Source organism: Qaidamihabitans albus, from assembly GCF_016464705.1.
GTDB lineage: Bacteria > Actinomycetota > Actinomycetes > Mycobacteriales > Pseudonocardiaceae > Qaidamihabitans > Qaidamihabitans albus.
The window spans coordinates 1-56,019 of record NZ_JAEHOB010000011.1 but is presented as its reverse complement, the minus strand read 5'-3'; the positions used below and the strand labels follow the sequence as shown (position 1 = coordinate 56,019).

The following is a 56,019-nucleotide window of genomic DNA, read 5'->3' as shown; positions in this document are numbered from 1 at the left end:
GTTGACGTTGACCTTCTCCGGGTCGATGCCCAGCTGCCGGGTCGAGACGAGACCCACGGCCGCGAACGCCTCGTTGATCTCAACCAGGTCCAGGGCGCCAACCTCCAGCTTCGCCTTGGCCAGTGCGGCGTTGATCGCGTTCGCGGGCTGCTCGTGCAGGCTCGCGTCGGGCCCCGCGACCACCCCGTGGGAGCCGATCTCGGCCAGCGGCGCGATGCCCAGCTCCTCCGCCTTGGCCGCGCTGGCCACCACCACGGCGGCCGCGCCGTCGGAGATCTGCGACGCCGAGCCCGCGGTGATCGTGCCGTCGGCGGCGAAGGCTGGCCGCAGCTTCGCCAGGTTCTCCGTACTGGTGTCCGCGCGCACGCCCTCGTCCGTGCTGAACACGATCGAGTCCTTCTTGCGCTGGGGGATCTCCACGTCGGCGATCTCCTCTGCGAACGTGCCGTCGGCGATCGCCTTCCCGGCGCGCTCGTGCGAGCGGGCGGCGAACGCGTCCTGGTCCTCGCGGGTGAGTCCGTAGCGCGAGTTGTACTTCTCGGTCGAGGCGCCCATCGCGCACTGGTCGAACGCGCAGAAGAGCCCGTCGTAGGCCATGTGGTCGAGCAGTGCCGTGTCGCCGTACTTGAAGCCGGAGCGCGACTTGGGCAGCAGGTGCGGCGCCTGGGTCATCGACTCCTGCCCACCGGCGACCACGAGGTCGAACTCGCCCGCGCGGATCAGCTGGTCGGCGAGCGCGATCGCGTCGAGCCCGGAGAGGCAGACCTTGTTGACGGTCAGCGCCGGGACGTCCATCGGGATCCCCGCCGCCACCGCCGCCTGCCGGGCCGGGATCTGGCCCGCACCAGCGGTGAGGACCTGGCCCATGATCGTGTACTGCACCGCGCCGGGCGACACGCCGGCTCGTTCGAGCGCGGCCTTGATGGCGACGCCGCCGAGCTGGGCGCCGGAGAAGTCCTTCAGCGAGCCGAGCAGCCTGCCGATCGGAGTACGGGCGGCGCCGAGAATCACGGAACCGGTCACAACAGCCTCCAAAGGGTTCCTCGCACGAGCAGCTCAGTCGACGATACCGGCAAGTAGTGGATCTGAATCGAAACGTGCCGACAACCGGTCGCTGTGAGCCGGAGCACGGCGCCCGGACGCGCGTACGCCTTATCCTCGCCGCTATGAATGAGGCGCTGAAGCCGTTCGTCACCACCATCGACCACGTCGGGGTCGCGGTCCCCGACCTCGACGCCGCCATCGAGTTCTACGCCGGGACCTTCGGTCTCGAGGCGACACACACCGAGGTCAACGAGGAGCAGGGCGTGCGGGAGGCGATGCTGCACGCCCCGGGCGACGGCGACGGTCCCGCGGTGCAGCTGCTGGCCCCGCTCCGGCCCGACTCGACCATCGGCAAGTTCCTCGACAGCAGGGGGCCGGGACTGCAGCAGCTCGCCTACCGCGTCACCGACGTGGACGCCGCGGCCGAGGCGCTGCGCGGCAAGGGGGTGCGGCTGCTCTACCCCGAGGCCAAGCGCGGCACCGCGGGCAGCAGGGTCAACTTCGTGCACCCCAAGGACGCCGGTGGCGTGCTCGTCGAGCTGGTCGAGCCGGCTGAGCGCGCGGGCCAATGAACCGGCTGGGCGGCCGGCTCAGTCGGATTTCGCGGCGGCCACCGAGGAGCTGGTGCGGGCGGTCAGCGCGCCCGCGATGAACGTGAGCTCGCGTTCCATCTCGTCGGGCGCGGAGTCCTCGGTATGCCGTGCCATCGAGTGCCGGTAGCTCACGGCCAGCGCGAGCAGCGCCGCGGCGCTCTCGACGTCGGCCGCGGCGAGCGCGCCCGCTCCCGCGGCCGCGAGGATCACCGAGCGCACCTGGCGGACGAGCTCCTCGTAGCGGGTCTGCAGCGCGTCGCGCACCGCGCGGTGCGTGTCCGCCTCCCGCCACAACAGGTGGGAGAGCATCCGGGAGGCCGACAGCCGCCGGTCGAGCTCGGCGACGAGCCTGCGCAGGCTTTCCGCGATATCACCGGGCACCACCACGCGGTCGGTGTCGATCCGCTCGTCCGGCAGCCGCGCGACCAGCGCGGTGAGCAGGTCGCGCTTGCGGCGGAAGTAGTAGTGCACGAGCCCCTTGGGCACGCCCGCGACCTCGGCGATGCGCGAGGTGGGGGTGGCTTCGAAGCCGAGTTCGGCGAACAGCCGCTCGGCGGCGAGGAGGATACGTTCCCTTGCCGACGGATCATCGGCCTTCTTTCGGGCCATCGCTCCCCCTTTCCGTGCCGATCCCCGGGACGTACCAGGCCCTGCCCTGGTCACGATAGCCGGAAGCAGGGCCCCCAGCGCCAGCCGTGCCGGCGCGCGGTGGGCCCTGCTCTCGGTTCGGCGGTGTTCGTTTCTCGAGTTCCGCCTTGTCGAACTCTCCGGTCAGTGCTGGCTGGCCGTGCGGTGTGCCGCGTTGGCCACCGGCAGGGCCGCGGCGCCTGCCACGACCGTCAGTACGCCGATGATCCACGAGCTCCACGCAGCCCCGGTGAGCTCCGCGTAGCCCATGACCCACGGCGACACGAACGCCAGCGCGCCGAGAACGATCTGAATCCCCTCGCCGTAGACCATGCCGGGCATCGCCAGCGAGGCCAGACCGTCGATCGCGATGAGCGCGCCGAGGACGACCATCGTCCACATCGCGGCGTTGTTGGTGGCCATCCAGATGGGCGTCAGTGCCAGCACCACGCCCAGTGCGACCTCCGCCCAGTCGTGCGGGCGCGTCCAGGGGCGTGCCGTGGTCTCAGGCATCGTGATCACCTCCGTTGAACACGAGTGCGCGGCGAACACGTCGGTGCGCCCACCGCGTGGGAGCCACGTATGCGGTTCCCGCTTCTCATGATGCGCCTTGATTGGCCGGCCGGTCAATCTCGGACGCGAATCCGTACGGGGGAACGCGCCTGGCCGCTTACGTGCCTCTCCTCTCGTACAGTTGTGGATTCGGTTACCGGTCAGTAATTTCTGTCCGCGAGCCCGTTCCCAACGCACGGAGGTCCCCGTGGCGAATGCCCTCAGCGAGATCCAGCAGGCCATCCTGACCGGCAACCTCGACGACGTCGCGGGGCTGCCGGTGCCGGAGTCCTACCGCGGCGTCACGGTGCACGCCGAGGATGTCGAGATGTTCGAGGGCCTGCCCAGTAAGGACAAGGACCCGCGCAAGTCGCTGCACCTCGACGACGTGCCGGTGCCGGAGCTCGGGCCGGGCGAGGCCCTGGTGGCGGTGATGGCCAGCGCGATCAACTACAACACCGTCTGGACCTCCATCTTCGAGCCGCTGCCCACGTTCAAGTTCCTCCAGCGCTACGGCCGGCTGTCTCCGCTGGCCAAGCGGCACGACCTGCCGTATCATGTCGTGGGCTCCGACCTCTCCGGCGTTGTGCTGCGCACCGGCCCCGGCGTGCACCGCTGGCAGCCGGGCCAGGAGGTCGTGGCGCACTGCCTCAACGTCGAACTCGAGGCGCCCGACGGGCACAACGACACGATGCTGGACTCCGAGCAGCGCATCTGGGGCTTCGAGACGAACTTCGGCGGGCTCGCCGAGGTCGCACTCGTCAAGGCCAACCAGCTGATGCCCAAGCCGGCCCACCTCACCTGGGAGGAGGCCGCCTGCCCCGGCCTGGTGAACTCCACCGCCTACCGCCAGCTCGTCTCTCGCAACGGCGCGGACATGAAGCAGGGCGACGTCGTGCTGATCTGGGGAGCCTCGGGCGGCCTCGGCTCCTACGCCACGCAGTTCGCGCTCAACGGCGGCGCGATCCCGGTGTGTGTGGTGTCGAGCCCGGAGAAGGCCGAGATCTGCCGGAGGATGGGCGCCGAGCTGGTGATCGACCGCACCGCCGAGGGCTACCGGTTCTGGAAGGACGAGAACACCCAGGATCCCAAGGAGTGGCAGCGGTTCGGCGCGAAGATCCGGGAGCTGACCGGCGGCGACGATCCGGACATCGTGTTCGAGCATCCCGGCCGGGAGACCTTCGGCGCCTCCGTCTTCGCGGCGCGCAAGGGCGGCACGATCGTCACCTGTGCCTCGACCTCCGGCTACCTCCACCAGTTCGACAACCGGTACCTCTGGATGAACCTCAAGCGGATCATCGGCTCGCACTTCGCGAACTACCGCGAGTCCTGGGAGGCCAACCGGCTCATCGCCAGGGGCCACATCCACCCCACCCTCTCCCGCACCTACGGGCTGGCCGACACCGGGCAGGCCGCCTACGACGTGCACCGCAACACCCATCAGGGCAAGGTCGGCGTCCGCTGCCTCGCTCCCGAGGACGGCCTCGGCGTGCGCGACGGCGAGCTGCGCGAGCGACACCTCGACCGGATCAACACGTTCAGGGGCGTGTGAATCCGTGGCCCGTTAGGGTGGAGGCATGAGCCTTGGCGAAGAACGGGAGCTCGTGCCGCTGGGAGCCGGCTTCGACTTCGAGAAGCGCGGATACCACCGGGCGCAGGTCGACGAGCATCTGGAACGGCTGGACGCCGATCTCAAGATGCTCATGTCCGATCGCGACGCGGCCATCTCCCAGGCCGGTGACCTGGCCAGGCAGCTCGAGGCCGCACGGATCGAGATCGACGACCTGCGCGGTCAGGTGGAACGACTGGCCCAGCCGCCGACATCGATCGAGGGCCTGTCCGAACGGCTGCAGCGGATGCTGCGGCTGGCCCAGGACGAGGCGAGCGACACCAAGGCGCGAGCGGAGGCCGAGGCCGGCCACATCCGCGCCAAGGCCGAGTCCGACGCGAGCGCCATGCGGGCGCGCTACGAGCAGCTGCTGACCGAGCTCGGCGAGCGGCGCAAGGAGATGGAGGCCGAGCACCGCAAGATCCTCGACGACGCGCGGGCCGAGGCCGAGGAGATCACCAGCAAGGCCGAGCGGGAGCGCAAGCGGCTGGACGAGGAGTCCGAGCAGCGCCGCACGCAGGTCGAAGAGGACTTCGAGATCGCGATGGCCACGCGCCGCACGGAGTCCATGCGGACGCTCGCGGAGCAGGAGGCGGCTAGCAAGGCCGAAGCCGAACGCCGGGTGCGCGAGGCGTCCGAGGAGGCCGCGGCGATCCGTGCCGAGGTCGCCGACGAGCAGGCCAAGTCGCGGGCCGAGGCCGAGCGGCGGCACCGTGAGTCCGTGGAGGACGCCAACCGGCGCAAGCAGAACTCGATCAGCGAGGCCAACGCCCGCGTCGCCGAGGCCTCCGACGAGGCGAACCGGCGGGTACGGGAGGCCACCGAGAAGGCCAACCGTATGGTCGCCGAGGCCACCGAGCGGGTTCAGGCACTGCGGAAACTGCGGGCGCGGGTCGCCGACCAGGTGCACGCGGCGCGGACCGTGCTGGCCGAGGCGAACGCGGCGATCGACCGGGCCGAGACCGATGTCGCACCGCTGGCGGAGGAGGAACGCGGCGGCGAGAAGGCCCGCGACGGCCGGCGCGAGCCGCGTGCCACGGCGAGTGTCGGATCCAAACCAACTCGCGAGTAGGTTAGGGCTGCGCGGGCGCGCTCCGCCCGCTACTGTCGGCGTCTACACCTGCCCGAGCACCTTGCTGGAGGATCCGGATGGCCGCCTATCAGACCGTGGTCGTTGGTACCGATGGTTCGGACTCGTCGTACGCCGCCGTGGACCGCGCGGCCGGGGTCGCCGCCGACGCCGGGGCCACGCTGGTGATCGCCTGCGCCTACTACCCGGCGAGCAGGCAGGACGTCGAGAAGGCCCAGGACATCCTCCGCGAGGAGGCATACCAGGTCGTGGGCTCCGCCCCCGCGGAGGACACGCTGCAGAGCGCGCGGGACCGGGCGGCGGCCGCAGGCGCCACCAAGATCGAGACCGTGCCGGTGCGCGGAGAGCCGGTCGACGCGCTGCGCACGGTCGTCGCGGACCGCTCCGCGGACCTGCTGGTGGTCGGTAATCGCGGGCTGAACACGCTGGCCGGCCGGATCCTCGGCTCGGTGCCCTCCGAGGTCGCTCGCAAGTCCGGCGTCGACGTCCTCATCGTGCACACGACGTAGCGGATGGCCGACGAGGCACTTCAGCGGCGGCTGGAACGCATCCTGCTGGGTGGCGAGCGCAAGTACACGCGGCTGCGGGTGGCGGAGAAGGCCGGTGTGCCCGAGCACCGGTCGCGGCGGCTTTGGCGGGCGCTGGGCTTCGCGACCGCGAGTGACGAGCAGGTCGTCTTCACCGACGCCGACGTCGAGGCGATGCGGATCACCGATGGGCTGGTCAGGGCGCGACTGATCGACGAGAGCATGGAAGGTGCCGTGGCCAGGGCGGTCGGCCTGCACCTCTCCCGGCTCGCCGAGTGGCAGGTCCACCTGCTGTGGGAGCTCATCAACGACAACCCCGAGCTGGCCGCCGACGAGAGCCGGATCGGCGAGCTCGTGGACAAGCTGCTGCCCGAGCTGGAACGGGTGCAGAACTTCGTCTGGCGGAGGCATCTGGCCGCGTACGCGGGTCGCGCGCTGGCGGCGCCGGACGAGAACCTGGAGGCCAGGACCGAGGTCGTCGGCTTCGTCGACATGGTCGGCTACACCCGGATGACGCGCAGGATCGACGAGTCCGAGCTGGGCACGATCCTGGAGCGCTTCGAGACGGTCGCCACCGACGCCATCGCCGAGCATCACGGCCGGGTCGTGAAGATGATCGGTGATGAGGTGCTCTTCGTCGCCGACTCACCGGTCGACGCCGCCGAGATCGCCCTGACGCTGACCGAGCGCACCGGTGCCGACGTGGACCTGCCGTCCGTGCGGGCGGGCATGGCGTCGGGCCGGATCCTGAACCGGTTCGGCGACGTGTACGGGTCGGTGGTGAACCTGGCGAGCCGGCTGACCTCGGTCGCGCGGCCGGACACGATCCTGGTCGACCGGGAGATGGCGGCGGCGCTCGCGGACGAGCCCGCCTACGAGCTGCGGAACCGCCGCCCGGTGTCGGTGCGCGGGTACCACCGCCTCCGGTCGGCCGCGCTGCGCAGGGCCAGGGAGCGGCCGCAGGGCGGAGTGTTCGCGAGCGGCCAGCAGCTCGCCGCCGAGATGCTCGGCATCAACTCCGGCGACGCCTCCGGGACGCGGGCGAGCGAGCCGGGCCCGCGCCGCCGCGGCCGGGGCCGGGGCCGCGACGCGGAAGCCTGAGCGCGGGTTTCGCGGGTCCGGACGCAGCACTCGCGGGCCTGGGTGGGGGACTCGCGGGCCGGGATCACCGGTCGGCGGGCAGCACCGCGTACTGGCGGACGTAGAGGTCGGTGTAGGTCACCGGGCCACGGGGGCCCGGCACCTTGTCGAGGTTGATGCCGGTCTCCGGGACGCCGAGCAGCTTGAAGCCGTCGAGCAGCCGGGTCGGCGCGTTCCAGAACACGCCCGTGCCCTGGTAGGCGTCGAAGAACGCCTCCGCCGCCGCCGCGTCCTCGGTCGCGATGCCCGCGGCGAGGCCGGAGGTCTGCTCGTTGGCGGTCCGCGCGGCCTCGTCGAGGCTGCCGACCTGGGCCACCGTCACCGTCGCCTCCCGGTCGGAGTCGAGCGCCCACTCGTAGCCGATCGGGTGCTCGTGCGGTGGCAGCGACGGGCGCACGCCGCGCTCGGCGAGCGCCTCGGACACCAGCGGCCACAACTCGTCGTGCACCGCCGAGTGAATCAGCAGCAGGTTCAGCCTGTTGCAGACGCCAAGGCGGTCGAGGCTGCCCGCGACGAGCGAGCGCACCGTAGCGGCATCCGCCGCCGCGTCGACGTAGAGCACCCCGCCGCCGTCGGCGTGCGCCAGCGTCCGCACGCCGTGCGTGGCCGCCTCGGTGGCCAGCGCCCGCGTGCTCTCCCCACTACCGCGCAGGATCACCAGTGGCACCAGGCCGGGCAGGCCGACCAGCGCCGCCGCGGCCTCCCGCTCCGCCCTGGGCACGAGCTGCACGACGTCACCGTCGATGCCGGCCCCGGCCAGCGCCGGTGCGATGACGACCTCCAGCAGTCGCTGCGCGGAGCCGAGCGCCGCCGCCCCGGTGCGGAGTACCCCCGCGTTGCGCGACTTGACCAGCTGCGAGGCCACGTCGACGGTGACGTTCGGCCGCGCCTCGTAGTTGGCGCCGATCACGCCAACCGGCCGCCTGCGCTCGACCAGGCGCAGACCGCCGTCGAGAGTGGACACCGGAACCGACCGGCGCTGGTGCAGCGAGCCGGCCAGCAGGCGCAGCTGCTCCGCCATGCCGGTGAGCCGCTCGTCGGTGATCGTGAGGCGGTCGAGCAGACCGGCGCTCATCCCCTCGGCACGGGACCTGGCGACATCGGCCGCGTTCGCCTCGAGCACCGCGTCCCGGTGAGCGAGGAGCCGCTCCGCCATCGCCACGAGCGCGGCGTCGATCGCCTCGTCGGCCGCGGCGGCAAGGGACGGGGCCGCCCGCTTCGCCGCAAGCGCACACTCCTCGACCGCCTTCGCCACCACGTCCGTCACTGCACTGTCCTCTCGGAGACCGACACATCCGCCGACCAGTGTGCCGTACCGCGAGCGCACCGCACCGACGCGGTGCGGGACCTCGTTCCGGCGCCCACCTCGGCTCACTGCAAGGCGGGCTCGACCAGCAACATGCCGCCCAGCACGAGGCAGCTGACGGTGAGCACCGCCAGCACGAGGATCCAGATGGCGGCAGGCAGCCCGGTGAGCCGGGCCAGCTGGTCGGCGTCGGAGTCGCGGGCCACCCCGCGGCGACGCTTGGTCTGCAGCTCGAACACCGGCCGCACGCCACCCAGCAGCAGGAACCACGTCATCAGGTACACGAACGCCGCCTGCGGTCCCGGACCGGCGAGGAAGGCGACCACGAAGAGCACGGCCGCCGACACCAGGACCGCGAACACCCCGTAGGCATTGCGCACCATGACGAGCACGCCCAGCAGCAGCACCCCGGCGACGGTGAGCACGGCCGGCATCCGGTCGGCCGAGACCAGTGCCGCGAACAGCAGCCCCAGCAGGGCCGGCGCCGGGTAGCCCGCGAGCGTGGTCAGCACCATGCCAGGGCCCTCGACCTTGCCACGGGACACCGTCACCCCGGAGGTGTCCGAATGCAGCCGGATGCCCTGCAGACGCCGGCCGGCCAGCAGCCCGATCACCGCATGGCCCGCCTCATGGACGATCGTGATGACATTGCGTGCCACCCGCCACGGTCTCCCGGCGAGCACGAGGACCAGTGCGACGACGCCGGCCACCACGATGATCGTTCCCGCGGCGCCCGGCTGCAGGTCGAACAGGCGCCAGATCCCGGTGTCTTCCTCAGCGAACTCCACGCGGTGAGCACATCACACCGGCCGTCTGATCATCGTGACCCCCTTTCCGTTCCGGTCGCTCCGGTCCGCGACTCATGTGAGATCCGCAGCAGGAGGGTGGCCCAGCTCCGGTAGGGCCGCCATCGCTCTGCCACGTTCCCGAGCGTCGCCAGGTCGGTCCGTCGATGCCGTACAGGTGCACCATCTCGGCGTGCAGCCGCGGTTCGGCGAGCGGGAAGATGTCGGGGTGGCCTGCGCCGCGCATGAGGATCAGCGCGGCGAGAACGGTCCTGTGCCGGGCAACTGCCGCAGTTGCCGCAGCGCGTCCTCCGCCGGCATGGACCGGAGGGCGTCGGCATCGAGGATGCCGACCCGCGCGGCATCGGCGATCTCCCGCAGTCGCTGTCTCCTGAGCGCCGACAACCCGAGCGGCTCGTCGAGCGCACGGAGCGCCGCCGGGGCGGGAACGACGGCAGCGGGTGGCCCGCGACGCCGACGACCTCGCCGTATCGCCGCGCGATCCGCCGCACGATCGTCGCGGCCTGTGCGACTCGGATCCGGTGGCAGATCATCGCCCAGCAGGCCGCCTCGTACGGGGAGTGGAAGAGCACAGGGCGCAGGCCGGGATGTCGCTCCCGCAAACCGCCCATAACATGGTCGGCCCGGCCGATACGGCGAATCGAGTGCCGTCGACGTCCAGCGAGAGGATGCGGCGCACCTGATCGATCATCATCGGCACCGCCTCCGGCGGGGCGTCGACCACCACCCGCACCGCGCCGGGTGATCGTTGCCGTGCGAGCACGCCCGCGTGCTCCCACGTTCGCTGGACCGGGAACGCCAGCCGCAGCGTGCCCGGTCCGGCACCCGACGGGGCCGCTGGGCCGAACCCTCCCCACTCTCCCGGCCTTCCCGGAACCCGGCGGACCCTGCGAGGTCGAAAGGCCCGCGAACGAGGACGTCAGTGGTGATCGTGCGGGCTGCGACTGTCATGACCATTTCGGACTCCTCTGCGGGCAAGTTCTGTTGTGGCGAAACTAGGAGCCCTGGACGACGTTCGGAAGCGGCATGCGCGCGAACGGATCCGTTCGGCGCCGAATCCGCGCGAACAGGCAGTCTCGCTCGGCCTCGGCCCCGCGCGAACGGAAATCCGGTTGCGGGTCCTGCTAGCTTGCGGACATGGGAACTTTGGGCACCCGCTGCGTCACGTTCGCCCGGCTTCGGCCGCGGCGCGCCTGAACGCGGCGACCACGAGCCCGGCGCCGGCGGATCCCGCCGGTCGTCTCTTCCTTTCTGCTGATCGTTCCCCGCAGGGCTTCGGCCGCCGCGTCATGACGTCCGCGCGCGCCCTCCGGCGCGCTCCCCTCGTCCATGACGGAGCGATCCGATGCCCAGACACCGGCGGCACCACCCTGCCCGGAAAGATCCACGGCCGAACCCCTCCGGCGTCCACTTCCTCACCGCCAGGCACATCGTCGACGACCTGGTCCGGTCATGCGCCCCCGGCCCGGACGACCTGGTCGTCGACTTCGGCGCGGGGACCGGCGCGGTCACCGCGGCGCTCGCCGGGACAGGCGCGAGCGTCCTCGCCGTCGAACGCGATCCCGAGTTCGCCGAGCAGCTACGCGACCGGGTCCGCGGACACGGCAACGTCCGGGTCGGCCTCGGCGACGCACGGACTTTTCCTTTGCCCCGCAGGCGTTTTCTCGTCGTGTCGAGCATCCCGTACTCGATCTCGACCACATCGCTGCGCCGCCTGCTCGGCCCACGCGACACCGCCATGCACCGGGCGGCGCTGATCGTCGAGTGGGGCTTCGCCAAGCGGCTGACCGCGCCCGTGCCCCGCTCGCGCGAGCTCGCGTGGTGGGCAGCACGGTTCGACATCCGGCTCGTCCGTCGAGTACCCGCGCACAGTTTCCGGCCCGCACCGCGTGTCGACTCCGCGCACGTGCTCCTGCGCCGCGGGCCGGAGCTGGGGCCCCGTGCCGAGAGGGCACTGTGGACTCTGCTCGGTGCCGCGTACTCCGCGCCGCGCGCCCCGGCCCGGAACGTCGTGGCGCTCACCGGGCGCAGGCCGCGCCGCTTGCTCCGTGACCACGCCATCGACCCCGACGCCGATGGCAGGCAGGTGCCACCGGCCAGGTGGGCGGCGCTGGCCGCCGAGCTCGCGAGGGACCGGAGCCTGCACTTCCCCCCGCTGCCCCGCTCGCTCACGGCGCGGCGATGAGAAGGGGTCTTCGAACCCGCCGGAGCGGACCGTGGGACTGTTTCCGCAGCTCAACGGTCGTGAGTGAGTAGCCGCGTTCTAACTCGGCCAAACACTCACGAGCGGTGACCAGCCACAACACCGAGAACGCGCAGACACCGCAGCAGCACCAACTGGCTCCGCCGCCCGCGCCACCACCTGCTCGTCCCCGCCGCCGGCGGCTCGGCGTCCTCATGACGACCACCGCCGCCGTCGCCGCACTCGTGGGCGGGACAAGCGGAGTCGCGATCGTCACGGCGGCAGGCGGGACGGCGGCCGGCTCGGCCACCTCGCCGGGGTCGGCCACGGGGCAGACTGTCTCCACCACGACGGACGTCAGCACCGTCGCACGGCAGGTCCTGCCGAGTGTGGTGCAGGTCGACGTGCCCACGGCCACCGGCGAGGCGATCGGCTCGGGGGTCATCCTGACCGCCGACGGCCGGATCCTGACCAACGCGCACGTCGTCGACGGCGCCACCGGTGACGTCACCATCACGCTGTCCGACGGCACGCGATACCAGGCCACGGTGCTCGGGCCGACCGCACGGCCGACATCGCCGTGCTCCAGGCCCGCGACGCCGGTGGCCCCAACCCCGGCGAAGCTCGGCGACTCCGGCGACCTGCGGGTCGGTGCCGAGGTCGTCGCCATCGGCTCGCCTGGCGGCCTGCAGAACACGGTGACCTCGGGCATCGTGAGCGCACTGAACCGGAAGCTCTCCGACATCGGGCAGCAGGAGGACACGCCTCCGTTCGGCCGGCAGGTGGCCAACGAGTCCGCCGGCACGCCGAGCTACACGGCGATCCAGACGGACGCCGCGATCAACCAGGGCAATTCGGGCGGGCCGCTGGTGAACATGGCGGGCGAGGTGGTCGGTTCAACTCGGCGATGTACTCGCCATCGGCATCATCCGGCAGCGTCGGCATCGTGTCCGGCACCTGACCCTTCCGGGTGCGGATATCCGAGATCCGGTTCGGGTACCCGCCCGTCGCGCCGCGTCGCCAGTCCCGTCACGTTAGGGTTTCCCGGTGACCGACCGTCTTGTCTGGATCGACTGTGAGATGACGGGGCTCGACCTCGTCAAGGATGCCCTTATCGAGATCGCCGTGCTGGTGACCGACGCGGACCTGCAGGTGCTCGGCGACGGCCTCGACCTCGTCATCCATGCCGATGACGACGCGCTGGCGAACATGCCCGACATCGTGCGTGACATGCACGCCCGCTCCGGCCTGACCGACGAGGTGCGCCGCTCGACGGTCACGCTGGAGCAGGCCGAGCGGCAGGTGCTCGAGTACGTCCGCGAACACGTGCCGGACCCGCAGACCGCGCCGCTCGCCGGCAACAGCATCGGCACCGACCGCGGCTTCATCACCCGGGACATGCCGAAGCTCGACGCCCACCTGCACTACCGCATGGTGGACGTTTCCTCGATCAAGGAGCTCGTGCGCCGCTGGTACCCGCGTATCTACTACGCCAAGCCGGAGAAGGGCCTCGCCCACCGGGCGCTGGCCGACATCAGGGAGTCCATCGGCGAGCTCAGGTACTACCGCAGGACCGCCTTCGTCCCGCAGCCCGGCCCCAGCACCGAGCAGGCCAGGGCCGCCGCCGACGAGGTGCTGCGCGCGCGGAACGAGTAACCCGGTTCGTTGCCGCCACGGCGGCACGCTACGATGATCCGGTCGGGGTGCTCGCTGAGCACCCCGCATGGTGGGTGTAGCTCAGTCGGTAGAGCACCTGGTTGTGGTCCAGGGGGCCGCGGGTTCAAGTCCCGTCACTCACCCCACAAATCCCTGGTCAGCGCACTGGCGTGGCGATGGTCTCCCCAGGATCAACAGCCAGGACGCGGGCAACTGGCACAGGGTTTGTGCTCGGTGCGGTCCGCACAGGGCACAACTCCGCTGCGACGCGCGGTCACGGGCGGCAGGAGGCGAGCCACTTCCATACCGCGCGGCCTGATATGCGCGGGGTGCGAACCGCTCACGAGTGCCCAGCTCCTCAGGGGCGGGAAGTCGATCAGCGGCCTCACCCATTTGGCCGCGTCCACCGTCAGCGCCTTCGCGAGCCGCATCACCGTGCTCAGACGAGGATCGGCCAGCCCACGCACCGCAACCTCGCCGCTCCGACCTCGGACAGCCGGTGGGCACGGTGGGTGGCGCGGCTACTGCCCACAGTGACCTCGAAGAGGCCATGGCATGGCTCGACGTGGGCCAGCCCGGCCCCGAGCTAAGGCAACTCCACGACCCTGGTGTTCTGAAAGGACTCCTGCGCCCACCGGGAGTGGCGCTTCACCATGACGTTGGTGTTCCTGGACAGCGAGTCCTGGCGGCAGGTCGGCTCCGACGGCACCAGCTGGCAGCTGGTCCGGACGATGACCGCCAGGTTCGGCCCAGCGAAGCGGACGTGCTCGTCGACAGTGTGCAGCCGCGTCGGCTCGATGTAGCTATCGAAGTAGTACTGCATCCCGGTCGCGATGCCCTCCCTGGTGCGCAGATGATCGCCGTTGAAGGTGACGACGTCCGCGTCCGCCGTGAAGGTCGCGGCGAACGCGTCCCCGTCCTGGCGGAACCACGCATCAGCCTGCCGCTCGCGGATGCGTTCGAAAGCGGCCAGCGCGCGGTCGCGGTCGCCTGTCCCGCCCGGCCTTCCAGCACCGTGCGTGGTGGGTTCGGCGGCGGCCAGCAGCGACGCCGAGCCCACCATCACGGTCGCCGCGGCGAGAGTGGCCAGGAGACGTCTACGCCAGGTGTTGCCCATGAGTCTCGCCATCCGAGTCGGGTGGCCGCCGTTGTCGTACGGCCGGCACGGAAACTAGGGCGTCGTTCGCGACGGCGTCGTCCTCCGCCGGTTGCGTCCCGCTGCCGGGCGGCTACAACCCGAGCAGGCGCCTGAGGACGTGCGCATGCCTACGGGAGACCTCCCACCTGCTGCGCGCTGGATTGCCCAGCACCCGCACGAGCGCACCGTTGAAGCCGGGGCAGGAGTTCGCGCACGTGGTCGAGGTTGGCCGACGGAGCCGAACGGTCCAGGCCGGGTGGGGAAGGGCTCCCACGGACACGTTCCGGCCCGGCGCGGTCAGGATCCGCAGGTAATCGAGATACTGCTGCGTTTCGTCGACCCCGCGCAGCGGTTCTTGCAAGTACCGCTCTGGCGACGTTTCACCTCTACTGGCCACCTGCGACCGGGGCTAGGCTGGCGTCCTGTCTGCGATCGCAGCCAGTCAGGCGTGTGGGAGGTCACTGTGTCCGTCGAGCACCGAGCGAGGGCTCCGTGGCTCCCGCCGCGCTGGTTCATCCGGCTGATCTGGTCAGTGCACCGGGGCGTGCACCGGGTCACCGGCGGCCGCGTCGGGCTGTGGCGACCACGCACCAACCGCTGGGGCACGCTGCGGCTGACCACCACCGGACGCCGCACCGGCCTGCGACGCAGCGTCATCCTCGGATACTTCGAAGACGGCCCGAACCTCGTCTCGCTGGCCATGAACGGATGGGGCGAAAGTGAGCCCGCCTGGTGGCTCAACCTGCAGGCACACCCGGACGCGACCATCGATCTCGTCGACGGGCAGCGGCTCGTGCGTGCTCACGCCGCAACAGGCGACGAGCGGTCGCGACTCTGGGCCCGCTGGCGCGAGATCGACGCCAACATCGACGGCCACGCCGCGCGGCGGCCAGCCGAAACCGCGGTGGTGGTCCTGGAGCCAGTTGAGGGCCCCTGATCGCGCCTGGAGACCCCCGCCCCTGGCGCGATCAGCGGTAGCAACGGGCGTCAGAAGCCACGGAAGACGCCGTCTCCGTCGAGCGATCTGGTGAAGTCCTCCCAGTCCATGTTCGCCAAGTTAATGTTGTTCTCCACGCTCCACAGCGCGGAGGGCGCTACCCGGAACGGCCTGTGCCCGGTTCGGTCGCCGTCACGGCGCGGAAGCACCCGGACGGCGAGAATCGGGTGCTCGTCACCGGCGAGGGTCGTCTCGTCCGCGAGGAAGGAAACGATCGGCCCGCCCGGCTGCCGCGCCCTCAGCGCTTCGGCGCTGAGACCCTCGAACGCGGGTCATTCACCAGAGCGACGTTCGCCAGGAACCCGTCGTCGCTGGGCGTCCGAGTCTTCAGGACAAGAGACTCCCACGCGCTGTCATCACCGAACCAGGTGCGAATGAGGGCTGAGGCGCTCGGCAACACAGTCATGCGCGAACTTTAGCGGCCGCTGCACACGCTCCCCGGCGTGAACGGACATCGCGCACCCGAACCGCCGGGCGGACAAGCATCCTCAGCCCTTACGCGGCCAGTGGGCACCCAGGTAGGGCTTCGGGTTGACCGGGGCCCAGCCGTCGAGGAGTTTCGCCAGCGCACCCCCCGCGGGCGGGTTGCGCTTGAGCACGAACACCAGCACCACGTCGCGCTCGCCCGCGAAGTCGGCCACGTTCTCGGTGACCACCGCCCGGCCCTCGGCCCGCGCTGCCGCCACCTCCGCATCTTCGACCGCCCCCAGACCAGCCTCGAACACGTGCACCGCATCGTGCGCGTAGTCGTCCCGGAGCAGCCGGGCGGTCATCGCCGGGAACATCTCGTCGATCAGGAACGCACTCACGCTATGAGCGCCGCACGCTGTTCCGCGGCACGGCGACTGCGCTCGGCCAGTTCCCGATTGCGCTCGATCCCGCCGCGAATGTCCTCGACGTGCTCCACCGCATACTCGACCGCGATCCGGTCCTCCTCAGGGCCGTCGAGCTCCCGCAGCCGGGCGACGACCTCCCACACGTCCGGACCGGCCGCCAGCGCCGCACGCCGATCATGCGCCGGACCCCGGAACACGATTCCCGGATGGTCCAGCCGGTCCACACCCTCCAGGATCAGCCGCTCCAGCAACGCCGTCGCGCTGACTCCTTCGAGATCGGCCCGCCCGGCGAGCTTGCGTTTGGCCGTCTCACTGATCCGAAACGACGTACTCGACGCCACGACAACCTCCTGCCACATACCTGCAACCGCAAGTGTTGCGCAGGTGAGCTACATCGGCACCCGCCAGTGGTGCCGCCCGGAGGCCACCGTGAAGGGCGACTGACCGGGCAGGTCGACGGTGGCCGTGCTACCCGCCGGCACGTCGACGTCGACGGCCAGCTCGCCGTGCTCGGCCCGCCAGCTCACCGACGCCCGGCCGTACGGTGTCTCGTGCGTCGCCGCGGCGTGCGTCAGCCCGGCTCCCGGCCGGGGCCGGACGAGCAGGCGGCGGTACCCCGGCTCGGCCGGCGCGAGCCCCGCGACCGTCCGATGTAGCCAGTCGGCGACGGCGCCGAGAGCGTAGTGGTTGAACGAGGTCATCTCGCCGGGGTTCACCGTGCCGTCGGGGAGCAGGCTGTCCCAGCGCTCCCAGATGGTGGTCGCGCCCCGCGTCACCGGATACAGCCACGACGGGCACTCCCGCTGGGTGAGCAGGGCATACGCGGTGTCGAGCTGGCCGGTGTCGGCGAGTGCGTCGCAGATGACCGGCGTCCCCGCGAAGCCGGTGGCGATGCGGTGCCCCTCGTCGCGCACCAGCTCGGCGAGCCTGCGGCCCGCGGCCTCCCGCTGCCTGCCCTCCGGGATCAGGCCGAACCGCAACGCCAGCGCGTAGGAGGTCTGCGCGTCGTTGTGCAGGAGCCCGGACGGCCGGACCCAGCGCCGGACGAAGGCCCCGGCGACGGCACGGGCGAGTTCGGTGTAGTGCTCGTGATCGCGCCGGTGACCGAGGACCGCGGCCGTCTCCGCCAGGACGGCGGTGGACCTGGCGTAGTAGGCGGTCGCGACGAGGTGGCGGTCCGCCTTGGCGTCGGCCGGGTCGTCGGCGGGCGCCGACGGGTCGAGCCAGTCGCCGAGCTGCTTCCCTGTCTCCCACAGGTGGTCGTCGCCGGCCTGCGCGGTGACGCGGTCGACCCACGCCTTCGCGCTATCGTACTGCGCCCGCAGCACTCCGGTGTCCCCGAAGCGCTGGTACAGCTCCCACGGCGTGAGCACGGCCGCGTCTCCCCACACGGCGGCGGGGAAGGGCGGGATCCAGCGTGGCGCCGGGATCACCGGCACGAAGAACGGCACCGTACCGTCCGGCAACTGGTCGGCGGCCAGGTCCCGCAGCCACGAGCCGAGCATCCCGGCGCAGTCGTACAGGTAGGCGGCGGTGGGCGCGAAGACCTGGATGTCGCCGGTCCAGCCAAGGCGCTCGTCCCGTTGCGGGCAGTCGGTGGGGATCTCGAGGAAGTTCCCGCGCATACTCCACACGACGTTCTCGTGCAGACGCTCGATCAGCGGATCGGAACAGCGGAAGGTGCCGGTCCGGCGCATGTCCGTGTGGTAGACGCGTGCCGTGACCTCGCCGGGTTCGGCGTCGCCAGTCACCTCGGCGTAGCGGAAACCGTGGAAGGTGAACCGTGGTTCCCACACCCGTTCGCCTTCGCCGCGCAGAACGTACTCTTCCGTCGCCTCCGCGTTCCTCAGTGGACGGACGTACAACTCGCCGTCCTGCAGCACCTCCGCGTGACGGAGCCGTACGGTGGAACCGGCCGCGCCGTCGACCCTGATTCGCAGGCGGCCGACGAGGTTCTGGCCGAAGTCGAGGATCGTCCTGCCCGACGGCGACGTGAGCACCGCGGCCGGCCGCAGCTCCTCGGTGCAGCGCACCGGCGGCCCGGTCGGCGCGACGAGTGTGGAGAGGTCGCGCCGGAGCACGCGAACCGGCGACCAGTCCGTGTCGTCGAAGCCCGGCTCCGACCAGCCGGGCAGCTCGCGGCGCGCGTCGTAGCGCTCGCCGTCGTAGATGCTCGCCAGCCGGATGGGGCCGGTGGCAGCCCGCCAGCCGGGGCCGGTGCCGACCGTCTCGGACGTTCCGTCCTCGTAGCGGATCTCCAGCTGGGCCAGCAGCGCCACCGTGTCACCGTAGATGTCGCGGGTGCCGCCACCGAAACCCAGCCGTCCCCGGTACCACCCGTCGGCCAGCCACGAACCCAGCGCGTTACGCCCCTGGCGCAGCCCCGCCGTGACGTCGAAGGTCTGGTACCGCAACCGGTGACCGTAGCTCGTCCACCCCGGCGCGAACGCCTGGTCACCGACCCGCTCACCGTTGAGCTCCAGCTCGTACAGCCCGAGTGCCGTGGCGTAGAGCCGGGCCGAGGCCACCGTGCGGGACACGGTGAACTCGTGCCGCAGCAGTGGCGGGGCCTCGTCGGAGCCGTCCCGGGACACCCCGGCGGGCGCGACGAACGACGCGGTCCATTCCCCCGCGGCGAGCAGCCCGGTCTCCAGGTGCAACACCGGGCTCCACGCCGAGGGCGCGTCCCCGCCCTCGCCCCACACGCGCACCCGCACCCGGCGCCGCGCGCGCGAGCCGAGGGCCGCGTGTCCCCACGGCACGAGGACGCTCTCCGCCGACTCCACCCGCCCGGTCGTGGCCGTCTCGTCGGTGCCGGGGTCGACGACCTCGATCTCGTACGCCGACTGTGACCAGCCAGGCACATCGGTGTCGACCTGCCACGAGATGCGGGGGCGGTTCTCGCCGATCCCGAAGGGCTCGTCGTGGTGCTCGGCCCGGGGCGTGCGTACGGCGATCGGCTGCTGACTGTGTTGCGGCAACGGAAACCTTTCTTTCGGTGGCTGCCGGACGCCGGTCAGGCGCCCTGCTGGTAGGCCTCGTCCATCCGGCGGAGTGCGTCCGCGGGCGTGGTCCGCCCGCCGAGCAGCTCCTGTACCGCGGTGAAGTGGGCCTGCTGGACGCGCGCGTTGGGCCACTGCTGGTCCATGTACGGGAAGGTCTTGCCCTCCTCCTGGTACCGCTGCAGCGTCGTCAGCGCCGGGTCGACGGTGAACTGGTCGTTCGGGATGGACGGCAGCGCGGCGTTGGTCTCCGCGTAGAGGTTCATGCCCTCGGCCGACATCAGCCAGTCGACGAACTCCAGTGCGCCGTCCTTGTGCTCCGCGGCGGCGTTCACGCCGTAGGAGGATCCGGCGGCACCGGCCATCCTCGTCTCGGCCGGATCATCGGTGGCGGGCAGCGGCCGCAGGTCGAAGGACACGTCGTCGCCTGCCTGCTCCTTCAACGCGGGCACCGCCGAGTTGACCTGTACGACACCGAGCGCATCGCCCTTCGCCACCTGGGTGAGCGAGGACTCGTAGCTGGTGCCCAGCGGGCTTTCGTTGAAGCAGCCCCTTTCCTGCATCTCCACGTACTTGTTCAGCGCGCTCTGCCAGGCCGAGTCGGCGAACGTCGCCTCGCCGTTCGCCATCTGCTGTGCGAATTCGGGATTCGGGCCGTACACCAGGGTCGGGGTCAGCGCGTAGCTGGTCAGCTGCGTGACCCACGGCGTCTGGGCACCCAGCGAGAAGGCCACCTTGCCCTCCCGCTTCGCGGCCGCGCAGAAGTCGAGCAGCTCCGTCCAGGTCTCCGGCACGGCCAGCCCGGCCGCGTCGAGCGCGGTCGTGTTGTAGACGGCGCCGATGCCGGAGAAGCCGACCGGCGCGATCCACGTCTTGCCGTCCCGCCGGGCCACGGGCTTGATGCCTTCGGAGATCTGCTCCGCCCACGGGCGGCCGGAAAGGTCCTCCAGGTATCCGGCGCCCGCCGCGACCTCCATCGCCACGGGATTGCCGTTGCCCGGCCAGACGAACAGCACGTCGGGCGCGGTCCCAGAGGACAGCTGGGTGCGAATCGTCGTCTGGTACTGGTCGAGCGCCGCGTAGGTCACCTGGATCTCGGCATCGGGGTGGGCCTCCTCGTACGCCGCGACCGCCGCGTCGAGGGCGGGCTTCTCGTTGGAGGTGGCGGCCACGGTGACGGCCCCGTCCCCGCCGTCGCCTCCCGCGCTGCCGGGCCCGCTGGAGCACGCCCCGGCGGCTCCGAGCGAGAGGATCGCGCCAAGGACGAGTACTCGTTTCGCGAACTTCATTGTTCTCTCCTCGTTCTCCGGATTGGAGTCGGTCCTTTCTCAGCCCTTGAGCCCGCTCGCGAAGCCCTTGATGATGCTGCGCTGCATCGCGAAGTACACGAGCAGGATGGGCGCGATGCTGATCACCAGGCCGGCGAAGACGAGATTCCACTGCGACACGTACTGCCCGACGAAGCCGAACAGCGACACGGGCAGGGTCTGCTGGTCGCTGCCCGCCAGGTACAGCAGCGGCGTGAGGAAGTCGTTCCACACGTGGAGGACGTTCAGGATCACGACGGTTCCGGTGATCGGGCGCAGCAACGGGAACACCACCCGGACGAACGTCCCGAACGGTCCCGCGCCGTCGATCGCGGCGGCCTCCTCGTACTCGAGCGGCACGGCGCGCAGGAAGGCCACGTAGAGGAACACCGAGAAGGGCACCTGGAGCCCGGCGTAGTAGACGACCAGCGCCCAGACGCTGCCGAGCAGGCCGAGGTCGCGCATCGTCGTGTACAGCGGGATCATGGCCAGCTGCATGGGCAGCAGCAGCCCGATCATGAAGACGTAGAACGTGACCCTCGACCAGGCCCTGGTCGCCCTGGCCAGCGGGTAGGCGGCCAGCGCGGAGACCAGCACGATCAGCACCACGCTGCAGACGGTCACGGCCGCACTGTTGGCCAGCGCGCCCGCCAGGCCGCCCCGCACCCACGCGCCGCCGTAGTTCTCCAGCGTCGGGTCGGTCACCGGGGCCAGCGGCGACGACTGGTCGCCCGGCTTCTTCAGGGACAGGTTGACCAGTACGTAGACCGGGAAGAAGAACAGCAGCGCCGCGCCGATCATCAGCAGTTCGAGCGCGAAGGTGCGCAGGCGGTAGCGGTTCACGACGCTCCCTTCTGCCGCCCGAGCGCCTTGTACTGGGCGCCGGAGAGCACAGCGACGAAGAGGGTCAGCACCAGCGCCATGGCGACGCCGTAACCGAAGTCGTTGAACTGGAAGGCGTTCTTGTAGATCAGCGTCGACATCGTGTCGGTCGCGTTGCCCGGACCACCCTGGGTCATCACCCACACCTGGTCGAACAGCTTGAGGCCGCCGATGATCGACAGCATCAGGTTGATCGTGATCGCCGGCGCGAGCTCTGGCCGGATGATGTGCCAGAACCGCCGGAAGCGGCCCGCGCCGTCGATCGTCGATGCCTCGAGTACCGCCTCGGGCACACCCTGCAGGCCGGCCAGGAAGATCACCATCGAGTAGCCGGCGAACTGCCAGACGACCACGCCCACGATGCACCAGAGCGCGATTGCCGGGTCGCCGAGCCAGTTCTGTCGCCACGCCCCGAGCCCGACGAGTTCCAGCAGGCCGTTCACGGCGCCGTCCGGGGCGAGCAGGTACTGCCACAGGTATCCGGTGGCGACCGGGGTGATGATCGCGGGAGCGAACAGCAGCACCCGCAGCACGTTGCGGCTCTTGATCCGCGTGTGCACGCCAAGGGCGAGCAGCAGGCCGATGAGGTTCTGGATGATCGTGACGCCCGCGGCGATCAGCAGCGTGTGCCAGATCGCCCCGGTTGCGGCCGGGTCGTCGAACAGCCGCACGAACTGGTCCACACCCACGAACTCGCTGGCCCGGGACAGGCCGTCCCAGTTCGTGAACGCGTACCGGGCACCCTGCAGGCTCGGCCACAGCACGATGAAGGCGTAGAACAACGCCGCCGGAACGACGAAGAACCACGGAGCCCTGCGCGCGTGGGACGGCCTGCGTCTCACCTGCCGCGTCCTGCCGGGCCCGGCCCCCTCGGCGGGGGCGGCGGCCTCGACGGCCGGCGTCACCGCGTTACGCACCATCGCACTCCGCTCTGCCAGCAGTACGTATAACGTTCTACGTGAACGTGCAGAGCAGCATCCAGCGGCGCGGTTCGCCTGTCAAGACGCAGTCCGGTTCCGGACGCGCAAGTACGCGTCTCATCTGGAAACCCGGCTGCACACGGGCGAGCCCGTGCGCGGTCTACACTGCCTACGATGCGGTAGTTCGTTCTACTCAGCCAGGGGAGCACATTCGATGGGATCTGCCACGCGGCGTGTAACCATCACGGACGTGGCCAGGGAGGCCGGCGTCTCCACCGCCGCGGTGTCCAAGGTGCTCCGCAACGCCGACGGCGTGAGTGCTGCGATGCGGTCGAAGGTGCGGGCGGCGATGACGGACCTGGGCTACCGCCCGCACGCGGCGGCCCGCGGAATGCGCGGCAAGACGTTCACGGTCGGCATCGTGCTCGACAGCATCCGCAATCCCTTCTTCGCCGACATCCTCGACGGCGTCACCGACGAGCTCGGCGCCACCGACTACCAGGTTCTTCTCGGGGCGGGCGGATTCGGCGCCGAAGGACAGGCGAAGCTGGCCGACGCCATGGTGGACCGGCGGATGGACGGGCTGATCCTGATCGCCCCGGGCATGGCCAAGGCCGACATCGTCCAGACGGCAGGCCACGTCCCGCTCGTGATCGTCGGCCACCACGACGCCGCCGACGAGTACGACTCGGTGGTGGACGACGATCTCGCCGGAGCGGCGCTGGTCGTCGACCATCTGGTCGCGCTCGGTCATCGGCGGATCGCCCACACGTCGACGACGGGAACCCGCGCGAGCGGCTGGTCACGCACGCCGGACAAGGTGCGCAGCCGCGGCTACCGCGAAGCCATGCGCAGGCACGGGCTCGCCGAGCACCTCACCGTCGCCGCCACCAGCTTCTCCGAGGAGGGTGGCTACCAGGCCGCGAAGGAACTCCTCGGCAGGCCGGACCCGCCGACCGCCATCTTCGCCGGGGCCGACGTTGCCGCCTTCGGTGTGCTGCGCGCCGCTCACGAGCTCGGCCTGCGGGTCCCGGAGGACCTCTCCCTCGTCGGCTACGACAACACCACCACGGCCGCGCTGTCACCGGTGCAGCTGACCAGCGTCGACCAGGCCGGCCGCACGATGGGCTCGACGGCCGCCCGGCTGCTCATCGAGCGCATCGACGGGCGGCGCCACGCCATGCGCGCCGCGAGCTCACCGACGCTCGTCGTCCGCGGGACGACCGCGCCGCCCCGGGCTCACCCCTCGTGAGTGCCTACACGAGTTAGAACTCGCGTACGCACTCACGAGTTGAGGTGGCCCGCCGGGCGGTGACCGGTCATCGTGCGACTGTATTCCCGGTTGCCTCCGGCGGCCCGCCTCCTATGCCCGCTGGGCCGGGGCGAGCTCGGCCATCCGTCCCCAGCCGTCGCCGGCGACCTCGACGTTGACGATCTCCGGCGTCCTCGCGATCACCTCGGGCATCCAGGACATCGCCTTCTTGAAGTGCTCGGAGCCGACGTGCCGGGCACCGGCCTCCCTCGACTCGAAAGCCTCCAGGAGGACGTACTGCTCCGGCGTGTCCACGCTGCGGGACCACTCGAAGAACAGGTTGCCCGGCTCGGCACGGGTGGCCTCGGTGAACTCGCGCACGCGCGCCGGCCAGTCGGCGCTGTGCTCGGCGCGGACGGTGAACTTGACGACGATGAAGATCACGGACTCGCTCCTTTGCGGACGGTTGAGGGCGGGGCCCTGGCCGTGGACCTCGGCGCCGCGACTCGCTCCGGCCCACGACCAGGTCAGCCGGCGCCCGGCGGGGCCGCGCTCCGACTGAGTCTCGGTGCCACCTGCGGGCGCAGGCGCACCGGCGCGGCCACCACCGGTGTGCTCAGCCGACGGAGGGGCCCATCCCGAGCGACTGCGGTGTGCTGGCATCGGGCGAAGGCTGGCGCAGCCCCTCGTCGAGCTCGCCGAACTCGCCCATCAGCGCCGGGCTGCCACCCCACGGGGTCTGTGCCTCGGCGATCAGCGAGTTGGTGGTGAGCAGCAGGCCCGCGACCGAGGCGCCGTTCTGCAACGCCGAGCGGGCCACCCGCAGCGGGTCGATGATGCCGAGGTCGATCATGTTGCCGTAGCGCTCGCGAAGCGCGTCGAACCCCTCGTCGGGGCCCAGCTCACGAGTGCGCGCGACGATCTCCTCGGCGGGACAGCCCGCGTTCTCCGCGATCAGGGCCGCGGGCTCGCTCAGTGCCCGCCGGACGATGTCCGCGCCGATCTCGTAGTCGCCTTCGAGGCCCAGGTTCTCCAGCACACGCTCGGCGTGCAGCAGCGCGGCCCCGCCGCCCGCGACGATGCCCTCGGCCATCGCCGCCCTTGTCGCCGAGAGCGCGTCCTCCACGCGGTGCTGAAGCTCCTTCAGCTCGGCCGGGGTGGCCGCGCCGACCCGGATCACGGCCACCTTTCCGGTGAGCGCGCCGATCCGCTCGCTGAGGACGTCCTCGTCGACGCCGTACTGGGCGCGGTCCATCTCGGCCCGTAGCTGGTTGACGCGGAACTCGACGTCCTCGGCGGAGCCGGCACCGTCGACGATCGTGGTGCTGTTCTGCGTGACCCGCACCTGCCGGGCGCGGCCGAGCTGCTCCAGCGTCATGTTCTCCATGGTGAAACCCGACTGCCGGGACAGCACCGAGCCGCCGACCACCGCCGCGATGTCCTCCAGCTTGTGCAGCCTGCGGTCGCCGAAGCCGGGTGCCCGCACCGCCACCGCCTGGAACGTGCCGTTGGTGTGGTTGTGCACCAGCATGGACAGCGCCGTGCCCTCCACGGTCTCGGCGATGAGCACCAGCGGGCGCGGTGCGCGCATGATCTTGTCCAGCACCGGCATCAGCTGCTGGACCTTGGTCACCTTCTCGGCGCACAGCAGGATGTAGGGGTCGTCGACGACCGCCTCCAGCCGGCCGGGATCGGTGACCAGGTACGGCGACAGGTAGCCGTTGTCGAACTCGAAGCCCTCCACGAAGTCGACGCTCATGCCGATCCGCGGGGACTCCTCGACGGTCACGATGCCGCTGTCGCCGACGGTGTGCAGTGCCTTGGCGATCACCGAGCCGACGGCGTCGTCGTTGTTGGCGGAGATCGAGGCGACCCTGGCGAAGTCGGCCTCGGTGACGACCGGATGCGCGACCGTCCGCAGGTGTTCGACCAGCCGTCCGACGGCCAGGTCGATGCCCCGCTTGACGAGCACGGGGTTGCCGCCCTTGGCGATCGCGGTCATGCCCTCGTGGATGATGGCCTGCGCGATGACCGTGGCGGTCGTGGTGCCGTCGCCGACGATGTCGTTGGTCTTGATCGCGGCTTCCTTCACCAGCTGGGCGCCCATGTTCTCGAACTGGTCACGCAGGTGGATGTCGCGGGCGATCGTCACCCCGTCGTTGGTGACCTCGGGCGAACCGGTGATCTTCTCGATGATGACGTTGCGCCCCTTGGGGCCCAGCGTGGACTTCACGGCGTCAGCGAGCTTGTCCACGCCGATCCGGAGCAGGTCGCGGGCGTCCGAGCCAAAGCGGAGATCCTTGGCCATGGTGTTGCTCCTTCTCTGGTGCGAGGTGGGTCAGGGAACGAGAATCGCGCGGCCACGGACCCGGCCGGCGTCCAGATCGGCCAGTGCGTCGAGCGCCGCGTCCAGCGGATACCGCTTGGTGTGGAGGGTGACCTTGCCCGCCTGCGCAAGCACCATCAGCTCGGCGAGGTCGTTGTAGGTCCCCACCAGGTTGCCCACCACGTTGCGCTCGGTGGAGATGATGTCGATCGTCGGGATGTCGATGTTGCTGCCGTAGCCGATCACGAAGTGCGACCCGGCGCGGCGGGTCATCGCGAATGCGTCCTGCTGGGCGCCCTGCTCGGCGACGAAGTCCAGCACCACCTCGGCCCCTTCGCCGCCGGTCAGGTCGAGCACCGCCTCGACCTGCTTGCCGTCGGCGAGCACGGTCTCGTCGGCACCGAGCCGCGCGGCCAGTTGGAGGGCCTCCTCGTTGCGGTCGACGACGACGATCCTGGTCGCCGTCAGCGCGGCCAGCGACTGGATGCCGATGTGGCCGAGCCCGCCGGCCCCGTTGACCACGCAAGTCGTGCCGGGAGGCAACAGCGGCGCCGCCTTGCGCACGGCGTGGTATGCCGTGATGCCCGCGTCGGCGAGCGCGGCGACGTCCTCGGGGCGCGTCGCGGGGTCGAGCTTGATGCAGGCCCGGGCGGAGGTGAGCAGGTACTCCGCCATGCCTCCGTCGGAGTCGATGCCGGGGAACGCGTTGTCGGCACAGTGCATGTCGTCGCCGGCCCGGCAGGCACGGCACAGCCCGCACGTCGGGGTGGGATGCAGGATCACGGTGTCGCCGACGGCCACGTTGGTCACCGCGGAGCCCACCTCGTGCACCCAGCCGGCGTTCTCGTGGCCGATCGTGTAGGGCAGCCGCACCCCGGACTTCTCCGCCCACTGCTCCTCGATGATGTGCAGGTCGGTGCGGCACACGCCGGCGCCGCCGATCCTCACCACCACGTCGAACGGGCCTTTCGCCGTGGGCTCCGGCACGTCCTCGACGACCGGCTGCCGGTGGTAGGAATGGAGCCGGACCGCCTTCATGACACGCCCTCCTGTTCCGTCACGCCGTACCGCGTGCGCAGCAGTCCCCGGCACAGCCCCGCGTTGCCGTCGATGCTGACCCGGACGGCCCGCGCGAACCGCAGCCGCTCGGGCAGGCGCCCGGCGGGTACCGGCGCGCCGTCGTCGTCGACGAACAGCGGCGCTTCGGCGCCGGTGGGCAGGCCCATCTCGGCCCGTCGCCGCAGCAGGCTGTCCCGCTCGGCGGACTCCGGGAGCTGGCCGAGCGTGGTGTCCGCCAGCGCGTCCACCTGCCAGCCGTCCTCGATCAACCTCCGGCAGGTGCGCTCAAGGCAGGCCAGGTGCGCCTTGCTGCGGAACGTCCGCCTCAGCTCCTCCAGCTCACCGGTCGCCTGATCCGCGAACGCACCGGCGAACCCGGCCTCGGCGGCGACCCCGGCGTTGATCTCCTCGGCGGCGAAGTGGTCGGTCAGCCGCACCTCCACCCGGTCGAACTCCGGCAGCGCGAGCAGGGCGTCGTAGGCGTCGGCCACCATCAGGTACGCGAAGTTCGGGGCGCAGAAGTACGTCGGCAGCCGCAGGCGCACGCTGACCTCGCCGTCGCGCACCGCGGCGGCCACTACGAAGCCGAGATCGGTGATCGGCTGGTCGAGCTCGGGATCCCGGACACCGGAGAGTGCCTGCCAGGCCCGCTCGGCCAGCGTCACTGTCGCGGTCATGCCGGCACCACCGGCGCGGAGCCGACCGCTTCCCCGCTCTCCACCGGCGCGTCCGCGACCGCCACGGACGGCGGAACGTCGATGTCGTAGAGCTTCGCGGCGTTGAGCCCGAGGATCTTGCGCTTGATGTCGGGCGTCAGCACGCCGTACTCGGACTGCATGTCCTCCGGGATCTGGAAGTCGACGAACTGCTCGACCAGCCACTTCGGGTGCCAGATCGCGTAGTCGCTGGCGAAGGTGAGCCGGTTCTCGTCGAGCCAGTAGAGCAGCTCCCCGATGATCTGCGCGAAGTAGCGGGGCCGCGAGTGGATGAACGGCATCGCGACCGCGAGTCCGCCGTAGACGTTCGGCTCCTGCGTGGCGATCCAGCAGAAGTCCTCGAGCCGCGGCAGCCCGACGTGCTCGATGATGAAGTTCAGCCCAGGGAACGCGGTGGCCACGTCGTCGACGTCGGCCACGTCGAACGCGTCCCGGTTCAGCGGGTAGATCGTCGGTCCCTTGTGGACGTGGATGTTCCTGACCCCCAGCTCCTCGCACTTCTCAAGATAGCGGTAGGACCAGTCGTCGGTGAGCTTCCAGCCCTTCGAGGAGCCCTTCCACTCCGCGGTGTATAGCTTCACGCCCCTGAGGTTCCAGCGTTCGGCCAGCGCCTCCAGCTGCCCGAGGCCCTCCTCGCCGTCGCGCGGGTCCCAGGCACCGTTGACGATGAACTTGCCCGGATGCCGCTCCGCCACGGCGCCGTCCTGCTCGGTGGTGTTGAACCCGTTGACGTAGAAGTCGGTGAGGTAGGTCGGCTGGAAGATCGCCTTGTCGACGTAACCGACCTCGAACAGGTCCTCGACCAGCGTCTCCTCCGAGTACTTCCCGAACTTCTCCAGCGACCACACCCATTCCTCGGGGCTGAGGTTGCGGTGGTAGTCGTAGAAGCACTCGGTGAAGCCCTTGCCGTACCGGTTGGCCTGGTTGGCCGGGCTGCCGTCCCAGAAGTGGACGTGGCTGTCGACGATGTAGTAGTTCTCTCCGTCCTTGGTATACATGATGCGCTAGGTCTCCCTTGCTGGTGTCGCGGTGGCGGGTCCCGGCCCGCCGGGCCGCGCCGGAGCTGTGTCCGGCCGCGGCCCGGCGAACCGTTTCCCGGGGTGGTGATGTGCAGCGCTCGTCACCGAACGGGCTTCAGGTCGAAGTCGAGGTAGTCGGCGGCGTCCTCGGGGTTGGCGAACATGATCGTGCGGTCGTCGAGGTGGATCATGCGGCCGTAGTGCGTGGACATGCTCTCCTCGAACTCGGCCTGGTCGAACCAGCCGTCCTCCTCGCCGGCCGCCTCATCGATCTCGGCGTAGACGACGTCCATGCGCCGGTGGGCATCGACACGGATCATCGAGGGCAGCGGGGTGACCGTGACGTCGTCCTTGGTCCGCATCACCTCGGCGATGATCTCACCGACCTGGTTGTTCATCAGCGTGAAGCCGCACATGTTGGAGGCGGTGCTGTTGGAGGCGAACGGGCTCTCCGCCGTCTTGGATGTCGTCACTGGTTCAGCTCCTTCGGTGCCTGCAGGCCGAGATCGGACAGGATTCCGCCGAAGCGGCCCTTCGCCCGGTCGAGCCCGTCCTCGAAACGGGGTGGCTTCGCGTCCGGCTGCGACCACAACGGCTGCAGCATCCGCACCGCGCTCAGGCAGCGCGGCACCCACGTCGCCAGCCACGACTGCATGATCTTCGTGTTGTGGTCGGCGAACTCCTTGTCGCTGACCAGTGGCTCGAACAGCACCCGCGTGTAGCGCAGGTCCCGCTCGGCGTAGTCGTACTCCTCCGCCCCGATCAGCGTCGGGGTGACGAAGTCGCCGTTGCCGGGCGCCGCCTGCTGCACCAGGTTGCTCCGGAACATTTCGCCCACCAGCGGCTCGAACACCACGTTCGCGGCGAACACCGCCTCGGCCCAGTCCCAGATCCCGGTCAGCTGCTCGGCGGTCTCCCGCACGCCCTGCCAGCTCGGGTCGTTGTTCCAGGTCTCGTGGTGGGCCGTACCGTCGAACCCCTCGATCTCCTCGGACAGCGTGAGGTTGTACAGCGCCAGGTCCTGGGCGGAACGGATGCGGTGCATGCTGTTCACCGAGATCGCGGTGTTGTGCATGTTGGTCGGGCCCCTGCGGTTGGCGTTGGCGAACAGGTACAGCCCGAGTCCGTGGTCGACGTGCATCCACGCGCCGACGTGCTGCGCGACGAACTGCACCCAGTTGCGGTTCCACTGCTCGAACGCCTTGGACTGGCGCGCGGCCTCCACGTTCTGGTTGAGCTGGCGGACCACGTTGGAGTTGTTCCGGTAGATGCTCTGTTCCCACTCCTCGTTCGGGTCCCGGAACTCGTGCCAGCCGTGTGCGGGCCACTCGTAGCCCTGCCCTCCCGAGCCGGGGAAGCGCTCGGGTTCGGGCCGGTCGGAGCCCCACGCCTTGAGCGCAGTCCACTCCAGCGGGTAGCCACCCTTGCCGTCGGCGAACCCGTAGAGCCAGCCCTGCGACAGGTAGTGCCGCGGGTCGGGCTGTACCTCGACGGTCACGTCCTCGTAGTGACTCTGCTTGCGTTTCTTGGGGACGAAGTAGTTGAAGTGCCGCAGCTCCGAGTCCGGGAAGTCCCTGGCGCCCGCCTCGGCGTCGGTGAACACCGGCTTCGGCACGCTGCGTTCTGGCGTGACTGTCATCGGCCTTGTCCTTTACCTTCGATGCTTGGGATTACCTTCGGTGCGCTCACGTCTCGTCCCCGTCGCCGGTGGTGGTGAACTTGTCGTAGAACACGCGCTTGTCCTCCACACCCAGCGCGGGCAGCAGCTCGACCGCCGCCTCCACCATCGGCGGAGGTCCGCACACGTAGGCGTCGGCGCCGGACAGGTCGGATTCGTGGCGGCGGACCACATCCGTGACCAGGCCAACCTCCCCGTCCCATTCCTCACCCTCCTGCGGCTCGGAAAGTGCCGGAATGTAACGGAAACCCGGCAGTGTCTCGGTCAGCGCCCGCAGCTCCTTGTCGAAGCACAGGTCGCGCCTGCCCCGCGCGCCGTAGTAGAACGTCGCCTCGCGCTCGATGCCGCGCTCGGCCATCGACCGCAGCAGCGACAGGATCGGCGCCATTCCCGCGCCGCCACCGATGAAGACCAGCCGGGCGTTCGGCGAGTCCCGCAGGGTGAAGACCCCGAACGGACCGGTGATGTCGAGCCGGTCCCCGACGCCGACCTGCGTGTCCAGGAACCGGGAGAACAGGCCGTCCGGGTAGACCTTGATGACGAACTCCAGCCTGCCGTCGTCCCTGGTGGTGGTGTTGGCCATCGAGAAGGAGCGCGTCTGCCCGGTACCCGGCACGGCGAAGTCCACGTACTGCCCTGGGAAGAACTTCAGCGTCGACGGTTCCAGCAGCCGCACGACGAGATGGCGCATGTCGTGCGTGACGTGCTCGTTCGACACCACCTCGACGACCGCCTCCTGGATCGGCAGCCCCGAGCGGATCAGCTCCTCGTCGTAGTTGAGCAGCTCGATGGTCAGGTCCTCGTACGCGTGCGCCCGGCACAGCAGCGTGAAGCCCTCCTCCTTCTCGAAGTCGGGCAGCGCGAATGTCGAGTAGCGGTCGTGCTCGACGTCGTCACCGTCGAGGATGAACGACTTGCAGGCGGCGCACTGTCCCTCCTTGCAGCCGTGCATGAGCATGACGCCCTGCTCGGCGGCGGCTCGGAGAATCGTCTGGTCCTCGTCGACCTCGATCTCCACGCCCACCGGTTCGAAGCGCACCTGGTGCTTGTCTCCCATGACTTCCTCATCCTCTGTGACTGAAGACGGCAACCGGTGCGGGAGGGCGCCGGGCGCCGGCGCCCTCCCGCCTCCGGTTACCCGGACGGCGTCCGGCGGGTCAGGCTGCCGGCGCGGGCCGGCCTCCCGGGCCCTGCCGGACGTAGTCGGCGCGGAAGGCCTCGCGCTCCTCGTCCGTCATCTCGTTGAGGGTGACGTTCGGGCTCGGGAACGGCGGGCAGTCCCGCAGGTGGTCCAGCGTCCACATCTTCTTCGGGTCGAGGTCGAGATGCGGTTGCGCCACCAGGGTCTTGCCGTCGTCGCGGACGTAGCCCATGTCCTTGATGATGTCGGCGAAGCTCCAGTTGTGATACAGCGTCTCCCACTCACGCGACCCGGTGAGCCGGCCCATGTTCGGCGTCTGCCTGCCCTGGTAGGTCGGCCGGAAGGCGACGGCGTCGGTCCAGTGGCAGCCCTCGGAACAGTAGGTGCGCCACTGGTCGTCGACCTTGTCCATCACCATGTCCTCGCGGATGAGGCACGGCACCATGCAGGTCCAGCAGCGGTGCGGGTAGACGTAGTCGACGTCCTCGAACGCGATCGGCTTGTGCCCGTTCGGCTTCGAGAGCCGGTTGTAGTTCTCCCACCAGGCGCCGTACTTGTCGTACCAGCCCGGGTACTTGTACTCGAACCACTCGAAGTCCTCGTCGGTCATCGGGTCGATGCGCCAGTAGTTCGCGATCCAGCCGGTGGCGAAGAACTGCGCCACCTCGTGCACGTAGCCCTTGTTCCAGATGCGGTTCCAGGACTCCTCGACGAGGTCGTGCGGGATCACCAGGCCGTACTTCTCCAGCGGCATCAGGTAGCTGCGGTAGTAGTCGTCGTAGATCCACCGGCGCCACATCTCCGCGTAGCTCTCCCGGTCCTTGCGGCGGTCCTTCGTGCCGTACTCGATGAAGGTGCCGATCGCCGCGTCCACCACGCAGTGGTTGTTCCACCAGGCGTAGCGCAAGTCGCGCTCCAGCAACTGGTGGTTGCTCTCGTCGGACAGCGCCATCAGCAACGTCGCGTAACCGTTGCTGATGTGCCTCGACTCGTCCGACTGAACCGAATGGAAGACCGTCGGCAACAGATAGTCACCATTTGCGGCCGCCTCGCCCGGCATCGCCACGAACAGCGTATTGGTGAACGCTGTTTCGGCGACAATGGTCAGGTAGATGCTCGCGGCGGTGATCGCGTCGCCGGTGATGAATCCCTCGGCGAACTGCCTGCCGATCGTGCCGGCGTAGTCGTTCTGGAAATTGCGCAGGCTCGAGTTGAATCCGGCCGGGTCGATGTAGTTGTTCATGTAGAGGCGCTTGAGGTTCTGCTGAATCGTCGAGTGCCGGACCTCGTCGATCATCTGAATTGCCTGACCGTTGTGCAGTTCTGGATTCGGCACCGTACGGAACAGCAGCGGCATGGCCCTGGCCGCGGAGATCTCCGGCAGCGGGATGATGGAGAGGAACAGCTTCTGCCACTCCATCCAGCGCTCCTGCACCTGCCGGAACATGTTCCCGCGGATCGCCCCGTCGGCGGCTCCGTAGACCCGGTGGTCCTTCTCCTCCTCCATCGGGAAGTAGGAGCGGAGCACCTGCTTCAACGGGTCCCTTTTCTTCGCCTTCTGGAACGTGTAGTCGGTTCCGTATTGCGACACCGGCTCGTGATACGCCGGTTCCCAGGCCAATTCCTGGATCTTCTGGTGGGCTTTCGCCACACTCTGACGACTCATGATCACTCCTTACCCGTCACTCCGGCTACGGTGACGGAATCGTCCGGGCCCAGTCCCGCGCCCCGGCCGCACCGCCGAAATGGCCGGCAGTGATTTTCCCGGGGGCCACCGGGGCTGTGATCCCCATTACAGTGCCCGCCAGGCGGTTTTGGGGTCTCAATATGAGACGGGCGGCTCACGGTTCGTCGAGCAGTTTCGTCCGCAACTCGGCGAGCTCCTCGCGCACGTCGTGCGCGATCCGGGAATCGCCGTGCATCGCCGGCGTGATGCCGAGCGCCCGTAACAGCGCCGCCGCGGGCTCGGCCGGATCACCGGAGTCGCCGAGCGTCGGATGCAGGCCCCGCTCGGCCAGATGCCCGAACACCACGTTGACGAGGGTCCACGGGCTGTAGGTCTCCTCCGCTGGTTCGCCATGGGACATCAGGCACCTCCTGCTGCTTCGACGGACCTCCATGACAAGCCCGCCCCGACCGGTGCGTGGTCTCAATTTGAGACACCACGAACAGCGCGGGGGGCCTACGGTGGTCAGGTCAGGCAATCTGCGGCACCAGCGAGACCAACCCGTTCGACGGCGAACGGTCGAGGAGGCGCCATGGACGGCAACCCACTGACCCGGTCCACGACGATGCGGCGCGGTGGAGCACCGTCCGACACGGAGCTCGCCGACGCCCGGATCCGGTTCCTGACCTCGGAGTCCGTCGAGCTGGGCGAGGTCAGGGACGCCATCCTGACCTCGTGGTGGCGGTCCCGGCGATCCCAGGTGCCCGCCGACCGGATCGAGGTGCCCTACTTCGACGACCACGACCTCGACGCCGCGTGGATCCGCAGCGCGCAGCCGCTGCTCAAGCAGCTCGACGAGCAACTCGACGGGCAGCCGATCAGCCTGATCCTCACCGACCCCGCCGGGGTGGTCGTCAGCCAGCACACCGGCGACTCCGACCTGCACCGCCACCTGGAGAGCGTCGACCTCGTACCCGGGTTCAGCTACGGCGAGCAGTTCGTCGGCACCAACGGCATCGGCACCGCGCTCGAGGACGGCAGGCCGAGGCACGTCTTCGGGCACGAGCACTACGCCGAGCACCTGGAGAACCTCGCCTGCGTCGGGGTACCGATCCAGCATCCGCTGTCCGGCAAGACGGTCGGCGCGGTGGATCTCACCTGCTGGAGCAAGGACGCGGGCGGGCTGCTGATCGCGCTGGCCCGCACCGCCGCCGAGCAGATCCGCCAGGCCCTGCTGACCACCACCAGCGTCCGGGAGCTGGAGCTCTTCCAGGCCTACCTGCAGGCCTGCCGGCGGACCGGCGGCATCGTGATGGCGCTCAACGACGACGTCGTGATGATGAACGACTATGCCCGGCAGCTCCTCGAACCGGCCGACCAGTCGATGCTGCTGGGGCGCGCCAGGCAGGCACTGACCGAGGGCGGGCGCACCAGCACGACCCTCGCCCTGCCCAGCGGCAGCAAGGTACGGATGCACTGCCGGAGCGTGACCGGGCCGACCAGGGGCGCCAGCGTCGGTGGTGTGCTGCACGTCGAGCTCATCGATGCCGATGCCGAGTCCGAGACGTCGGGGCCGACGCTGCCGATGTTCCTGCCCGGCACCGTCGGATCGGCACCACTGTGGCTGCACTGCTGCCACGAGGTGGACGCCAGCTACGACTGGGGCGAGTGGCTGGCGCTGGTCGGTGAGCCGGGCGTCGGGAAGTTCACCCTCGCCGACTGCGTGTACCGGCGTCGGCGGCCCGGCGAGCGGCCCGCCACGTTCGACGCCGCCGAGGCGACCGATGCGGGCTGGCTCGAACGCGTGCGCCGGGAGCTGGAAGGCACCCCACCGAGCGCGCTGGTGTTCCGCCACGTCGACCAGCTCGACGCGGCCACCGCGGCCGCGCTGGCCGCCGTGCTCGGCGAGCTGCGGAGCCGGCACCAGGCCGACGCGCCCTGGGTGGTCGTGACCCTCGCACCGGGCACCGACACGCGGCCCGACCTGACGGAGCTGCTGGCCCTCGTACCGCGCACCGTGCAGGTACCGCCGCTGCGCTACCGCATCGAGGACCTCCGCCAGCTGGTGCCCTTCCTGCTGAACAAGCTCAGCCACGGCGGGCAGCTCACCTGTTCGCCCGGCGCGATGAAGCTGCTCATGCGCTCGACCTGGCCAGGCAACGTCGCCCAGCTCTACCGGGTGCTCAAGCACGTCGCCCGGCATCGCCGCCGGACCGGTGCCATCCAGCCCACCGACCTGCCCGCCGAGTACCACGCGGTCACGCGGCGGGCGCTGAGCCAGCTCGAGTCGATCGAACGCGACGCCATCGTGCGCAGCCTGCACAACGCCGACGGCAACAAGGCGCAGGCCGCGAAGTCCCTCGGCATGTCAAGGGCCACGATCTACCGCAAGCTGCACGACTACGGCATCGTCACGGCGAGCCGGTCCCACTGAACCGCGAAAGGAGCACCCATGACGAGCGCCACCGAGCAGCCCACGACAGTGCGCGAACTGGAGACGCCCGCCGCGCGGGCGCTCACCGACCTCGCGGCGATCTTCGACGACCTGCAGATCGTGCTCCGCTGCTGTGAACGGCTGGTCGCCCAGCTCGACGCGCCGTCCGCGGAGCCCGACGACCTGATGCTGGAGGCGCTCTGGACGACGGCGGTGCTGTCGTACGGAAGGTGCTTCGCAGGCGGCCGGCGCGGGATGGGTCTCACCGAGTCCGACGTCACCGCGACGCCGCTGCGCGGCGAGGTGCTGCGGTGGCACGAGGTGCTGCGCGAGCTGCGCGAGCACTACGCGGCCACGGAGGAGAACCCGCGCGAGCGGTTCAGCGTGGGCGTGGCACAGGACTCCGCCGGGCAGGTGAGCGGGATCGCCATCACGTCCACCAGCCAGCCGAGGCTCGACGACCGCACGGTGCGGCAGACGGGCGCGCTGGCCTACGAGCTCGGCAAAGTGGTCGACGAGCGCATCACCGCGCAGCAGCAGCGCGTGCGGGAAGCCGCGAACGCCCTGTCGCGGGCCGACGTCGACCGGCTGCCGCTGGTACCGCTCGTGAGTGGCTACCCGAGTTAGAACTCGCGTAGCCACTCACGAGTCGAGGTGGGCGCGCAGGAATCCCCGCGCGTCCCTGGCGAGGTCCATGCTGTCCCGCCACGTGTCGCGCCAGATGGCCAACGCCGAGGAAAGCGAAGGATGCACCACCTCGGAGGAGAAGCTCTCGAACGTGATCGTGCCGCCGTAGCCCACCTCCGCCAGCGCCGCGAAGAACTCCCGCCACGCGATCGTGCCCGTGCCGAGCCTGCCCCGATGACTCTCCCCGACATGGATGTAGCCGAGCCTGCCCGCGCGGTGCGCCGCGAGCACGGGCTCGCGCATCGACGACTCCTCGATGTTCATGTGGTAGGTGTCCAGGTGTGCCACCAGATTGGGGCGGTCCGCCTCGTCGATGAACGCCAGCGCCTGCTCCACGGTGTTGAGCACGTTGGTCTCGTAGCGGTTGCAGATCTCGACGCCGACGGTGACGCCCGACGGCCGGGCCTCGTCGGCCAGCGCGGCGATCGTCTCGATGCTGTTCGCCCGTCCTCGTTCGGACACCGGGCGGTCGTAGCGGCCCAGCTTGGAGTAGACGACCCCACCCAGGTAGTCGCCACCGAGGTCGCGGACCAGCGCGAGCGCGTCCGCCAGCCGCCGCCTGCCCGCGCGCACCACCGCGTCGTCCGTGCTGGAGACGTCGGTGTGGTCGTCGAGCCCCAGGCTGGCCGCGGCGGCGAGCCCGTGCTTTTCCAGCAGCCGGGCCGTCATGTCCACATCGAACGACGCCGGGTCGAGAGCGGGCAGCTCGATCAGGTCGTAGCCCGCCTCGGCCGTGCTCGCCACCGCACGCTCGGCCTCGGGGCGCGACCAGCCGCCGACCCACACCATGCCGTGTACCCCGATCGCGTTACCCACACCCGACTCCGTTCACCGTCCGGATCCTCGATCGACTCATCCCAGCCGTGACCGTCGCTCGACGACGTCACCGCGCGCCACGTACCCGGCGACGCTCTCCGCGGCGATCGGCCGCAGGCCGCCCGCCGCGAGCGCGATCTGCCGGACCGTGGCCGACTTGACCGCCATCTCACAGATGCCCTGCGCACCCGCCGCGGAGTCGGCGATCGCGACGATGCCGTGGTTGGCGAGCAGCACGAGCCTCGGCAGCTCGCCGGTCTCCTCGAACCGCCGCCGCAGGCTCCGGTGCACCACCTTGCCGAGCGCCAGCCCTGGCTCGGCGTAGGGCACGAACAACGGGTCGGCGAGCACCACGGCCTCGTCCGAGTAGACCGCCTCCGCGAAGACCCGCTCGGCGCCCACGCTGGCGAGCAGCCCGACGACCGCGGTCGGGTGCGTGTGCGCCACCCACCGCGCCGGGGACACCGCCTGAACGGCGACGTGCACCAGCGTCTCGATCGACGCCCGCACGCGGCGGCCGTCGTGCTCACCGGCGTCCAGGGCCGCGGTGAGATCTGCCTGTGTCGCGCCGGGATCGTGCAGCATCTCGACCAGCGGTGCGGTGTCGGCCACGACGAAGTCGGCCGCCGTGGCCCGCTCCATGTTGGAGCCGCTGGTCTTGACGACGATGCGCTCGCCGTCGAGGCGGCAGGATGTGTTGCCCTCGGCCAGGATGGCCTGGTCGCGCCCCCGCGCACCCAGCGCGCGGGTCAGCTCCACCAGCTCGGCGGGCACGGCGTCGGGATCGAGTACTGCGCTCACGAGGTTCCTCCATATCGCCGGGTTGCGAAGCCGTTGAGGATCGCCGCGAAGATCAGCACCCCGCCGAGCGCGAGGAGCTGGTACTGCGAGCCCTCGGAGCCCTCGAAGGAGAGCAGGATGCCGGCGTTGAGCCAGACCACGAGGACAGTGGCGACGACCACGCCGATCACCCGGCCGACGCCGCCGGTGATGGCGACCCCGCCGAGCACGGCGATGGTGATCGCGGGCAGGGCCATCCCGTTGCCGGTGGTGCCCGCGTCCGGGCGGGCGGAGGCGAACTGGGACACGGTGACGACGGCGACGAGCCCGCAGATGAGACCGGAGGTCAGGTAGGCACGGAAGCGCACCGACCCGACCGGCACGCCAGCGTAGCGGGCCGCGGTGTCGTTGGTACCGATCGCGTAGAGCTGGCGGCCGAACGTGCCGCGCGTGACGTTGAGCCACAGCAGCACCACGATCGGGATCGCGAACAGGAAGAGGCCCATCGGGAAGTCGGGCACGTACTGACCGAACAGCGGCAGCTCGACCGTCTGGGTGAGCCAGGTCAGTTCCTGGATCGCGGGGGTGGAGATCGGCGAACTGCTGTTGATGACCAGCGCGATCGAGCTGTAGGCGTAGTAGGTCGCCAGTGTGGTGATCAGCGGAGGGAAACCCAGCGCCGACACGAAGAAGCCGTTGATGGCACCCAGCGCACCACCGGCCAGCACGGCGAACAGGACGGCGGGCAGCAGCGGCCAGCCCCACTCGCCGATCGCGAAGCCGAACACCATCCCGGAAAGGCTGACCATGGAACCGACGGAGAGGTCGATGCCGCCGCGCCCGGAGACGATCACCACCAGCTCGGCCAGTGCGAGCATGCCGAGCGCCACGGCGTCGATCAGCGAGGCCGCGAGGTAGTCGCTGCTGTACGGCGCGACGAGGTAGCCGCCGTTCTCCAGCAGCTTCATCACGACGAGCAGCCCGACCAGCAGCGTCACCAGGAGCACCAGCCGCTGCGTCACGAGCGCCCGCAGCGCGCGGGCCGGCAGGCTCTCCTTCCGGCTCCCCTCGTCGCCGCCCGTGCGGCCCGGCGCGGCAGGCATGGCACTCATGCGCGCCTCCTCGAACGTTCGCGCAGCACGTCGGTGCCGACCGCGATCAGGATGAACACGCCGACGAACAGGCTCGTCAGCTGGCTCGGCCAGTGCAGGATCGTCACGCCCGAGGCGACCGTGCCGACCAGCAGGGCACCGAGCACCGTTCCGAGCACGGTGCCCCGGCCGCCCATGATGCTGGTGCCACCGATGACCACGGCGGCGATGACCTGCAGTTCCAGCCCGACGCCGACGTTCTGGCCGATGAGGCCCCCGCTGCCGATGATGACGGCGGCGGCGAGGCCGACCAGCACGCCGGTCAGCACGTAGGCCAGCACCTCTCTGCGGCGCACCTTGACGCCGGCGAGGCGCGCGGCGGTCCGGTCGCCGCCCATCGCGTAGAAGTGCCGTCCACCCGCGGTGTTGCGCATGTACCACCAGGTCGCCGCGGCGAGGACGAGCATCAGCAGGAACGCGTGCGGGATGTGCCAGGTCTCGCCTGCCTGGCCGCCGCCGAGGAAGCCGAGCGTGTCCGGCACGCCCGCCACCTGCTCGGAGTCGAAGATGCGCAGGGCGATGAAGCGGAAGACGTTGAGCGTGCCGAAGGTGATGATGATGGCGTGCACGCGGCCGAAGGAAATCAGCAGGCCGTTCATCAGGCCGAGCAGGCCGCCGACGCCGACCGCGACGAGAATCGCGACCGGGAACGACACCCCCTGGTCGCGGACGAGCTTGGCCAGGATCACCGTGACGACGGTGACGGCGCTGCCGACGGAGACGTCGATACCGCCCCCCACGATCACCACGGTCATCCCGATCCCGATCAGCGCGATCGGGGCGACGACGTAGGCCAGGTTGCTCAGCGTGCCCGTGTCGATGAAGGTGTCCGTCGCGAGGCCGAGCGTCGTCCAGAGCAGCGCGATCACGCCGAACAGGACGAACTCCTGCCCGGTGATCCTGCTCCGGAGGGCGTCCAGCGGCCGCCGTCGCGGCGAGGGCGGCTCCGGCGCGGGTGATTGCTCAGTGAGCATGGTCATGCGCGTCCTCCGTTCCGGTGTCGCCCGCGGCCGCGGCCAGCACGTCCGCCTGGCGTGCGCCAGGGCCGAACTCGACGGTCGTGGTCCCCTGCCGGACGACGATCAGCCGGTCGGCGACGCGCAGCGCCTCGGGCAGGTCCGCGGTGATGACGAGGACCGCCGTGCCCTGCTCGGCCAGCTCGGCGACCAGGCGGTGGATCTCCTCCTTGGCGCCGACGTCGACACCCTGCGTCGGTTCCTCGAGCACCAGCACGGCGGGGCGTTCGACGAGCTGGCGGGCGAGCACCACCTTCTGCTGGTTGCCGCCGCTGAGCGCGCTGATCGGCGTGTGCGGACCGGGGGCCTTGACGGCCAGCTTGCCCATCAGGTCGCGGGTCACCCTGTTCTCCCTGGCCCGGTCCATCAGGAAGCCGAAGCGCCGGAACCCGCGAGCGTGCCCGGTGGTGATGTTGAACGCCAGGTCCTGGATCGAGAACACGCCTTGCTGCTTGCGATCGGCGGGCAGCATCGCCAGCCGGTGCCGTTGGGCGTCCCGTGGCGTGCGCATCTCGACCTCGGCCCCGTTGACGGTGATCGAGCCCGCGGTACTCGGCTCGATGCCGTAGAGCGTCTTGGCGATCTCGTCGGCTCCGCTGCCCACCAGGCCGTACATCGCGACGATCTCACCGGCCGCGACGTCGATGTCGACATCGTGGAAGCGCTCGCCCCGGCCTAGCCCGCGCAGCCGCAGGGCCGGCTCACCGCGTGGCGCCTCCCGCTGCTGGGCGTGCCCGGCGTCCAGCTCGTGACCGACCATCATCTCGGCGATTTCCCGGACGGACAGCTCCCGCGTCGGGTGGGTGCCGACGACCTCCCCGTCGCGCATGACCGTGACGGTGTCGGTGATGCGGAAGAGCTCGTCCAGCCGGTGGCTGATGTAGATGACGGCCATGCCGCGCCGCACCAGGCGCCGCACCAGGCCGAACAGGATCTCGATCTCGTTGTCGGTGAGGATGGCCGACGGTTCGTCGAGGATGAGCAGGCGCGCGTCACCGGCCATCGCCTTCGCGATCGACACCTGCTGCTTGGCGGCCACCGAAAGGTCACCCACCTGGCGGCCGGCGTAGCCGGGCGGCAGGCCGAGATCGGCGAGCAGGTCGTGCACGCGCCGGTTCTGCGCTCGCCAGTCGATCCGGCCACGATGCCGGATCTCCCGGCCGAGGAAGATGTTCTCGGCCACGGTCAGGTCGGCGAACAGCTGCGGTTCCTGGTAGACGGTGGCGATCCCGAGGTCCATCGCCTGCGTGGTGCCGGTGATGCTGACGGGACTGCCGTCGAAGGTGATCGTGCCTGCGTCGGCCCGCTCGGCCCCGGACACGATCTTGATCAGGGTGGACTTGCCCGCGCCGTTCTCCCCGACGACCGCGTGCACGCTCCCCCTGCGGACCGCCACGCTCACCTGTTTGAGGGCATGCACGGCTCCGTAGCTCTTGCTCAGCCCCTCGACGCCGAGCAGCACCTCTCCGGGCTCGCCCCCGGTGGCCGCACTGTCCTGCACTCTCGTCCTCTCTCGCCGCCCGGCCCCGCGGCGACCGGACCGGTCGCACCCACCCCGGTCCGGCCCCCGCGACGGGCTCGGTAATCCTCAGTAGTCGTAGTCGCCGACGTTCTGCTCGGTCAGCACCAGCGGGTCACCGAGCAGCAGCACCTTCGACTCCGGGTCGAAGCTGACGCCCTCCAGCTCGGGCGCGTTCTCCAGTTCCGCGTTGAGGTCGTTGCCCTGGTTGACGTGGTAGCCGGCCCACGCGGTGAGGTAGCCGAGCTTCTCGACGTCCCACAGGACGCTCGCGCTCGATGCGCCCGACTTGAGGAAGGGCTCCATGCTGTTCGGCGTGCCGAGCCCGACCGTGAACACCTCGCCGACCTTGCCTGCCTCCTGGACGGCCTGGGCGACCCCGGGTGCGGACGTCGTGCACTCACCGACGATGCCCTTGAGGTCGGGGTTGGCGTTCATCAGGTCGGTGGCCATCGCCGTCGCCCTGGCCTGGTCCTCGCCGGCGTAGACGATGTCCACGATCTCGGCATCCGGGTACTCGCTGGCGGTGTAGGACTTCTGCACCTCGATCCAGGAGTTCAGGTTCTCCGCCGTCTCGCCGCAGGAGACGATCGCGTACTTGCCGGAGCCGCCCATCGCCTTCATCAGCTCGTCGGTCAGCGCCTTGCCGATGCCCTCGGTGCTGGCCTGGCTGACGAACACCTCGCGGACCGAGTCGGGCGCGTCGGTGTCCGAGGTCATCACCGTGGCGCCCTTGTTCTTGGCCTCCTGGAGCACCGGCGCCATCGAGTTCGGGTCGTTCGGGGCGACCACGATCGTGTCCACCTGCTGCTGGATGAGCGTGCGGACGATCTGCGTCTGGGAGGCCGGGTCGGCGCTCGTCGGTCCGTTGTAGACCCATTCGACGCCGTCCATCTCTTCTGCGGCCTGCTTGCCGCCGGTGTTCATCGCCTCGAAGTAGGGAATTCCCTGGATCTTCGGCACGAAGGCCACGGTCACGTTGTCACCGCCCTCGGCGCCGCCCGCGCCGCCCTCGTTCTTCTGCGTGCAGCCGGCCAGTGCCAGCACGGCCACCGACGCACAGGCGAATATCCTTGTGGTATTGCGAGAGAGTGCCACGCTGCTTCCTCCTCGTAGAGCTGTTCGGGCCCAGGCGGACCGTCTGGGTCACGGTTTCGGTTGCGGCTCCGTCGGCGGGACCGGATCCGGGGATCGCTGCCGGACCCGCTGGAACCGCGCACGGACTCGCGGCAGTTCGTCCATGTCGGACGGTTCGTAGGTAAGGACGTCCGTGCTGGCCCGCACCAGGGAACGGATCTCGGCGAGATCGCCGGCCTCACCGAGCGCGGCGAGCTGGACGAGCCCGTTGCCGAGCGCGGTGGCCTCGAACGGTCCACAGTGCACCGGCAGCCGGGTGACATCCGCGGTGAGCCTGCTGAGCAGGGCGTTGCGGGCTCCACCACCGACGATGTGGACGGCCGGGGGACGCCGGCCGAGCAACCGCTCCAGGTCGTCGGCCACCGCGTTGTAGCCGAGTGCGAGCGAGTCGATCACACACCGGCTGATCTGGCCGGGCGTCTCCGGAACCGGCTGACCGGTCTCCGCGCAGTGCCTGCGGATCCGGCCCGGCATGTCGCCCGGGGTGAGGAAGTCGGGGTGATCCGGATCGACGACGCTGCGGCCGAAGGGCTCCTCCGCTGCCGCGTCGACCAGTCCGGCGTAGTCGAAGTCGTGTCCCTGCCGTACCCATTCGCGGCGGCACTCCTGCAGCAGCCAGAGGCCCATCACATTGCGCAGCAACCGGATGGTGCCGCCGTAGCCGCCCTCGTTGGTCAGGTTGGCCCGCTGGCTGTGCGCGTCGACGACCGGGCGCGGCCGCTCGACGCCGACCAGCGACCAGGTGCCGGACGAGATGAACATGGCGTCGGGGCTCGCCGCGGGAACGGCGACGAAGGCACTGGCCGTGTCGTGCGCCGCCGGGGCGATGATCCGGGTCCCGCGCAGGCCGGCCGGATCGGAACCGGACGGGCGCAGGAACCCGACCTCGGTGCCGGGTTCGACCACCTCGGGCAGCATGTGCGTGGGCAGGCCGAGCGTCTCCAGCAGGCCGGTCGCCCATCGCCCGCCCCGCATGTCGTAGGCGCCGGTGGTGCTGACCGCGGTGTACTCCGAGACGATCGCTCCGCCCAGCAGATGGTGGAAGACGTCGGGCATCAGCAGCACGGTCGCGGCCCGGTCGAGCCTGCGGCCGGGCGCCCGCTGGTCGGCCAGCCACTGGTACACGCTGTTGACCTCGAGCAGCTGGATGCCGGTGGACTGGTACAGCAGCGCGGCGCCGTGTTCGCGCAGCGCGCGCTCGTAGACCTCGCGGGTGCGCCCGTCGCGGTGGCTGATCGGTGGATCGACGAGCCCGCCTTCCGCGTCGAGCAGCCCGTAGTCCAGGCCCCAGGTGTCCACGCCCACCGACGCGATCGGGCGGTCCGCGCCCAGCTTCGCGAGCCCGTACCGGATCTCGCCGAGCAGCGCGGGCACGTCCCACCGCAGGGCGCCGTCCCGGTCGACCGGCACGTTGCGGAACCGGTGCACCAGCTCCTCGGTGACCCGGCCGTCGTCGATCGAGACACCGACGACGCGCCCGCTCTCGGCGCCGAGGTCGACGGCGGCCACGGTGGTGGGGTTCACGGTCATTCCTCCTCACCCGCCGTCACGACGTGGACGTCGACGCCGAGCTCGCGCCACGTCCGGACCGTCTCCGGGGCCACCCCGTCGTCGGTGAACAGCGCTGTCACATCGCCCGGTCCGACGAACGGGTACAGGCCGAACCGGTCGACCTTGGTGGAGTCGAAGACGCCGTAGCGGTGGCGGCAGACGCGCGCGATGGACCGTTTCGCCGACGCCTCGTCCTCGGAGAGTTCGAGCATCCCGTGCTCGACGGAGAGCCCGCGGAGCCCGAAGAATCCCTTGCGGATCGTTCCCCGTCCCTGCAGGACGTCGCCGATCTGGCCGACCAGCGACGAGGAGGCGCGCCGGATGACACCGCCCGGCAGCACCACGGTGGCGCTGGACTGCTCCTGCAGCAGCATGGCCGTGCGCAGGCCGTTGGTGACGACCACGAGGTTCTGCCTGCCGGTGAGCTGGGTCGCCAGGTAGTAGCAGGTGGTGCTGCTGTCCAGGGCGATGACGTCGCCGTCGTCGACGAGGTCGGCGGCCGCCCGCGCGATCGCCAGCTTCTCCCGCCGCGAATGCCTGATCCGCAACGCGAAGGCGCCCTCGTCGGAACTGTCGGCGCGGACCGCGCCGCCTCGCACCCGGCGCAGCAGCCCCCGCCGTTCCAGCAGGTCGAGATCCTTGCGGATGGTCACGGCCGAGACGTCGAACGCGGCGACCAGGTCGGCCACGGTGACCCGCGCGGAGGACTCGAGCCGGCGCAGGACCTCCTGCTCGCGCTCGTACTCGCTGACGGCCGCCACAGCTTCTCCCCGCCTTCCACTGACCGGTTCGGTGGAGGGTGACCGTAGTCACGCCGAAACCAAGAGATCAAGTCAACGGAAAGAAATGAAAGCGCATCGGTTTCGAAAAGCGGGGTTACAGCTTTCCACCGGGCCAAGACCGTACGGTCCGCGCACCGCCGGTGACGCGGTGTGCCATCGGCGCTTCGGGGTACCCGAGTCGGCACGACCTCGGCAGATTGACCGTGGCCGCGTCGATGTTCAAGGAGGGCGCGATGACCGTGACCGGTTCGCAATCGTTGTGGCTGGAGCAGCAGCCCGCCGTCGAGTACCCCGCGCTGGCCGGCGAGGAGAGGTTCGACGTGGCGGTACTCGGCGGCGGGATCACCGGACTGACCACGGCGTTGCTGGCCAAGCGGCAGGGCGCCAGGGTGGCGGTGCTGGAAGCAGGCCGGATCGCCCGCGGTGCCACCGGGAACAACACCGCGAAAGTCACCGCTTTGCAGTCGACCGTGTACTCGACCATCGAGCAGCGGCACGGCCCGCGGGTCGCCGCCGCCTACGCGACCGCGAGCGCCGAGGCGGTGGAGACGGTCTCCACGCTGATCGCCGAGGAACGCATCGACTGCGACCTGATGCGCAGGCCCGCGCTCACCATCGCCAGGACCGACGACGAACGGCCGCTGGTGGAGCAGGAGGCGCGCGCGGCGGCCAGGGCGGGGCTGCCGGTGGTCACCACCGACGAGACCGACCTGCCCTTCCCCGTGCGGACCGCCGTGCGCCTGGACGACCAGCTCGCCTTCCATCCGGTGCGCTACGCAGCCGGGCTGGCGACCGCGGTCGACGGTGACGGTTCCCGGGTCTTCGAGCACAGCCGGGCGCTGTCGGTCTCCCCCGGCGCGCCCTGGCAGGTGCGTACCGCGGACGCGACCCTGCTGGCCGATGAGCTGGTCGTCGCCACGCACTATCCGCTGCTGGACCGCGGGCTGTTCTTCGCTCGGCTGGAGCCGGAGCGCTCGTACTGCATCGCCGCGCGGGTGCGGGACGAACCGCCTGGCGACATGTCGATCACCGCCGGGGACCCGAAACGGTCGGTGGCCCGCTACGGTGACCTGCTCATCGTGTGCGGTGAGGGCCATACCGCGGGCGAGCGCGACATCGGCGCGGAGCGCTTCACCAGGCTGGAGGAGTTCGCCCGCGAGCACTGGGACGTCGCCGAGATCACCCACCGCTGGTCGGCGCAGGACCCCGCCGGGTACGACGCGCTGCCGATGATCGGCCGCTACCTCCCGGTCGGCCGGAACCTGTTCGTGGCCACCGGGTTCGCCAAATGGGGTCTCACCGGCGGCACCTTCGCCGCGCGGATCATCGCGGACAAGCTGGCCGGCCGGGACAACGCTCCGGCGCACCATTTCTCGCCGCAGCGGGTCTCGCCACGCTCGCTGCCGACCATGATGCGGATGAACGCCGAGGTGGGCGCCGACCTGTTCGGCGACCGGCTCACGCCGCCCGGCGCGTCGTCGGCGGCCGACATACCGCGCGGGCAGGCGCGGACGATGCGCGACGGGGTGGGCAAGAAGGGCGTCTACCGCGACGACGAGGGCGGGCTGCACGCGGTCTCGCTGCGCTGCACCCACCTCGGGTGCCTGGTGCGGTTCAACGGTGCCGAGCGCAGCTGGGACTGTCCCTGCCACGGCTCCCGGTTCGACGTCGACGGCGCCGTGCTGGAAGGGCCAGCCGTGCGGCCGTTGCAGCGCCGGGAGCCCTGAGCGGAGTGGGTCGTGAGTGAGGAACCGCGTTCTAACTCGGCCAAACACTCACGAGCGGTGACCAGGCACAACGCCGCGCCTGCATGGGATCAAGGACAGGCCCCGGTGGCTCACTCCGGGACCAGGACGCAGCGGGTGCCCCGGTAGATCGTCGGCATGCACTTGTTGCAGTGGATGCACAGCGACCGGGTGCCGGGCGCCGACCGCAGCCTCCGGGGCAGATCCGGCTCGCGCAGCAGTGCCCTGGCCATGGCCACGAAGGCGAACCCCTCCGCGAGCGCGGTGTCCATCGTCTCCCTGCGGGTGATGCCGCCGAGCAGGATCAGCGGCAGGGAGACCTCCCGCCGGAACTGGCGCGCGTGCTCGAGCAGGTAGCCCTCCCGGTACGGATAGTGGCGCAGGAACGCACGCCCGCCGACGCGCAGTCCCCAGCGCAGCGGCGGCGGGAACGCCCCGGCGAACTCGCGCAGCGGCACCTCGCCGGTGAACAGGTACATCGGGTTGAGCAGGGAGCTGCCCGCGGTGAGCTCCAGCGCGTCCACCGTGCCGTCGCGCTCGAACCAGCGCGCCAGCTGGATGCTCTCGTCGAGCCAGAAGCCGCCGGGCACACCGTCGTCCATGTTCAGCTTGACCGTGATCGCCATCCGGTCGCCGACCGCGGCGCGCACCGCGCGGGCGATCGCCCTGGCGAAGCGGGCACGGTTTGCCAGCGAACCGCCGTAGCGGTCGGTCCGGGTGTTCAGCCGTGGGCTAAGGAACGCGCTCGCCAGGTAGTTGTGTCCACAATGAACCTCCACCGCGTCGAAGCCGGACTCGGCGGCAAGGCGGGCCGCCTCGGCGTGGGCTGCGACGATGCGCTCGATGTCGGACTCGGTCGCCGCCCTGGTCATCCGCGGGCCGAGTGGCGACGGCCTTCGGGTCGGGGCGAGCGCGGGCGCCCGGTTGGAAGCGGCGTTGGCGACCGGCCCCGCGTGACCGATCTGTGCCGCGACCGCTGTGCCCTCGGCGTGCACCGCTTCGGTGAGTGCACGCAGCCCGGGTACGGCCTCCGGGCGCATCCAGATCTGCTTCCGGTGGGTGCGGCCCTCCGGACTGACCGCGCAGTAGGCGACGGTGGTCATCCCGGCGCCGCCGCGCGCGGGCGCGCGGTGGAACTCGATCAGCTCGTCGGTGACGAGCGTGTCCGGGGTGCGCCCCTCGAACGTCGCGGCCTTGATGATCCGGTTGGGCACGGTGATCGGCCCGAGCCGGGCGGGAGCGAACACGTCGGTCATCGCCTGAGTCGTCGCCTCGGTCATCGCTGCGCCTCCGCGGGGGCGTCGAGGCCCGCCGCGACGAACGCGGCGAGCGTGGCGGGCGGTACGTCCGGCACCGCACCGGCTCGCGGCAGGTCGGCCAGCGGATCGCCGAAGCAGTGCAGGATCAGCGTGAAGGCGGGCACCCAGCGGCTCCTGGCCTCGCGTTCGGTCAGCTCGGGGCGCGCCTGGCGGAGCAGCTCTGCCCACGGTTCGAGGCTGAACCACCGAGAGCTCCACGCAGGGGCCCGCCTGCCGAGCACCAGCCTCGCCAGTACGTGCAGCCACAGCCTGCCGAGCGGATCGGCGGAGAGTGGGAGCAGCGGGCCGAGCGCCACGTCGACGAGCGCCGGGACGGTGGGCACCCAGCCCTCGGCCCAGCGGGCTTCCAGGATCGTCAGCGGCTCCTGCCACAGCGGGCGGAGCCGGTCTTCGAGCAGCGCCGTCGCGAGCGCCTCCTTCGAGCCGAAGTGGTAGTGCACGGCGGCGGGGTTCATCCCGGCGGCGGCGTTGATCGCGCGGACCGACACCCGCTCGTAGCCGGATTCCAGCATCAGCTCCTCAGCGGCCGCGAACAGCCGCTGCCGTGCCGACACCCGCTCGGTCGTCTCCGTCACGAGCTCAGCAGACCATCCCGGTGGAAACGCTGTCAATCACTGATTGCATCGTCGATTGACGCATACCAGAACGCGTTCTATCGTCCGGACGAATGAGAACGATCGCGGTCACGGGCGCCGCCTCGGGCATCGGCGCCGCCGTCACCAGGAGGCTGTCCGAGCGGGGCCACCGGGTGCTCACCATCGACCTGCACGACTGCGACATTCCCGCGGATCTCGGCACCGAGGAGGGCCGGACCGACGCGGTCGAGCAGGTCGTCCGGCGCTGCGGCGGCACGCTGGACGGCGTGGTGACGAGCGCGGGGCTCGCGGGCACGCTGCACGGTCCCGGCGCGCCGCTGGTCTCGGTGAACTACTTCGGGACCGTCGCGCTGCTGGACGGCCTGCGGCCCGCGCTCGCCGCGGGCGACCGGCCCGCGGCGGTCTGTCTCAGCTCGAACTCCGCGACGTGCCAGCCGAACTGGCCGGTGGAGCTCGCGGAGAGCTGCGTCGCGGGCGACGAGCACGCGGCCCGCGACCTGGCCGAGCGGCACGGGAGCCTGGCCGCCTACCCGGCGACGAAGGCGGCCGTCGCCTGGTACGTCCGCACCAGGGCCGCCACGGCCGACTGGGCCGGTGCGGGTGTCCGGCTCAACGCGGTGGCACCCGGGTTCGTCGAGACGCCGATGACCGCCCGGCTGCGCGAGGACCCGGACATGGCGGCCGCGCTCGACGCCTTTCCCGTCCCGCGCGAGGCCGCCGGCCGGCCGGAGGAGGTCGCGGGCGTCATCGACTTCCTGCTCGGTCCGGACGCGAGCCTGCTGTACGGCTCGGTGGTCTACGCCGACGGCGGTACCGACGCGCTGCTGCGGGCCAGGGACTGGCCGCGCGTCTGGTCGCTCTGAACGAGCACCGAACGGCTACGGCCGTCCCCGGTCGCCCGCCGTCACGCGCCGCCGGACCGCCAGTCGTCCCAGGACATCTGCCACACGCTCCAGCCGTCGGTGGGTTCCAGCGTCTGCTCCCCTGCGTTCTGGACCGTGACGATGTCGCCCCGCTTCGACGTCTCCATCAGCCACGCGGCGTTCTCCGTGGAGAGGTTGATGCAGCCGTGACTGACGTTGCTGTGGCCCTGGTTGCCGACCGACCAGGGTGCGGAGTGGTAGAAGATGCCGCTGTTGGAGAGGCGCACCGCGTACTGCACCCACGTCTCGTAGCCGTCGCCGCTGTCCACCGGGACGCCGTAGGTGCTGGAATCCATGGTGTAGCCGACGTGCTCGCTCATCACGGTGTAGTGACCGTTCGGCGTCGAACTGGACGGCTTGCCCATCGAGAGCGGCATCGTTTTGACCTCTTCGTCGTTGACGAGCACGCGCATCTGGTGGGTGCCGCCGTCCGCGACGGCGATCAGCTTGTCGCCCACGGTGATGTCGACGGCGTTGTCCTCCAGGCCGTAGGTGCCCTCGCCGAGGTGCTTGCCGTAGATCTCCGCGTCGATCGAGATCTTGGTGCCGCTGGGCCAGTACTCCTTCGGCCGCCAGATCACCTGCTCGTCGCCGAACCAGTGGAAGGCACCCTCGACCTCGGGCTCGGTGGTGATCCGCAGCGCCTTCTCGGCCGCGGCCCGGTCCGCGATGCTCCCGGAGAAGGTGAAGATCAACGGCATGCCGACGCCGACCTCCTCGCCGTCCTGCGCGTTGATCCACACGGAGACCTGCCGGGAGGGCGTTGCCGTGGTGAAGGTGGACGTGGCCGTGACGGCCTCGCCGTCCTCGCCGGTCGCCGTCGCCGTCAGCGTGTAGGTCTTGCCGTAGCCGAGCGGCTCCGTGGACTTCCACCCCGAGCCGTCGGGTCGCATCCCCCCGGCGACCACCGTGTCGTCGGCCCCGATCAGCGATGCCTCGGTGATCGTGCCGTTCGCCACATCGGCGGTGAACGGCTGCCCCGGCTCGACGTCCGTGGCGTCCTGGGCGACCGACAACGTGAGCTCGGCGGGCTTCGGTGCCTCCGTGGTCGGCGGCGGCGCACTCTCTCGCGCCGCCTGCCCTCCGCTCGCCGTCGAGGTACAGCCGACGAGCAGCGCACCCCCGACCAGCGACGCGAGCAGGACCAGCAGCAGACGACCCCCCGGATGCGGCACGGCTCCACCCCGACTTCCCATCGAAACCATCCGTTCAGACGCAGAATGCCCCAGATGTGTGACAGTCTGCCCGACTCGCCACGCGCCGTGTGCAGGACGTAGCCAAGTTGTGCCCGCCGCGTTAAGGGGGTGCCGCGAGAGGGGCTCCGGTGCCCGTGCTAATGTTTCCACCGTTGCTGAGGGGAGCCACGCGGTATGAGGTTCCTGCATTCGTGACGCGCCATTAGCTCAAGTGGCAGAGCAGCTGACTCTTAATCAGCGGGTTCGGGGTTCGAGTCCCTGATGGCGCACTTCAGCCTCGGAGCTGTTGACCTGGGGTTTCATTGCATTCTTGATCATCTTCTGTTGAGGGGCTATTCCCTTGCGGGCTCCGTTTTCACTGTCGCGCCAGGCAACAGGAGCGGCGTAGCCCGGACCGCGTTTAGGCGCACTCTGCTCGCGATTGTTGGCGCCGAGGTGGAGCATCTGTGGGTTCTCGTGCGGCCAGTACTGCCAACTCATTCGGCGCGTGCGGGTTGTCCGTCACACGGCGCCCGCCCGTTGCAACGAGGAGTTCGATGTGGCACTGACCCAAGGCCGTCACAGGTTGCTGTCCGCGCAGGCCGGCACACCGTCACCATTTGCAAGCCCCTCGAGTGGGGTGAGCTGCACGGTCATCAGCGAAACCGCTGAGGCCGACGGAGCACCCATGCGGGTTCTATCGACGCGTGGATGCGTGGTCACGCCAGGGCCGGTCCGTGTTACGACGAATGTTCGAACCCACGACGACGTGTAGGACGGCTGGACGTTGGTGACGCTTCGGTGAAGCCGTGAGGCTGCTGGCTGGCCGCCCGCGCCGCTGTGTGGCCGGTGATAGTTGTAGTGGATGTTCCATACCGCGATCGCGGCTGATCGGGCGTCGTTGCTGGTGAACTCGCGAGCGCAGAGAAGTTCTTCGGCGAGGATCCGCTGATAGCGCTCGACCTTGCCGTTGTGTCGGGGTGTGTACGGCTTGGTCTTCTGCTGTCTGGTCTGATTGCCAACGATGCGGGCGAAGTCGCTCGATCGGTAGCAGGCACCGTTGTCGGTGACGACCCGATGGATGTGGCTGATGCCGTGGGCGGCAAACCAGACCTTGGCTCGGGCGAGGAACGCTGCCGCGGTGGCGCCCTTCTCGTCGGCCAGCGGCTCGGTGTAGGCAAGCCGGGAGAAGCCGTCGACGATGGAGTGCAGGTACACGTGGCCGCGTTTCGCGCCTGCTGACTTCGCCCGATCAGCTTCGTTGATCAGCGCAGGATGACCACATCCAGAACGTACCGCCGTGCGGACGGCTCAGATTGACGTTCACCGACTTCGAGGCTGGGCCTGCGACCTTGCATGATCTGAGGTGCGTGCACCGGGTCCCCGCCGCTGTCTGGCGCGCATATCACGTTGTTTGCGTTGACCGTGCCGGGTCAGGCCGCGTGGCTTGTACACGGAGAGGACCAAGACGATGAGCAGCATGACCGAACCGCCGACGGAGTGCAGCAACGTGCCCGGGAGCTCGCGCGGATCAGTGCCGGAGGCCGCCACGTCGGCGAGGTAGCGGACGGTGCCCGCCTCGAGCAGCAGGATGGTGGTGGCGAAGACGGTGAGCAGGAGTTTGACCAGGACCCAGTAATGTCGGAACAACCCCCACGCCGTGCCGAGCGCGTTGACGATGCCGATGAGCACCGACGCCAGGGCCAGCGGCACGATGACGGCAGCGACGACGACGTCCATCGCGACGTAGGCGGCGCGCACGGTTGCCAGGTCCTGGCTGACGGTGGCGGTGAGGTCCAGGGCGAGGTAGGCCGCGACCGCGCCGAGCCAGCTCACCGAGGTCGCGACGTGGCAGACCAGCACGAACTTCCGCATCGGCGGTGACATGACCATCTGCGGCTCACCCACCAGACTCGGCATGGCCGCCGTGGTCGCTGACCTGGGCGTCGAACCAGCCGTGCAGCGCGGTGACCAGGGCGGGGTCGTCGGCGGTATAGGTGATGTGGCCGCCACTGGCTGTGTCGGCGTACTCGGTGGTGACGCGGCGGTAGCCGGCGGCGAGTTCGGCCAACCCTGCCCTCCGGGAGCCGTGGATGGTTTCCGGGGCACTGAAGTCGCCGCGGCTGAACTTGGCGTTCTCCTTGGCCAGGTGTTGGCGGATCAGGCGGATCTGTTCGGTGTCCGACGGGTCGTCGGCGACGACGGTCTGCTCGCCGCCGGTGCGATTCTTGGTGAATCGATGGGTGGTGCGTTCCAAGTCAAACGGCATGACCTGCGCGCCCCGCGCCGCGGCCGCGTACTGGCGCGCCGTGGTCCCGTCACGTAGGCCCAGGTAGGTCACTCCACCGACAGCGATCGCGACGACCATCGCCATGATGATCCACCAGCGACGCCGGATGTCCGATGTTCTGCTCACAAGCGGGTCCTCCTCGGTCTCGGCTCATCGGAAGGTCAGAGGTAAGCGAGTGCCTCCCCGACGGTGATGCGGGATGCGCGAGTTGCTGCCGCTTCCGACGTCGGACGGTCGATGCCAGCGAGCAGGTTCATCAGCGTGGTCTTCCCGCTGCCCGACCGGCCCACGATCGCCACGAACTCGCCCTGCCCGATGCCGAAGCTGACCCGGTCGACCGCGACGACCTCGCCCGCACCGAGCGGGTAGGTCTTGACCACATCGCTGACCTGGATCGTGTTGCCCATGGCGTGCTCGCCTTCGGTATCGAGTTGAGTGGTGCGTTGCGCCGCGCGGCTCATCGGTGGCCACCTTCCGGCATCTGATGACCGGCCGGCATGCTGGTGGGCGGCGCCTGCTCACCGGATCCGCCGTGACGGCCAGGCCCGTGCTCGCCTGGGCCGGCGACAAGCATCACCACGACGACCACCAGCACCAGCAGCGCGACCACAAGGCCGGTCACCTTCACCCAACGGGGCATGCCGGTGTAGTTCGCGTCCTTGGCTTGGTTCATGGCGACGACGCTATGGCGGCCGGCGCAGCAGCGAATCGCCCCGCACGAGGAACCTGCCGTCCTCATTCCGTGGACGTGGATCATCCGCGAGGGCGACTCGGTGACAGGATTGCGGCGCTACGCTCGCATTACCTATGACGTCTTCCGCCCGGCAACCCAACATCCTCACGACCCAACGGGGCTCGCGGGCACTGCTCGACGCCGTCATCGCCGCAGCGGCGCTGGCCAGCACGCTGATACAGCTCGGCGCGCACGGCGATATCACCATGACCCCGCCCGGATCCCGAGCGCTGGACATGGCTGGCTTGCTGCTGGCGGCGCTGGCTACGACGCCGCTGATCCTGTGGCGTCGCTACCCACTCGGAGTGTTCGTGGCGACCACGTCCGCGTGCGCCGCCCTCGCCGGCCTCGACTATCCGATCGATCTAATCATCGGTCCCACCGTCGCGATCTACCTGCTCGCAGCGAATCGCGCACCGGACACGAAGTGGCAGACAAGCACGACCGCCACCATCGTCGGCCTACTCGCCGCATACCTAACGGCGGCCGCCGTGGCGAACGGAACGTTTCCCGGGCTCGCACTCCTGCACACCGCACTGGCAGCAGGCGGGGCATGGTTCGCGGGCGAACGAACACGCCTACGCCGCGAGCAGATGGCCACCGTCACCGAACGCGCCCTGCGGGCAGAGCAGTCCGCAGAGCAGGAACGACAGCTGGCCGTCGCCGAGGAACGCGCCCGGATCGCTCGCGACCTGCACGACTCCGCAGGACACGCGATCAGCCTGATCGCCGTCCGAGCCGGAGCCGCACGACTGCGCCACCCCCAGGAACCTGACCGTTCGCCGGCGGCGTTCGCGGACATCGAGGAACTCGCCCGGCAGACCGTGACCGACATCGACGAGTTCGTCGGCACCCTACGCGAGGGCGAATCGCCGAACGGGGCCGTCAACCCGCCTGCCGGACTCGCCTCGCTCGACACCCTCATCACACACCACGCCACCACCACCGGACTCACCATCACCGTCGACACCACCGGCCAGCCACGACGACTCGGCGGCGTCGTCGACCAAGCGACCTACCGGATCATCTCCGAGGCTCTCACCAACGCCGCCCGGCACGGAACCGGTACCGCGAAGCTCGCGCTCACTTTCGGCGACGACGTTCTCGATCTCACCGTCACCAACCCGATCCGCACCGCCAGCCAGTCGAGGCCGGGCGGCGGCCACGGACTGATCGGCATGCGAGAACGCGCCACCCTGCTCGGCGGCCACTTCGACACCGCAAACGGTCACGGCACGTTCCGGATCCACGCCCGGATCCCCTACCGGGGACACCGCCGATGACGAGAGTGTTGATCGCCGACGATGACGACCTGATGCGCGCCGGACTCGTCGAGCTGCTCACCAACGACACCACCATCGACATCGTCGGCCAGGCGGCGACCGGCCGCGAAGCCGTCGACCAAGCGCGTCACCTCCACCCCGATGTGGTCCTCATGGACGTGCGCATGCCCGACCTCGACGGCATCGCCGCGACCCGCGAACTGTCCAGCACGGCCCCGGCCACCCGGATCCTGATCCTCACCACCTTCGAGCACGACGACTACATCTTCGGCGCCCTGCGCGCCGGCGCGTCCGGCTTCCTGCTCAAACGCACCCGGCCCGAGGACCTGATCGCCGCGGTGCACACCATCGCCGCAGGCGACTCGCTGCTCTCTCCGTCAGTCACCCGCCGGGTGATCGACCGGATGGCCCAGCAACCCACACCTGAACTGACCGGCCGGGCCAAGCTCGCCGAACTGACCACGCGAGAACGGGAAGTACTCCTCTACATCGCCCGCGGCTTGTCGAACCGCGAGATCGCCACCGCGCTCGTCGTCGAAGAATCCACCATCAGGACACACGTGAAACGGATCCTCATGAAACTCGGACTGCGCGACCGCGTCCAAGCCGCCATCTTCGCCTACGAGACGGGCATCAACCGACCCCACGGCCACAACGCCGAACAGCTACCCGACACGCGCTAACGCCGGGCCGGTCAGCGCCACACCTTCTTCGCGAGCCCTGGCCACCAGCTCAGCCGCGAGTTCCTGCTGCTCCGTGGTCAACGAGTCCATCGACTCGATCATCTCGGCCACAAACGGTCCTTCCCGCCAAGTCAACCCGGCGTGTCAGGACCGCTTACACCGATTCACCGACAGACCCTGGCCCTCCACCCATAATTCATTGCGAGTTTCATCGGATGATGCATTCGCACCTTTGGTATCTGACGCGGCCGCTGCACCAGGGACGATACAACTCGACTCGTTGGAGTGGGGACTGTCCGGGTAACGGTGGATCTGGTCTTGGTCTGAT

Annotated in this window: 54 protein-coding genes, 2 tRNA genes and 3 pseudogenes (1 of these 59 only partly in view); 18 read left to right on the top strand and 41 right to left on the bottom strand. The window is 70.0% G+C overall.

The window, feature by feature from the left end; all coding sequences use genetic code 11:
* Positions 1–1,023, bottom strand: partial view of an acetyl-CoA C-acetyltransferase gene (locus JAP66_RS20715; RefSeq protein WP_199433466.1) — the 5' portion only. 165 nt of this gene lie to the left of the window's left edge; only the first 1,023 of its 1,188 coding nucleotides appear in the window; it begins with the start codon at positions 1,021–1,023; the stop codon falls past the left edge of the window.
* Positions 1,024–1,166: 143 nt separating this feature from the next.
* Between JAP66_RS20715 and mce the strand changes: the two genes are divergently transcribed.
* Positions 1,167–1,616 (top strand): methylmalonyl-CoA epimerase, encoded by a 450-nt coding sequence (mce, locus tag JAP66_RS20710; protein WP_199433465.1) that lies wholly within the window; start codon positions 1,167–1,169, stop codon positions 1,614–1,616.
* 18 nt (positions 1,617–1,634) lie between these two features.
* Here mce and JAP66_RS20705 read toward each other — a convergent pair whose 3' ends face one another.
* On the bottom strand, positions 1,635–2,246 hold the full coding sequence (locus tag JAP66_RS20705) for a TetR/AcrR family transcriptional regulator (protein WP_199433464.1): 612 nt from the start codon (positions 2,244–2,246) through the stop codon (positions 1,635–1,637).
* Between the two features lie 162 nt (positions 2,247–2,408).
* A complete protein-coding gene (locus JAP66_RS20700) occupies positions 2,409–2,777 on the bottom strand; it encodes an SPW repeat protein (protein WP_199433463.1) in 369 nt (122 codons plus the stop codon).
* A 247-nt stretch (positions 2,778–3,024) separates the two neighbouring features.
* Between JAP66_RS20700 and ccrA the strand changes: the two genes are divergently transcribed.
* The 4 genes from ccrA to JAP66_RS20680 all read left to right on the top strand — a co-directional run bounded on the left by ccrA (position 3,025) and on the right by JAP66_RS20680 (position 7,143).
* The gene (gene ccrA, locus JAP66_RS20695; protein ID WP_199433462.1) at positions 3,025–4,368 is read left to right on the top strand and encodes a crotonyl-CoA carboxylase/reductase; all 1,344 of its coding nucleotides are present in this window, start codon (positions 3,025–3,027) and stop codon (positions 4,366–4,368) included.
* A 25-nt stretch (positions 4,369–4,393) separates the two neighbouring features.
* Positions 4,394–5,497: a coiled-coil domain-containing protein gene (locus tag JAP66_RS20690; RefSeq protein WP_199433461.1), complete on the top strand. Its 1,104-nt coding sequence runs from the start codon at positions 4,394–4,396 to the stop codon at positions 5,495–5,497.
* 77 nt (positions 5,498–5,574) lie between these two features.
* A complete protein-coding gene (locus tag JAP66_RS20685; RefSeq protein ID WP_199433460.1) occupies positions 5,575–6,024 on the top strand; it encodes a universal stress protein in 450 nt (149 codons plus the stop codon).
* A gap of 3 nt (positions 6,025–6,027) precedes the next feature.
* Positions 6,028–7,143 carry an adenylate/guanylate cyclase domain-containing protein gene (locus JAP66_RS20680; protein WP_199433459.1) on the top strand — a complete coding sequence of 372 codons (1,116 nt, stop codon included), beginning with the start codon at positions 6,028–6,030 and terminating at the stop codon, positions 7,141–7,143.
* A 64-nt stretch (positions 7,144–7,207) separates the two neighbouring features.
* Here the strand turns inward: JAP66_RS20680 and JAP66_RS20675 are convergent, their stop codons facing one another.
* From JAP66_RS20675 to JAP66_RS32240, 3 genes are all read right to left on the bottom strand, one after another.
* Complete coding sequence (locus JAP66_RS20675) at positions 7,208–8,449, bottom strand: aldehyde dehydrogenase family protein (RefSeq protein WP_199433458.1); 1,242 nt, start codon at positions 8,447–8,449, stop codon at positions 7,208–7,210.
* 104 nt (positions 8,450–8,553) lie between these two features.
* Positions 8,554–9,276: a M50 family metallopeptidase gene (locus JAP66_RS20670; RefSeq protein ID WP_199433457.1), complete on the bottom strand. Its 723-nt coding sequence runs from the start codon at positions 9,274–9,276 to the stop codon at positions 8,554–8,556.
* 249 nt (positions 9,277–9,525) lie between these two features.
* Positions 9,526–9,678, bottom strand: a complete 153-nt coding sequence (locus JAP66_RS32240; protein ID WP_235999199.1) for a hypothetical protein — start codon at positions 9,676–9,678, stop codon at positions 9,526–9,528.
* 961 nt (positions 9,679–10,639) lie between these two features.
* On the opposite strand from JAP66_RS32240, the gene JAP66_RS20660 reads away from it, so the two are divergent.
* The 4 genes and pseudogenes from JAP66_RS20660 (at position 10,640) to JAP66_RS20645 (ending at position 13,278) form a co-directional block, all read left to right on the top strand.
* Positions 10,640–11,479, top strand: a complete 840-nt coding sequence (locus JAP66_RS20660; protein WP_199433456.1) for a ribosomal RNA small subunit methyltransferase A — start codon at positions 10,640–10,642, stop codon at positions 11,477–11,479.
* Between the two features lie 212 nt (positions 11,480–11,691).
* A pseudogene (locus JAP66_RS20655) lies at positions 11,692–12,372 on the top strand (S1C family serine protease); the annotation flags it as partial.
* A gap of 151 nt (positions 12,373–12,523) precedes the next feature.
* A complete protein-coding gene (gene orn, locus JAP66_RS20650) occupies positions 12,524–13,132 on the top strand; it encodes an oligoribonuclease (protein ID WP_199433455.1) in 609 nt (202 codons plus the stop codon).
* A gap of 70 nt (positions 13,133–13,202) precedes the next feature.
* Positions 13,203–13,278 (top strand) — tRNA-His (locus JAP66_RS20645).
* A gap of 440 nt (positions 13,279–13,718) precedes the next feature.
* Here the strand turns inward: JAP66_RS20645 and JAP66_RS20640 are convergent.
* Complete coding sequence (locus JAP66_RS20640; protein ID WP_199433454.1) at positions 13,719–14,261, bottom strand: SgcJ/EcaC family oxidoreductase; 543 nt, start codon at positions 14,259–14,261, stop codon at positions 13,719–13,721.
* A gap of 472 nt (positions 14,262–14,733) precedes the next feature.
* Here JAP66_RS20640 and JAP66_RS32235 point away from each other — a divergent pair, with 472 nt between their 5' ends.
* Positions 14,734–15,207 (top strand): nitroreductase/quinone reductase family protein, encoded by a 474-nt coding sequence (locus JAP66_RS32235; RefSeq protein ID WP_307849649.1) that lies wholly within the window; start codon positions 14,734–14,736, stop codon positions 15,205–15,207.
* Positions 15,208–15,257: 50 nt separating this feature from the next.
* Here JAP66_RS32235 and JAP66_RS33235 read toward each other — a convergent pair.
* The 7 genes and pseudogenes from JAP66_RS33235 to JAP66_RS20605 all read right to left on the bottom strand — a co-directional run bounded on the left by JAP66_RS33235 (position 15,258) and on the right by JAP66_RS20605 (position 22,214).
* Positions 15,258–15,673: pseudogene (locus JAP66_RS33235) on the bottom strand (DUF6924 domain-containing protein).
* An 82-nt stretch (positions 15,674–15,755) separates the two neighbouring features.
* Complete coding sequence (locus tag JAP66_RS20630) at positions 15,756–16,076, bottom strand: DUF5615 family PIN-like protein (RefSeq protein ID WP_199433453.1); 321 nt, start codon at positions 16,074–16,076, stop codon at positions 15,756–15,758.
* Positions 16,073–16,444: a hypothetical protein gene (locus tag JAP66_RS20625; protein WP_199433452.1), complete on the bottom strand. Its 372-nt coding sequence runs from the start codon at positions 16,442–16,444 to the stop codon at positions 16,073–16,075. The genes JAP66_RS20630 and JAP66_RS20625 overlap by 4 nt, the downstream gene beginning before the upstream one ends.
* A gap of 48 nt (positions 16,445–16,492) precedes the next feature.
* The gene (locus JAP66_RS20620) at positions 16,493–19,084 is read right to left on the bottom strand and encodes a family 78 glycoside hydrolase catalytic domain (RefSeq protein WP_199433451.1); all 2,592 of its coding nucleotides are present in this window, start codon (positions 19,082–19,084) and stop codon (positions 16,493–16,495) included.
* 35 nt (positions 19,085–19,119) lie between these two features.
* Positions 19,120–20,394 (bottom strand): ABC transporter substrate-binding protein, encoded by a 1,275-nt coding sequence (locus JAP66_RS20615; RefSeq protein WP_199433450.1) that lies wholly within the window; start codon positions 20,392–20,394, stop codon positions 19,120–19,122.
* Positions 20,395–20,433: 39 nt separating this feature from the next.
* Positions 20,434–21,255: a carbohydrate ABC transporter permease gene (locus tag JAP66_RS20610; RefSeq protein WP_199433449.1), complete on the bottom strand. Its 822-nt coding sequence runs from the start codon at positions 21,253–21,255 to the stop codon at positions 20,434–20,436.
* The gene (locus JAP66_RS20605) at positions 21,252–22,214 is read right to left on the bottom strand and encodes a carbohydrate ABC transporter permease (protein WP_199433448.1); all 963 of its coding nucleotides are present in this window, start codon (positions 22,212–22,214) and stop codon (positions 21,252–21,254) included. Before JAP66_RS20605 ends, JAP66_RS20610 begins: the two co-directional genes overlap by 4 nt.
* Positions 22,215–22,464: 250 nt before the next feature.
* Here JAP66_RS20605 and JAP66_RS20600 point away from each other — a divergent pair, with 250 nt between their 5' ends.
* Entirely contained in the window at positions 22,465–23,466 is a 1,002-nt protein-coding gene (locus tag JAP66_RS20600; protein WP_307849648.1) for a LacI family DNA-binding transcriptional regulator, read from the top strand.
* A gap of 111 nt (positions 23,467–23,577) precedes the next feature.
* Here JAP66_RS20600 and JAP66_RS32230 read toward each other — a convergent pair whose 3' ends face one another.
* From JAP66_RS32230 to JAP66_RS20550, 10 genes are all read right to left on the bottom strand, one after another.
* Positions 23,578–23,910: a putative quinol monooxygenase gene (locus JAP66_RS32230; protein ID WP_199433446.1), complete on the bottom strand. Its 333-nt coding sequence runs from the start codon at positions 23,908–23,910 to the stop codon at positions 23,578–23,580.
* A 172-nt stretch (positions 23,911–24,082) separates the two neighbouring features.
* Positions 24,083–25,774 (bottom strand): chaperonin GroEL, encoded by a 1,692-nt coding sequence (groL, locus tag JAP66_RS20590; RefSeq protein ID WP_199433445.1) that lies wholly within the window; start codon positions 25,772–25,774, stop codon positions 24,083–24,085.
* A gap of 30 nt (positions 25,775–25,804) precedes the next feature.
* Positions 25,805–26,830 (bottom strand): NAD(P)-dependent alcohol dehydrogenase, encoded by a 1,026-nt coding sequence (locus JAP66_RS20585; protein WP_199433444.1) that lies wholly within the window; start codon positions 26,828–26,830, stop codon positions 25,805–25,807.
* On the bottom strand, positions 26,827–27,528 hold the full coding sequence (locus tag JAP66_RS20580; protein ID WP_199433443.1) for an iron-sulfur cluster assembly protein: 702 nt from the start codon (positions 27,526–27,528) through the stop codon (positions 26,827–26,829). Before JAP66_RS20580 ends, JAP66_RS20585 begins: the two co-directional genes overlap by 4 nt.
* Positions 27,525–28,565: an amidohydrolase family protein gene (locus JAP66_RS20575; protein ID WP_199433442.1), complete on the bottom strand. Its 1,041-nt coding sequence runs from the start codon at positions 28,563–28,565 to the stop codon at positions 27,525–27,527. The genes JAP66_RS20580 and JAP66_RS20575 overlap by 4 nt, the downstream gene beginning before the upstream one ends.
* Positions 28,566–28,687: 122 nt before the next feature.
* Entirely contained in the window at positions 28,688–29,059 is a 372-nt protein-coding gene (gene mimD / locus JAP66_RS20570; protein WP_199433441.1) for a propane 2-monooxygenase effector subunit MimD, read from the bottom strand.
* Positions 29,056–30,225 (bottom strand): ferritin family protein, encoded by a 1,170-nt coding sequence (locus JAP66_RS20565; RefSeq protein ID WP_199433440.1) that lies wholly within the window; start codon positions 30,223–30,225, stop codon positions 29,056–29,058. Before JAP66_RS20565 ends, mimD begins: the two co-directional genes overlap by 4 nt.
* A 46-nt stretch (positions 30,226–30,271) precedes the next feature.
* Entirely contained in the window at positions 30,272–31,321 is a 1,050-nt protein-coding gene (locus JAP66_RS20560; protein ID WP_199433439.1) for an FAD-binding oxidoreductase, read from the bottom strand.
* Between the two features lie 100 nt (positions 31,322–31,421).
* On the bottom strand, positions 31,422–33,071 hold the full coding sequence (locus JAP66_RS20555; protein WP_199433438.1) for a ferritin family protein: 1,650 nt from the start codon (positions 33,069–33,071) through the stop codon (positions 31,422–31,424).
* Between the two features lie 175 nt (positions 33,072–33,246).
* Positions 33,247–33,492, bottom strand: a complete 246-nt coding sequence (locus JAP66_RS20550; protein WP_199433437.1) for a hypothetical protein — start codon at positions 33,490–33,492, stop codon at positions 33,247–33,249.
* Positions 33,493–33,663: 171 nt separating this feature from the next.
* Between JAP66_RS20550 and JAP66_RS20545 the strand changes: the two genes are divergently transcribed.
* Positions 33,664–35,505, top strand: a complete 1,842-nt coding sequence (locus JAP66_RS20545) for a sigma-54-dependent Fis family transcriptional regulator (protein WP_235999198.1) — start codon at positions 33,664–33,666, stop codon at positions 35,503–35,505.
* Between the two features lie 18 nt (positions 35,506–35,523).
* The gene (locus JAP66_RS20540; RefSeq protein WP_199433436.1) at positions 35,524–36,132 is read left to right on the top strand and encodes a hypothetical protein; all 609 of its coding nucleotides are present in this window, start codon (positions 35,524–35,526) and stop codon (positions 36,130–36,132) included.
* A 15-nt stretch (positions 36,133–36,147) separates the two neighbouring features.
* On the opposite strand, the gene JAP66_RS20535 is transcribed toward JAP66_RS20540, so the two are convergent.
* The 8 genes from JAP66_RS20535 to JAP66_RS20500 all read right to left on the bottom strand — a co-directional run bounded on the left by JAP66_RS20535 (position 36,148) and on the right by JAP66_RS20500 (position 44,923).
* Positions 36,148–37,008 carry a sugar phosphate isomerase/epimerase family protein gene (locus JAP66_RS20535; protein ID WP_307849647.1) on the bottom strand — a complete coding sequence of 287 codons (861 nt, stop codon included), beginning with the start codon at positions 37,006–37,008 and terminating at the stop codon, positions 36,148–36,150.
* A gap of 36 nt (positions 37,009–37,044) precedes the next feature.
* On the bottom strand, positions 37,045–37,809 hold the full coding sequence (locus JAP66_RS20530) for a class II aldolase/adducin family protein (protein ID WP_199433435.1): 765 nt from the start codon (positions 37,807–37,809) through the stop codon (positions 37,045–37,047).
* Positions 37,806–38,900, bottom strand: a complete 1,095-nt coding sequence (locus JAP66_RS20525) for an ABC transporter permease (RefSeq protein ID WP_199433434.1) — start codon at positions 38,898–38,900, stop codon at positions 37,806–37,808. The genes JAP66_RS20530 and JAP66_RS20525 overlap by 4 nt, the downstream gene beginning before the upstream one ends.
* A complete protein-coding gene (locus tag JAP66_RS20520) occupies positions 38,897–39,919 on the bottom strand; it encodes an ABC transporter permease (protein WP_199433433.1) in 1,023 nt (340 codons plus the stop codon). The genes JAP66_RS20525 and JAP66_RS20520 overlap by 4 nt, the downstream gene beginning before the upstream one ends.
* Positions 39,903–41,456, bottom strand: a complete 1,554-nt coding sequence (locus JAP66_RS20515) for a sugar ABC transporter ATP-binding protein (RefSeq protein WP_199433432.1) — start codon at positions 41,454–41,456, stop codon at positions 39,903–39,905. The genes JAP66_RS20520 and JAP66_RS20515 overlap by 17 nt, the downstream gene beginning before the upstream one ends.
* An 87-nt stretch (positions 41,457–41,543) precedes the next feature.
* On the bottom strand, positions 41,544–42,527 hold the full coding sequence (locus tag JAP66_RS20510) for an autoinducer 2 ABC transporter substrate-binding protein (protein WP_307849646.1): 984 nt from the start codon (positions 42,525–42,527) through the stop codon (positions 41,544–41,546).
* A gap of 93 nt (positions 42,528–42,620) precedes the next feature.
* A complete protein-coding gene (locus tag JAP66_RS20505; protein ID WP_199433430.1) occupies positions 42,621–44,141 on the bottom strand; it encodes a rhamnulokinase in 1,521 nt (506 codons plus the stop codon).
* Positions 44,138–44,923: a DeoR/GlpR family DNA-binding transcription regulator gene (locus tag JAP66_RS20500; RefSeq protein WP_199433429.1), complete on the bottom strand. Its 786-nt coding sequence runs from the start codon at positions 44,921–44,923 to the stop codon at positions 44,138–44,140. Before JAP66_RS20500 ends, JAP66_RS20505 begins: the two co-directional genes overlap by 4 nt.
* 254 nt (positions 44,924–45,177) lie before the next feature.
* Between JAP66_RS20500 and JAP66_RS20495 the strand changes: the two genes are divergently transcribed.
* Complete coding sequence (locus tag JAP66_RS20495; RefSeq protein ID WP_199433428.1) at positions 45,178–46,671, top strand: FAD-dependent oxidoreductase; 1,494 nt, start codon at positions 45,178–45,180, stop codon at positions 46,669–46,671.
* Between the two features lie 110 nt (positions 46,672–46,781).
* On the opposite strand, the gene JAP66_RS20490 is transcribed toward JAP66_RS20495, so the two are convergent.
* Both JAP66_RS20490 and JAP66_RS20485 read right to left on the bottom strand, forming a co-directional pair.
* Entirely contained in the window at positions 46,782–47,945 is a 1,164-nt protein-coding gene (locus JAP66_RS20490) for an NADH:flavin oxidoreductase (protein WP_199433614.1), read from the bottom strand.
* Positions 47,946–47,965: 20 nt separating this feature from the next.
* Entirely contained in the window at positions 47,966–48,583 is a 618-nt protein-coding gene (locus JAP66_RS20485) for a TetR/AcrR family transcriptional regulator (protein ID WP_199433427.1), read from the bottom strand.
* 92 nt (positions 48,584–48,675) lie between these two features.
* Between JAP66_RS20485 and JAP66_RS20480 the strand changes: the two genes are divergently transcribed.
* Positions 48,676–49,467: an SDR family oxidoreductase gene (locus JAP66_RS20480; RefSeq protein WP_199433426.1), complete on the top strand. Its 792-nt coding sequence runs from the start codon at positions 48,676–48,678 to the stop codon at positions 49,465–49,467.
* A 41-nt stretch (positions 49,468–49,508) separates the two neighbouring features.
* Here the strand turns inward: JAP66_RS20480 and JAP66_RS20475 are convergent, their stop codons facing one another.
* Complete coding sequence (locus JAP66_RS20475; RefSeq protein ID WP_199433425.1) at positions 49,509–50,723, bottom strand: L,D-transpeptidase; 1,215 nt, start codon at positions 50,721–50,723, stop codon at positions 49,509–49,511.
* A gap of 196 nt (positions 50,724–50,919) precedes the next feature.
* Here JAP66_RS20475 and JAP66_RS20470 point away from each other — a divergent pair.
* Positions 50,920–50,992, top strand: a tRNA-Lys gene (locus JAP66_RS20470).
* Between the two features lie 478 nt (positions 50,993–51,470).
* Here JAP66_RS20470 and JAP66_RS20465 read toward each other — a convergent pair.
* The 5 genes and pseudogenes from JAP66_RS20465 to JAP66_RS20445 all read right to left on the bottom strand — a co-directional run.
* A pseudogene (locus tag JAP66_RS20465) lies at positions 51,471–51,947 on the bottom strand (integrase core domain-containing protein); the annotation flags it as partial.
* Between the two features lie 78 nt (positions 51,948–52,025).
* Complete coding sequence (locus JAP66_RS20460) at positions 52,026–52,622, bottom strand: DUF2269 domain-containing protein (protein ID WP_235999197.1); 597 nt, start codon at positions 52,620–52,622, stop codon at positions 52,026–52,028.
* Entirely contained in the window at positions 52,603–53,118 is a 516-nt protein-coding gene (locus JAP66_RS20455; protein ID WP_199433423.1) for a hypothetical protein, read from the bottom strand. The genes JAP66_RS20460 and JAP66_RS20455 overlap by 20 nt, the downstream gene beginning before the upstream one ends.
* Positions 53,119–53,153: 35 nt before the next feature.
* Positions 53,154–53,453 (bottom strand): ATP-binding cassette domain-containing protein, encoded by a 300-nt coding sequence (locus tag JAP66_RS32735; protein ID WP_307849644.1) that lies wholly within the window; start codon positions 53,451–53,453, stop codon positions 53,154–53,156.
* Entirely contained in the window at positions 53,450–53,665 is a 216-nt protein-coding gene (locus JAP66_RS20445; RefSeq protein ID WP_199433422.1) for a hypothetical protein, read from the bottom strand. Before JAP66_RS20445 ends, JAP66_RS32735 begins: the two co-directional genes overlap by 4 nt.
* Positions 53,666–53,799: 134 nt before the next feature.
* Here JAP66_RS20445 and JAP66_RS20440 point away from each other — a divergent pair, with 134 nt between their 5' ends.
* Positions 53,800–55,008 (top strand): sensor histidine kinase, encoded by a 1,209-nt coding sequence (locus tag JAP66_RS20440; RefSeq protein WP_199433421.1) that lies wholly within the window; start codon positions 53,800–53,802, stop codon positions 55,006–55,008.
* The gene (locus JAP66_RS20435; protein WP_199433420.1) at positions 55,005–55,691 is read left to right on the top strand and encodes a response regulator; all 687 of its coding nucleotides are present in this window, start codon (positions 55,005–55,007) and stop codon (positions 55,689–55,691) included. Before JAP66_RS20440 ends, JAP66_RS20435 begins: the two co-directional genes overlap by 4 nt.
* On the opposite strand, the gene JAP66_RS32730 is transcribed toward JAP66_RS20435, so the two are convergent.
* Positions 55,674–55,802 carry a hypothetical protein gene (locus tag JAP66_RS32730; protein ID WP_268963273.1) on the bottom strand — a complete coding sequence of 43 codons (129 nt, stop codon included), beginning with the start codon at positions 55,800–55,802 and terminating at the stop codon, positions 55,674–55,676. The genes JAP66_RS20435 and JAP66_RS32730 overlap by 18 nt on opposite strands.
* Positions 55,803–56,019 lie beyond the last annotated feature (217 nt).

What these genes read in the sequence shown, in the direction of transcription:
- mce (WP_199433465.1), top strand. Translation starts at nt 1,167, where the DNA reads ATGAATGAGGCGCTGAAGCCGTTCGTCACCACCATCGACCACGTCGGG.
- JAP66_RS20705 (WP_199433464.1), bottom strand. Translation starts at nt 2,246, where the DNA reads ATGGCCCGAAAGAAGGCCGATGATCCGTCGGCAAGGGAACGTATCCTC.
- JAP66_RS20700 (WP_199433463.1), bottom strand. Translation starts at nt 2,777, where the DNA reads ATGCCTGAGACCACGGCACGCCCCTGGACGCGCCCGCACGACTGGGCG.
- JAP66_RS20690 (WP_199433461.1), top strand. Translation starts at nt 4,394, where the DNA reads ATGAGCCTTGGCGAAGAACGGGAGCTCGTGCCGCTGGGAGCCGGCTTC.
- JAP66_RS20685 (WP_199433460.1), top strand. Translation starts at nt 5,575, where the DNA reads ATGGCCGCCTATCAGACCGTGGTCGTTGGTACCGATGGTTCGGACTCG.
- JAP66_RS20680 (WP_199433459.1), top strand. Translation starts at nt 6,028, where the DNA reads ATGGCCGACGAGGCACTTCAGCGGCGGCTGGAACGCATCCTGCTGGGT.
- JAP66_RS20660 (WP_199433456.1), top strand. Translation starts at nt 10,640, where the DNA reads ATGCCCAGACACCGGCGGCACCACCCTGCCCGGAAAGATCCACGGCCG.
- JAP66_RS20640 (WP_199433454.1), bottom strand. Translation starts at nt 14,261, where the DNA reads ATGGCGAGACTCATGGGCAACACCTGGCGTAGACGTCTCCTGGCCACT.
- JAP66_RS20615 (WP_199433450.1), bottom strand. Translation starts at nt 20,394, where the DNA reads ATGAAGTTCGCGAAACGAGTACTCGTCCTTGGCGCGATCCTCTCGCTC.
- JAP66_RS20605 (WP_199433448.1), bottom strand. Translation starts at nt 22,214, where the DNA reads ATGGTGCGTAACGCGGTGACGCCGGCCGTCGAGGCCGCCGCCCCCGCC.
- groL (WP_199433445.1), bottom strand. Translation starts at nt 25,774, where the DNA reads ATGGCCAAGGATCTCCGCTTTGGCTCGGACGCCCGCGACCTGCTCCGG.
- JAP66_RS20585 (WP_199433444.1), bottom strand. Translation starts at nt 26,830, where the DNA reads ATGAAGGCGGTCCGGCTCCATTCCTACCACCGGCAGCCGGTCGTCGAG.
- JAP66_RS20580 (WP_199433443.1), bottom strand. Translation starts at nt 27,528, where the DNA reads ATGACCGCGACAGTGACGCTGGCCGAGCGGGCCTGGCAGGCACTCTCC.
- JAP66_RS20575 (WP_199433442.1), bottom strand. Translation starts at nt 28,565, where the DNA reads ATGTATACCAAGGACGGAGAGAACTACTACATCGTCGACAGCCACGTC.
- JAP66_RS20565 (WP_199433440.1), bottom strand. Translation starts at nt 30,225, where the DNA reads ATGACAGTCACGCCAGAACGCAGCGTGCCGAAGCCGGTGTTCACCGAC.
- JAP66_RS20560 (WP_199433439.1), bottom strand. Translation starts at nt 31,321, where the DNA reads ATGGGAGACAAGCACCAGGTGCGCTTCGAACCGGTGGGCGTGGAGATC.
- JAP66_RS20555 (WP_199433438.1), bottom strand. Translation starts at nt 33,071, where the DNA reads ATGAGTCGTCAGAGTGTGGCGAAAGCCCACCAGAAGATCCAGGAATTG.
- JAP66_RS20550 (WP_199433437.1), bottom strand. Translation starts at nt 33,492, where the DNA reads ATGTCCCATGGCGAACCAGCGGAGGAGACCTACAGCCCGTGGACCCTC.
- JAP66_RS20545 (WP_235999198.1), top strand. Translation starts at nt 33,664, where the DNA reads ATGGACGGCAACCCACTGACCCGGTCCACGACGATGCGGCGCGGTGGA.
- JAP66_RS20540 (WP_199433436.1), top strand. Translation starts at nt 35,524, where the DNA reads ATGACGAGCGCCACCGAGCAGCCCACGACAGTGCGCGAACTGGAGACG.
- JAP66_RS20525 (WP_199433434.1), bottom strand. Translation starts at nt 38,900, where the DNA reads ATGAGTGCCATGCCTGCCGCGCCGGGCCGCACGGGCGGCGACGAGGGG.
- JAP66_RS20520 (WP_199433433.1), bottom strand. Translation starts at nt 39,919, where the DNA reads ATGACCATGCTCACTGAGCAATCACCCGCGCCGGAGCCGCCCTCGCCG.
- JAP66_RS20505 (WP_199433430.1), bottom strand. Translation starts at nt 44,141, where the DNA reads ATGACCGTGAACCCCACCACCGTGGCCGCCGTCGACCTCGGCGCCGAG.
- JAP66_RS20495 (WP_199433428.1), top strand. Translation starts at nt 45,178, where the DNA reads ATGACCGTGACCGGTTCGCAATCGTTGTGGCTGGAGCAGCAGCCCGCC.
- JAP66_RS20490 (WP_199433614.1), bottom strand. Translation starts at nt 47,945, where the DNA reads ATGACCGACGTGTTCGCTCCCGCCCGGCTCGGGCCGATCACCGTGCCC.
- JAP66_RS20480 (WP_199433426.1), top strand. Translation starts at nt 48,676, where the DNA reads ATGAGAACGATCGCGGTCACGGGCGCCGCCTCGGGCATCGGCGCCGCC.
- JAP66_RS20475 (WP_199433425.1), bottom strand. Translation starts at nt 50,723, where the DNA reads ATGGGAAGTCGGGGTGGAGCCGTGCCGCATCCGGGGGGTCGTCTGCTG.
- JAP66_RS20460 (WP_235999197.1), bottom strand. Translation starts at nt 52,622, where the DNA reads ATGCCGAGTCTGGTGGGTGAGCCGCAGATGGTCATGTCACCGCCGATG.
- JAP66_RS32735 (WP_307849644.1), bottom strand. Translation starts at nt 53,453, where the DNA reads ATGAGCCGCGCGGCGCAACGCACCACTCAACTCGATACCGAAGGCGAG.
- JAP66_RS20445 (WP_199433422.1), bottom strand. Translation starts at nt 53,665, where the DNA reads ATGAACCAAGCCAAGGACGCGAACTACACCGGCATGCCCCGTTGGGTG.
- JAP66_RS20440 (WP_199433421.1), top strand. Translation starts at nt 53,800, where the DNA reads ATGACGTCTTCCGCCCGGCAACCCAACATCCTCACGACCCAACGGGGC.
- JAP66_RS20435 (WP_199433420.1), top strand. Translation starts at nt 55,005, where the DNA reads ATGACGAGAGTGTTGATCGCCGACGATGACGACCTGATGCGCGCCGGA.